This is a genomic window from Paenibacillus sp. Z6-24 (assembly GCF_054161335.1).
Genome location: NZ_CP096398.1, coordinates 2,475,773 through 2,533,443, shown reverse-complemented (window position 1 = coordinate 2,533,443; position 57,671 = coordinate 2,475,773). Strand labels below are relative to the sequence as shown.

Sequence of the window (57,671 nt, the reverse complement as noted above, 5' to 3'; positions counted from 1 at the left end):
TTCATCGGGAATATCGCTAAAATAAGCCCGATAAATCGGGTCCAATTTTTCCATGGGAATGTAATCATCCGGGTCGCGGCCGCACACTTCGAAGATTTCCCGGTAGATCTCCGGCATCATCACGATGCTCGGTCCCAAATCGAATGTATATCCGCCTTCCAGCTCAATACGATTCATTTTACCGCCAGGCGTTGAGCCTTTTTCATAAATTTCAACCTGATAGCCGGCAGCCTGAAGCCTTATGGCAGAAGCGAGCCCCGCCACCCCGCTTCCGATGACAATTACCTTTTTACTCATACAAAATCCTCATTTCCGCATCCTGTTTTCTTGATTCATATACTAGTTGGTTTACAGAATCCGCTTTCTCAACTTTTTTAAAGCTTTCATATTTTGCTCGGAATAAGGCGGAAATTTACCCGGAAAGCGCAGGTAATGATAGGTTCGAACATTCGTCTTTTCATAGCTAAAAGCCAGAAAACCGGCTTTGCCATGGTAAGCGCCGTATCCGCTTTTTCCTACCCCTCCAAATGCGATATGGGGACTCGCAGCATGATGGATCACTTGATTGACGCTGATCGTCGAGGAGCGCATATATTCGTTAAACTGCTCAATTCGATTATTATCCGTGCTGAATATGTATCCGGTAAGCGCATCGCGCTGAAGACAGCCACTGGATAATAATGAATTCAAATCGGTATAGGGAATGACCGGAAGAACCGGACCGAAAATTTCTTCTTCCAAAACCGAACTTCCCGGCTCAATATCCGTTAACACGGTCGGAGCGATAAACCGATCGGCTTGATCATGCGCGCCGCCATACCGAACCGTACCCTGCCCGATAAACTCAATCACCTTTTGAAAATGGGCATCCGTACAGATTCTGCCGTAATCCTTGCTTGCTTGTGGCTGCTCGCCGTAAAAAGCGGACAGCGCAGCAGAAATTTCATCCAGCGTCTTCTCATAAACGGAATGATGGACAAAAAGAGTATCCGGCGCAATGCACGTTTGGCCGGTATTGAGGAATTTCCCCCAGACGATATCTCTGACCGCAGCTGTTGAAAAGCCGGTTTCGTCAAGAATGCATGGGTTTTTCCCACCCAGTTCCAAAATCACCGGTGTCAGCTGCTTGGCTGCCTGATCGGCGACCAGCTTGCCCGTTTGCCCGCTGCCCGTGAAAAAAATCAGGTCGAACGGAGCCGAAGTCAGCTGACTGGCGACATGTCCGTCTCCTGTCAATACATGAACGTGTTCGGGTGGAAATGCCTGGTTGATGATTTCTTTGAGCAGTTCAGCCGTTGCTGGCGCGTATTCGGACGGTTTGATGACGCAGGAGTTCCCGCCGGCGATAGCCCCGATCACAGGCATCAAGGTGAGCTGGACCGGATAATTCCACGAACCGATGATCAATACACTCCCGCGCGGATGCCTCTTTTTACGAAGAACTTCCACATAGCCCAATTTAAGGTGCCGAGAGCTTGTCGATCGGTTCCATCTGTTCAAATGCTTGCACACATAATCGATTTCGTTCAACAGGACAGCAAGCTCCGAAGAAAAAGATTCAAACGCCGGTTTGCCCAAATCGGAATAAAGCGCATCGGTAAGTTCTTTTTCACGCTCTACAATGATGTTTTTCAGCTTTAAAAGCTGTTTTTTACGCATCTCGTTTGAAGGGATGCCTTTGGACAGCAGTTCTTCCCGCTGCCTTTCAGGCAAGGTCTGCAGAAAACGATGTTCATTGTCCGGCATGGGAAACATCCCTTTGCACAATCTTTTTGCTGACAAGCTGGCCGCTTAACGTAACCATAGGCATTCCGCCTCCCGGATTCACCGTTCCGCCTACAAAATATAGATTGTTATAGCGTTCGCTTTGTTTGGCATGCTTGAATCCTTTATTTTTTTTACGATTTGACACCGTTCCGTAAATGGCGCCGCGATCAGAGCCATACATTTTTCTGATATCTTCCGGTGTCCACATATCTCTAGTTACGATATTAGCCCGCAAATCGTGCAAGCCCATTTTTTCAAGCTTAATCAGAACACGTTCGGCAAATTGTTCATAGTCCTGCTGAGTGAACGGTTTCTGATCCTGAATATAAGGGATATGGGGCAGTACTTTTATATTTTCATGTCCTTCAGGAGCCTGCGACGGATCGGTTTTATTAACGTTGACCAAATAAATAACCGGATCCTCCGGCAGGGTATGTTCATGGAAAATGGACTGCATTTGCTGCTTCATATTTTCCGCGAAAAAGAAATTATGATGGCGAAGCTGAGGGTAGCTTTTTTTCACGCCTAAATGCAAAACAAGACCAGAACTGGCCGGTTCGAATTTTTTCTTTAATTTGTTTATAAAGCGGCTGTCTTCTTCCAGTAACCGTTCGTAAACCGGGATGACCTCCATATTGGAAACGTAATAATCTGCGGTCAGCTTTGTTCCGTCTTCCAAAAAAGCTCCTGTGATTTCGTCATTGTTTTTTTCTAGTTTGGCGATTGGTGTCCCGAGGTGGAAACGAACCCCCACTTCTTCGGCCAACTTCACCAAACCGTCTGCCAGTTTATTTAACCCACCGGGTACATACCACAATCCTTGATCATGCTGCATGTAAATCATCATATTCAAAACAGCCGGTGCGTCGTAAGGCGACGAACCCACGTATTTGATAAAGTAGGACAGCATATCGCGCAATTGTTTATTGCTGATCCGCTTGTCGATTGCTCCATGAACAGTAGAGAACAAATCGAAATTTTTCAACGCACCAAACAGGGTCGTATGCTTCATAATTTCTCTCGTGCTATCTACACCATGCTTAAAATAGGTTTTGTCCGTCATATTGTAGATCCTTTTGGAATATTCAAGCAGATCCTGATACTCGCGCATATCTTTTTCGCTCAGGGAGTCGTTCTTCTCCTTCATGTCCTGCAGATTTTCATATAAATCGATGATATTTCCATCAGGGAAAAAGGAACGCCATTGATGATTCAGCTTTTCGATCTGCACATAGTCCTTCATTGATTTGCCGCTGGCAGCAAACAAACGTTCAAACACTTGAGGCATTGTCAGAATAGACGGGCCCAAATCAAAACCGAAGCCGTCCTGGTCCAGTCGGTTCAATTTCCCTCCGATGTGATTGTTTTTTTCATATAAAGATACGTCATATCCTGCCTGTGCCAGCGAAATTGCAGCTGACAGTCCTCCAAGTCCGCCTCCGATAACCACTACGTTTTTGTTTGTCGTTTTCACTTGTCGGTTTTCTCCTTTCATCAATCAAGAATGGTGTTTATTGTTGCGCCAAGCCGGCGTATGCCTTACTTTATTCTGCATGCCGCTCATTCGCCGTCTCTCTGATTTTACGTGCAATCATCTCCCAGGCTTCCTCCGCTTTTTCTTTTGGACCCAGGTGGGTAAACGCGTGTTTGCAGTCTTTGAATACTTTTTCCTCAATATGTACCCCAGCTTCCCTTAATTTCTCCGCATAACATTCCGCTTCCGGCCTGAAGGCGTCATGCTCCGCGATGAGAATAAGGGCAGGTGCCAGCTGATTGCTTACGACAGCGCGAACCGGAGAAGCGAGAGGGTGCTCTGCCTGACCTTTTTCCGGGACGTAGCACATGTTCAAAAAGTGAGCGGCCTGGGGATATCGTGCCCGCCATTTGTCCGTTTCCGGCTTGTTGGCATGCGGAGTCGCAAAATCCAGCATCGGGCATGACAGCACTTGAAGCAGCGGCTGCTTTTCCTTTTTTTCCTCCAAATAGAGACAGAGCGCAGCGGCCAGATTGGCTCCCGAACTTTGTCCGCCGACCATCATTTTTTCCGTGTCGATGTTCAAATCGTCGGCTCTGCTCTGGATCCATCGAAACACTTCATAGACTTGTTCGAGTGGGTTGGGAAAAGGGTACTCCGGCGCTTTTGCGTACTCCACATTCGCAATGATGCATGCTGTCCGGTTGGCCAGGTAGCGGCAGTACGGATCGTCCATCTCCTTTTCGTACATGATGAACGCTCCCCCGTGAAAATTAATATACAACGGGAGTTTTTTCAGTTTGGATTCCGAGGGATAGTAGAAGGAAATATCCGTGAGTTTTACAGATGTCTCTACTTTCATTTCTTTTTTTTCCTTTACTGGCTCGAAGGAGAGCATGGGCGTCTTTTTCGCCTGATTGGGGAAAAGACGAAGAAACCTTGCAGCTATACGGGTGAACAATAGGATAACCTCGCTTTTTTACCGTTTAATCTGGAAATGAATCGTTTCTAACATTGGTTCTCTAATGCTATTACCCTTTTTTCTTTCAAATGTACTAACTTAGAAAAAAAAGCGTCAATCTGAGATATCCTTCTCTTGCTTCCACATGTCCGAGTTTATTTAAGTGATCATTAAATTTATCGATATATTCATCTTTATTTATAAAGTGGTCTACAATAACTGTGCGTGTTCTCCTCGTTCGAAGGTTAATAACTGGAAAAAAGCTTATTTGAAACAGGAGGTTATCTCATGATTACCCATCAGGATTTACGTTATTTAGAACGCTGTATTGAACTCGCTGAAGAAGCACTGAATGGCGGCAATGCTCCATTTGGTTCTATTCTGGTATCAGAAGATGGCAGAGTGCTCGCAGAGGATTATAATCGTATTGCCGGAGGAGATGATACGCAGCATCCCGAATTCGCTCTGGCCCGTTGGGCGGCCGCTCACATGTCACGAGAAGAACGTGCACGCGCAATGGTATACACATCAGGCGAGCATTGCGCTATGTGCGCTGCTGCCCATGGATGGGTAGGCCTTGGACGTATCGTCTATGCAAGCTCATCTGCACAGCTGGAGCAGTGGCTTGCCGAGTGGAATGACGAGCCTTCCCGGGTACATACATTATCCATCGAGCAGGTCATTCGCGATACTCCGGTAGATGGGCCGGTTCCCGAGCTGGCTGAGCAGGTATACCTGCTGCACCGTCAGATGCATACCCAACAGAAGAAGCAGTCATAAATGGTTTCCACCAGCAGACAAAGCTGATTGAAATACGCGTTTCATAAGCCGGACAACTGTGTTACGTGGCAGCCATCTGGGCAGCTGAGCCATGATATAATTGCCACGTCCTGCAATGATGCTGCTGCAATCTTTATCAATGGCTCGAAAGGCTGCATGGACGACATCGATCGGTTCCATTCTTTTACTGGTCAGATGATCCGAACCGGACATAGTATGAAAGGAACTTTTGGTCTCGCCGGGGCATAATGCCATAATCCGTACACCACTGTCTTGATATTCTGCCCATAAAGCTTCCGTAAAAGAAAGAACATACGCTTTGGTAGCTGCGTATACTGCCATATAGGGTACAGGCTGAAACGCAGTGAGAGAAGCCACGTTTACGATTACTCCCTCTCTACGATCCTTCATCTCTCCCAGAAAATGCTGTGTCAATCCTGTTAAAGACAACATATTCAGCTGCATTTCCCGTCTGATCCGTTCCAGAGGAATCTCATCAAATCGACCGAGTGTGCCAAACCCTGCATTATTGATAAGAATATCCACCGATAGGCCAAGCCTATCGATTTCTCCTTTGATATAATCATCTGCGCCGATTATAGAAAGATCGGCAGAAATGACAGCAGCACGAATAGAATAGGTATTCTGAAGGTTCGCGGCGATCTGTTGAAGTTTCTCCTCCGAGCGAGCTACCAATACGAGATCGCATCCTTTTCGGGCAAGCTCATGGGCGAATACTTCACCAATTCCCGAAGAAGCTCCAGTGACGAGTGCCGTTTTTTGTGAATAGTTCATTTAATGTCCTCCTTCATTATGATCAAATAATTAAACTTTTGATTATTATATTCAAAAAATTGACTCTCTTTCATTTCTGTAAGAAAGTCAATTTTGTTACTCCGATATGTTTTTGTCCGGATGATGGATAACCCTTTCGGCAGCCTGAATGATAGATTGAAGCTGCTTGATAACTGCATCATCAAAAGACAAATGGTAATATACTTCTGTTTTTTCTTTGATAGAATATAAAATTCCAGCCTGCTTCAAAATGCGCAAATGATGGGATACAGCTGGTCTGGATAAGGGAGATTGTGCGACAACCTGTGCTACATTCATTCGTTTGGATATCATGAACATCATCAGAATATCCTGTCGGATCGGATCCGCCATCGCTTTGAAAATATCTGTAGACTTGCGAATCTCCTGTATTAGAGCTTTCTTTTGTTGCAGCAGCTCATCCTGCTCGTCGTATTCTTTCATGGTATCCCGCCTGTTTAAAATGATTAAATGTTTGATTACTCGATTAATATAATTGATTACGAGAGAGAAAGCAACCTTGAAGAAGGATGGGTTTTGAATATCTGCTGATTCTTATGTAATCACGAATCCTGATATTGAAAATCATATCGCCGAGCTGCGTGGACACTTGAACTTACAATTTAAGGTTCGTATATACAAACAGTTCTGATCGAATACCAACACAAAAAGGAAACCTCTTCTTGATTCGAAGGGATTTCCTTTTTTCTAAGAAAGAATACTATATGCATGTCTGTAAGCAACATCTATATTATATTTGTACTTTCTATCCCCTATTTCGCTTTGCATAGCGATTTCCTAATTACTTCAAGCCTTGCGAAGCATTAGTCTCGCGCTTAGCTGTGAAAGCATATCCTTTGTCATGGCCTTCAAATCGTAATGGGTATGAAATCCCCATTCTGTTTTCGCTGCCGTCGCATCAATAGAATGCGGCCAGCTATCGGCAATCGCCTGTCTCTTTGGATCAATGTCATAATCAAGGATAAAACCGGGAAACTCCTCCCGAATCGCTGCAGCAATCGCCTCCGGATCCACGCTCATAGCAGTAACATTAAATGAATTGCGATGCACCAACCGATATGAATCCGCTTCCATTAAATTGATGATAGCGTCCAGGGCATCCGGCATATACATCATGTCCATGTTTGAACCCTTGGCGATATAAGATGTATACCGGCCAGTCGTTACGGCTGCGTAATAAATTTCCACTGCATAATCCGTCGTGCCTCCGCCGGGAGGCGTCATATAAGATATCAAACCCGGGAATCGCAGCCCCCTCGTATCCAGGCCATATTTGTGAAAGTAATAATCACAAAGCAGTTCGCCGGACACTTTGTTCACACCATACATCGTATTGGGCCTCTGGATCGTATCCTGCGGGGTATTGTCTTTTGGAGTCGAAGGGCCAAAAGCTCCAATAGAACTTGGTGTGAAAAATTGGCAGCAAAGCTCCCTGGATATTTCAAGTGCATTCATCAATCCACCCATATTCAAATTCCAGGCAAGCAGTGGTTTCTCCTCTGCGGTAGCCGACAGCAGCGCAGCCAAATGGATGACAGTATCCACTTTGTACCGCTTGGCAATTTCGAACATCGCCTTACCATTCGTCACATCCAGCAACTCGAATGGCCCAGATCGGGTAATTTCGTGGGCGGATGACCTGAGATCCGTAGCAACGACGTGATCCGCACCATAAATCTCACGTAATTTAACAACTAACTCAGAACCGATTTGACCCAGCGCTCCGGTCACCAAAATCTTGTTCATAAGACATCCCTCCCGCAATATAATCCCGCGTATGCAGCTAAATCAGCTTCATTTCCTTGCCGACTTTCTCATAAACGGAGATCACCTGATCCAGCATCTCCTTGGTATGGGCAGCTGTAGGCATGTTGCGTATTCTACCGGTTCCTTTCGGAACTGTCGGAAACACGATTGCCTTAGCGTAAACGCCTTCTTCATAAAGCCGTTTACTAAAGTGTTGGGTAGTGAGTTCATCGCCAATGATACAAGGTGTGATCGGCGTTTCGCTTTGGCCTACATTATATCCAAGCCGGCTCAAGCCATTTTTCAAATAATCGCCGTTCTCCCACAGCTTCTCGATCAGTTTCTTATCATCCATCAAAATGTCGACAGAAGCGCTACACGCAGCGATTGCAGCTGGAGGTAGAGATGTCGAGAACAAAAACGGACGACTTCTCAGCTTCAACCATTCGATCAGTTGTTTTTTACCTGCTACATAACCGCCGACCACGCCGATCGCCTTGGACAGCGTACCAATCTGAAAGTCAATGCGGTCGGACAATCCAAAATGCTTCACGGTTCCTGCACCTGCTCCGAGAACGCCGGAACCGTGGGCATCATCCACATAAGTAATCAGATCGACTTCTTCTGCTATTTTTGCGATTTCAGGCAGCTTGGCTATATCACCATCCATGGAGAAAACACCGTCAGTGATGACCATAATTTTACGATACTGACCGGATTCCTTGGCAGCTTTGGCCTGCTGTCTTAAATCATTCATATCCGAATGCTTAAAGCGAATCACCTTGGCTCTAGACAGGCGGCAGCCATCAATAATCGAAGCATGGTTCAGCTCATCAGATAAAATCGCATCATGCTGATCCATTACCGCAGATATAGCAGCCATATTGCAGTTAAATCCCGATTGATACACGATAACAGCTTCCGTTTTTTTGAAACGGGCCAGTTTTTCTTCCAGTTCAATATGAAGATCCATCGTACCGTTAATGGTTCTCACCGCTCCTGCTCCTGCCCCGTAGGTCTGCGACGCCTTAACGGAAGCATCAATCAGGCGAGGATCGGTTGCCAGTCCCAAATAGTTATTAGAGGACAAATTGATCAGGGACTTTCCGTCGATACGAATAACAGGACCATTCGCACCCTGCAGCGTGTCGATGGAATTATATAGTCCTTTCGTTTTTAGATCTTCGATATTTGAACTTAAAAATTGGCCCAATGCTTGACTTGACATTCCATTACCTCCTCGGTGTACGCATGTCCTCCTTCAGGAGACATATTATTGTTGGGAAAGCCCTTAATAAAAGGAAGTATACTAATTTCAATGTATCATCTTTTTTATCACATGTACACACGAGAAGGACAAAAATATAAGCAAAAAAACATAGCGAGTACTAGGTAAGATTACACACGTCCGCCAAGTACTGGATAGGAGTGCGCACATGTCCGCTATGTTGTGTATATCATTTTTATTGATTCTCAAAAAATACGGGTTTTATCTAGGCTTTCTCAAGTGTATTCGATTTTACCGAATATACTTGATTGATAAGCTGCCCGGAAGTACCCGTACAATACAGTGTAATTGTCAGTGGAACGTCCAGCGGATTAGCAAATTGGATGCTGCCTCTGGCCTGACCTGAGCTGCGAACCTGTCCATCCGATGTCGTCAGCTGAATTGTGGTACAGTTCGAGACTTCCCAAGTCAAATAGTAACGGTATGCATCCGGGAAATGTCCGGTTCGGTAATAAGTAAACTGTTCTACCTCCAGATAGTCCACAACTCTAATGGTAAGACTTTGCTGGATCAGCGCTTTTGTTCCCATCCCGCTCAGAGTGTATACAGTTGAAGCTCTCGTGGGCATAACAGAGATTGATGTCCCGGATAGACGCCCGATGCCTTGATTGAGATATAAATCACAGTCAATTTCAGCTTCATACGATAACGTTACTATTTGCCCGTACTTTGCCTCATTATTTATGAAATCTGAAGCAAAACGTGTAATAACGGGAGACTCCACATATACTGTGGCAGTACGAACAACCTGCCGGGCATCGCCAAATGCATACAGACAAAATATGGTATCTTCGAAAACCTCGATTTTTTGGCTTCCTACGCTTTCAACGACCAGATCTCCAGGTGTTAGTACGCACTTTTCGACATCGCCGGCTACAGCCCATTCGATTGTTATCGTATCACCTACCGCTACTTGGGTGCGGCTGCAGTTAAGGCTTAAAATATGCAGTGGTGATCTTTTTTTGAAATAAGCCAAAAAATCGGTCCCGCCAGCAACAGCTGTACTTCCCACTGCTTTTTCCTTTAATCCAGCTGCCTTTGTATTCATCGCAACAGCGGGAAAACGTACGGCTGCGTATATCATTTTCTCTAATTCGCCGAATGAAATTAGATTGCCAATGCTGATATAAAACTTATCTCTCGGAGCCAGCTCGTATGCATACAGCGGATAGAACTTGAAATACATGCCATACCGCTCCGAATCGAATGCCTGCTCGGCTGCCCAGTTGTACGGAGGGTAAGCAACCATCTTCGCTGCCCACTCTAGCGTTGTCAGATACGCATCCCCGCTTCCAAGCGGGAAATAAATATAGATGACCGAGATAATATTTTGTTCCTCTTCAATCCCTGGGATTGGTGCATCTTCCGGAAGATCATTTACGAAAGAAGCGGTCTCGGCGCAGCTAACGTTTGCAATTTCGATATTTATTGTGTTAGGAAACAACAAATCCGTGTTTATCTTATGCTCGCTGAGCAGAATCGTCTTCGCTCCCTGAACATTCGCTTGAATCAAACGGTCCATTGCGCCACCTCCCCATTCAGCAGCAAGACCGGATACGGACTTCCATCGCTTTTCGTACAGATGAGCCTGGCACCAAGCAGCGGAAGTTCAGATACGTATTTGAATGTTCCAGAAGCATCCCTGGATGCCGTATACCAGAACACATTGTCTTCAGTAATCTGAAACAAAACATTTTGTGAATCTTGTGTGATCCAGTTCCACCTGCTGTGTACATAATCTGCATATACGCGAATTCGGCTTTCAAAACGCTGCGGCTTATCCAGTAGGAGTCCTTGCAAATTAAGGCCAGCTGCTTCCCGGTAGATGCGGCCTTTGGCGCGTAGTACAAGCTGGGGCTTATCTGGCACAACAATCTGCTGCTTGCCGCTTTGGTCAACTGACGTCCAGGCTGTACCTATTCCAAGCTGAAGCGGATTATTGTAGCGGGATTGCCAAGCTGCCTGCCGGGTTGACGGGTCGTAATCCAGTTGGGTGATCTCCGGAGGATGTACATACAAATTTACAAAAGCTTCCGTGTCCAGCCCGTTTCCTTTTATTGACAAGTGATAGGCCATATTCCGGTTCAATTCCACTTTCATACCAGAAGAAGAAAGAGAGAAAATATCCGTCCGGCCAGGCGTAAGCTGCCCTTCTCCCGCTCCGCTGGTCTGCCACTCCAATCGGACAGTTCCCTCTGCTCCGATCGTGGTAGGATCGCTAAAAAAGCGATTGATCTGTGGAGTCGCAGGCGTTTTTCGAATCGGGAATGTTTTGATTACATTTTGAATGCCAACGACATTCTGAATATCCGCATATACATAAGTAAGTCCTATAGGCGTATAAGATTGAATATTTAAGCACCGGAAATACACACTAAACAACGTTTCGATCACGTACCGGTTATAACAACTGATAACGAAACTAAGATACCCGTCCTCCACAACGCCGTGCGCGACGGACCAATCGCCCGATTCGGTCTCGAACGTAATCAGCTGCCCTCGCTGGACGTCGATAAAGTCTCCCTGCTCATCTCCGCATGGGAAAAAGAAGCGGATATACGATGTATCACTGATAGTCTCTCTGTCTTGAAGTTTTTTTAAAATTATTTCCGACGTGAGCATTAGCGGATTATCGAAGACAAGTCGGTGATCCCTCTCCGGATTCAGCAGTTGAAACGTCAGCTGATCACGTACCGGATTATCATGGCCAAGGCTGACCTGTTCATTCACCGCAATGCAATTATTATCGATATCCAGGAGATAGCGGCAGTTGTCCAGCAGTTCTGATTCAACTTGAAGGTTCGGCTCCATGTTCGCCTCCCGTTTTTAATTTCAGCCATCCTTCCAATGCACGAATCGGCGGTTTTGCCAGAAAAGCATTTCCGTTGGACGGTTTAGGATTTTGTGTCTCGATCCATTGCTCTACTTCCCCGGGCGTAATAAATGTCCACTCCCGGTCCGGAAGTCTGGTCAGCGGCAGCAACACACTGTCTTCTCCCATTAGCATCGGCCCCGAATACAGCATCAGATGAAGACGATTCAGCGCAAACTCGATCCGATCCTGTGGAATGCGCTGCTCCGAGACGGGCAGCATACCGCTAATCAAGTGAATCGAGGCCAGCGGGTCCAAAATCAGCGAGATTACAGTTCCTTCCGCTTGGTCATCCGCTGGAACGCCGATCCGGTTATTACGACGGAAATAATCGGATGTCTCATCTGCTGACGCGAAAGCGCTGTTGAACTGCCCGTAGCCCGGGCTGTCCTGAACAAAAAATCCGATTGTCCCATCTCCAGTGTGCCGCTTTTCACCGACCCATAATGGCATTTCAAATGCCCGGATTGATATGTCAGGTATAGGCGGGATGGGCTTGTTGTTGGGCTCCAGTCGCTTGTAAGCGGCAGGTGGACCGGTTTGTACCAACTTCATTCTCGCTCTGGCGAGTACCAGCGGCTTTCCAACGAATAGACTCAAGCCGCCAGGGGCCGCCGATTCTTGTTGATCGATATCCCATAACGCCGAATCAACGATCTGAAGAAATGGAGTCAGCACGTCTTCACGGGACTCGCGACTTCGGCGCAGCATCTCGCTCAGTAATCCCTTTATCTCCGCATTCATTGAAGTCGGCAGTTCCTCTTCCCCATTCATGTCAAAAGTATTTTGCTCCGCTATCGGCATGCCCGGCGCATTTCGCCATTGTACACGGGCTCCATCGAATGCAGTTGCGATCAGGCTGCCCAGCATGATGCCCTGCTCGTCGTAGATCATCAGGCTTTGATCCGCGTGGTTAGGGACCAACCATCCGCACACCGGCGAATCCGCAAGATTAAAGTCACATACTTCCGGACTCCTCGCCTGAATCCAATCGAAAGCAAGCCGGCTCGGTTGAATAAAGCGGGGCGGAAGCATCACGTACTGTCCGAGCACTTCTTTTGATGCTCGCATGTCTTCGGCAAGTGCATATTCATTGCACACAATATCCTGAAATTGTCCGAATGTATCGATCAGTCTAAGCTGGTCGAACTTGAAAAAGCCACCGCGCAAAGGCGAGAAAAAAGTATTGAATCGTGGCTGCTCCACAGCAAACCCTGTCAGCACATTGGCCACATGATCCGCCAGTTCAACATCTCCTTTTGGTGGGACCATAACAGGGAATTGCAGCGACAGCAGACTCATCACAAATGCTTCATTGAATCCGTCAAGTGCCTGTGATAGATAATCGGCTTGATCCAGCGACGTCAAAGTGCGGGGCATCTCGTCTCCAAACTGTTTTACTGTCATTGTCTGCAGCTGCTTCGCGATATGGGGAGTCAGAAAGATTCGTCCGCTGAGAGTGACCGGACTGCTCGTATCGATCACTGGACCGCTGAACGTGTAATCCGTATTGCCAAATGTCCAGTTCTCAAGAACCGGATGACTACCGATCAACGCTTTATCCGGGTAATAAATACCTCGCCAGCAGAGCAGGACAGGATTCCACGGCGGTGTCCAGACTGAGGCAAACGCCGAATCTGGAAACCGCTCTTGCGGATCAACCTCTCCCGCTGTCATATCCACTTGAATCCGGCGTACCTGTGCGTTGACCTGAGTTCGTTCTTCTTCCGAAAAAGGCAGCAGTCCGAGCTGTTCGCCGAGCAGCATAGTGATCCGGTCGGAACTGTTCAAGCTAAAAAGAACACCTTCCAGCAGCAACTGCGGATATGCACCCTTCACGCTCGCTTCAGGCAGCAGCTCCGCACTCGATAAAATCGGCGCATAAGCCTGCCCTCTCACCGTAATATCAAAGCGCAGCACATTTATCGTTTCCTGTAGCATCCGGCACGACAGCAGATTCCGCTCGTCTTCGGAAGTATGCGGCTCGAACAGCGTCCCCCGGCCTGCGCCCGATAATAGCAGCACAGGCGGATTTGGCTCGTAATACCGACTGCCGGAGGTCTGCTCCAGCTTGTACGTGGATTGCACAGAATAGGCTAACTGTTCGCCCAGAACCTTAAGACGCTCGCTCGACTTCTCGATTTCGATCTCGGCATTGTCCAACTCCCGGATTTCTTGGTTGAGCTTTTCCTGATAAACGGACATCCACTTTTGGGCTGCCTGGCTCTGAGAAGGATCGGTGTTCTGCGCTTTGATCATGTACTTACACCATAAAGTGTAGATCCCCGCCCTCTTTGCATCTGCATCAAATGATTGCCGGTAAAGATTAGCGGTTCCCGATTGCAAATTGCGAAACAGAATCCGATCGGTGGTCGACAATTCCGGCAATTCAGTATAACTTGGATCGTTAATGTTGCTTTGAAGTTTGTACGTGTTCTGTTCGGCATAGATTTGAAATCGTCGATCATGCTGTGCATAATCCGATTGATATATGCCATTTAGATTGAGTAGTTTATGGCTCTGATCATTTAATAGCACGCCCAGTAAAGTCTCATTTGATCGATCCCGCTCTCCATACAGCGCTGCGACCGCTTCAGCCGACGTATTGCCTACGGCTAACTTAGGCATTGGCAGGTTGCGAATTACCGGAGCGTTATAGTCGGTTTGATCGTTGATCCAGTACAGATCGCTCAATATGCCATGCAGAACCGGCGAAGCCGGATATGCGAGAGCTTCTGGCGGCTGCCAGCCGTAGCGTTCGCGGCACGATTCAGGCGTATGTACAAGCAGCCGACCATCCCGGTATTTTCCGCGTACAATATAACCGATCGATACATGTTCCAGCCGCTTGCCTGTTTCATCCATCAGATCGTCATAAAAACCGAATACGTTCACATGATATGGATACATCGCTGAAAAAGCTGGATTGCCAGGCCCCAGGGCAGTCAAAGGATCTAACCATTCGGCAGGTTCGGCAACCTGCGTTTCATAAGGGTATGATCGACCGAGAAACCGGTAAAGTCTTTGACGATCGTTCAATTTTGGAAACGTCAAGCTGCCTTCATTATGGTATTCAGAACTACTGACTGCTTCCAGTGCATCGCTTTCCACAATCCAGTGCCGGGTGAGTAAAATGTCAGGCTCGGCTTTGGTCGACCAGAGCCGAGTGACAATCCATCGCTCAGGCACATTCGGGTATTCGGGTTCGGCATCTTCCCTTTCCTGAAATCCCTGTCTCAATCCTGCCGGCAGCCTCCAGCTCAGATGAACACCAGGTTTTTGCATTGTTTGGGTACTCATGAGATCGGAAGGTACATAATTTCCAAGCAGATCAATGCGCAAGCGAGTGAAGTCGTCCGGAATATTGGCAAATACTGTCGGCACGGGACTTATCCCGACCATCATCGCTTCCACCCGGATCGGTACACAGAGAATATTTGCCTCAGGCTCCATTTTAGTCATGGCGTTCCTCCACTTTAAAGGTTCCACATATATTCAATATCAGCAGCGAACTGATCGTCCTTGCCGGTGTCGATCATAATATTTCGGTAGCCTTCTTCCCGTCCTGAACTGACTTCGAGCGTAATTTGAATGGCAAGCTTCATTCTGGCAATGCTGGCACTAAATTCCCGGGTGGAGAGTCGGTTTTTCCATTCCTCGGCGGCTTTGAGATGCAAAAGCCCAGTATCGGGGTCCCCCTTAAAGGTTACGAATTTGGAATTGTTACAGTACCGGAATGATTGGCCGGACAGCGAGGTCAGCGTAATATGCAGATCGCTGTAACCCAGTAGCTTGAATCCGTCATCCAACTTCATCTGCAGATCAATCGGCGTGTACAGGTCGAGCTGGCTGTTTCCCGTCTGCGATATGTACATCGCATTCAGTGGATAGTTGTAATCGGCGGTTGTGCTGGACGTTCCATTCACAATCTGTATCGCAGGCCTACCGGTTCGGCTAACAGGATGAACCGGTTTAAGCTGCGAAATCACCGTCGAATTTCCGAATACCGTATAGTTTTTGGTGAATGTTTTTTTCTCTTGTCCGCTGTCGTTTTTCCATGTAAACGACAACCGGGCCACCAGGTTCTGATTATCGTCCGGAATGCCCAGTATCATTTTTTCATTAATTGATCTAACGCTTTTATACGTGTAGGGTTCTGACTTGATCAGCTCCTCAGTGTCCGTATCGAAAATTGTAACAATCAAAGCCAGCGAATCCAGCTTGGCCGGTAAAGTGGCTGAAATATTCAATTCATAATCGTCTCCTGTAAAATTGGGCTCAGAGACTTCACATTCCCATGAATGAGCAGCCTCTTTATTTTCACTTAGCATGTCGTCCGCCTCCTGTAAAATACCAAGCACAGTTTCCCGAACGTCCTGAATTATCAAAAGAAAGTCAAAATATTCCTGCTGTTCTGGTTGTAAGTCCGGATCCAGTTCCACAATGGATTGCCGTACTGCATCCGCATCGTAATCATAATTCACTCCTGTTGCATCGCTCCAATGCTTTTGTAAATCTGCATAGCTTTCCAAGTCGGTATTCCATCCCTTGATAAGCCCAGGCAGCAGATTATCACGCCAGTCCTGATCAGAGGGAGTTTTGCCTATGAAGTTGCATAGGAACCCGTACACCGCTTTAGCCGTTTTGGCAAAGTAATCATTGCTGAGTCGAGTATAGTGACTCATCGATGTATTATTTTTTAATATAAATTGGATATTATAGTCATCACACACGCTGCCGGTTTTGAACTTGCCTATGTTAGGGTAAGCTGCATATTTATCTAAATTATATTGTTTCGTAATATCTTTGAACGTTCGACTATCTTTTACTTCTACAATCTTCCAGGCGTTTACATTGCTCTGGTAACCATTAAACGGTACATAAGCAAAGCTGTCAGAAACGATATGCAGCAGCACGCCAAGACGCCGAAGTCCCTGAATCGATTCAGGCGTAAGAGCTTCCCCGCGATTCGGTTCATACCGTTTCGCTGCGTTGCGGAATAGTCGGCTGAAGGCTTCGCTGCTTTGAAGATTCTTGATCGGATAGACGCGGTATTCCGTATTGCCTTCTCCGTCATCACCCATCGCAGCATCGGTAAAGTAATTAAATGGGATCAATCGCTCTTTTTGAATTTGTTTGTTTTTGAGTTCACTTTTCCAGGCATCCGTATTGCTTTCTTCGTCGATTGCAGAAAGCAACAGCGGGACTTTGCACATATCCGGCCCTTTGGATGGTTCGTTCTGGTACAGATGACGCTTTTTGATCGCTTCAGACAACTTGTCCTTTTTCAAATAGACAGTCACATCCTGATTGTTCTCATTGATAAACTGACAGGCGGATGCGATCAATTGAGCTTCTTGATCGTTATATCCTGACCGAGCCGCAATGTACTTTACCGTGAAGTAATGAAAATTAATTTTCATGCATTATCAACTCCTTCTTACGGTTTTGCAGCATGGAATCGCCAATTAACAAGCCATTGCCGATCAGAATCGTTTCGGTGTCGAATTCGAAGTTATAAACCGTATCTTTGTAATCCGACCACTTCAAATCCGTGATCGTTTCCAATCCGTCTACAGTTTGCAGTTGCATTCCGACCTTCAGTTCGATTGCGCGCTGCAAACCCTGTTCGGTGCACATCATATGATCGGGCGTCACACGTATGCTTCGGCTAGCCGTAGATATGCTGTAGAGCCTGTGCTCGTAACCGGTCAGTACTTTTCGAACTTGAACTGCGTCTCCATTCAAGCAGCGAACCATTTCCCCGATTTGAACCTGGTCCGCTCGTTTGAGCACTCCATCACTCATCTCGATCTCCGTATCCCGTGCAACGCAGCCCCATTGAATAAAAATTTTGGCAGATTGGATGTTGAGCATATCGTAATCTTTACCGTCGCTTTTTACGGAAACTCCAATTGTCAAATCGTAATCGCTGGACATGACCACGCCAAACGAAGAGTAAAAGTCTACATTTGTATAAGGATTATAACCAACCTCAGAGAAGTCGAGTATATTATTCCACGACTGAGGAAATATAAAGGTCATTTTAATGCATTGGTTTTGATCGTCGAACGCGTCTTTTCGCTGAATAATCTCGTCCGGGTTACCGTAAAAATTCACTGTACCATTGACCATGTTTTTCAACCACATACGGTATCCGTACTGTTCGTCAAGTCCGATAATAGACCATTTGTCCGCCGCTTCAACCGTGACCGAGAATGGAACCCGGACCAAAATTTTAGTGTGGTTCTCATACACAAACGGCTGATCGTCGTTTGTGTAATCATAATCAGGAATCGCACCTTCACGAATGTAGGAGATTTTAACTTCTGTATGAGCTGGATCATTTTGATGTTTGGGCTGGATGACAGGGTCATTAAGCGTGAAAGATTTGATGATATCCTTATTCCCTTGCAAGGTAAACCCTTCATTTTTGGTAACATAAGCATTTAATCGAGCAGGTTCAAAATCATTTTTTGCGCGTGTTGAACAATAAAACGTGCTGTAAATCATGAATTCCTGGGGTGTATCTTTAAAGTATCGAGGATAGTTGGCCTGAATAGTCCCTTCATAACTGCAGGTATTCCTAACATTATCCGCTGTAGTATGCAGTAACATATCATTTGTAACATCGTAAAGGTGGGAAATGACGCTGATATGCTCTTTCTCCTCAATGTACTCGGCTATGATCGACGCGAGAGCCAAGCCATCCGGATTGTCATTCGCCTTCTTTGCGGAACCGAGCTGCATTGACGGCTGAAAAATAAGATTTTCGATTGCCATCTTGTTATCCGGACCATTATGGTAACCGGTATCTGAAATCTTAGAAGAGCGCAGCAGCGGACGGGTTTGAAGGTCCTTGAGTACAGGCATAAGATGCGGATGTCTCTGCTCAAACTGCTCGATGCCGCCAATCTGTCTCAGGAAAAAGTCATAATGATCATGATCAGATAAATCAAGCTCCAACATGCCGGTATGCGGATCAATCTGTTCCAGAACGCGATTATGAGAATCAGTTAAAAATTTGTACATCCTGATCTTCCCCTTTCTCCTATAAAAGTGTCAATCAACTCTCGTTATCCGTACGAACGACTTGGCCGATATAAGGCGTCTTGATCATTTGCAGTGCAAACTCAGCCGAGGTCACAGGCCTATGGAAAAAATTCTCGATATTGCGGGCGGTTGCGCATATATCGATCGTACGCATCTTCGTATCCTGCATAACCACCTCCACTGTATCGGTGTTGGCCAACAGTGCTCCAGTCTCAAAGCTTCTGAGCCGTTTGCTGTAATTCCCGTTGATATGATTGAATCCAAAATAAAAGCTTTCCGGCGGCTGGGCGACTTTTAGCGTATATGGTACTCCGTCGAATAGACCGATCAGCACATCGTCGGACAAATTCTCAATGCGAAGCGCTCTCAACAGTTCGCCATCTGCGGACAGCGCTTGAAATTCCAGCCCGCGCCAACCTCGCACAAGTGGTGATCGTAAAATGAAGCCGCCGATAACTTGCACTTCTTCTTCCGCTTCCTCTGGCGCGAGCTCCTTCTTCTGAAGGCGCGGGCGGATTGTTTTTACCTGTTTCCCGATTTGCGAGAATACCGTGTTGATCAACTGCCTGTCATGGTCCAGATCAATTGAAGCATTACGGCCCAGACTGCAGGCTCCATCGACCAGTGCCCGCTGCCAGTTGGGATTAATGTAAAATAAACGAATTGCATTGTCGGGCAGCAGAAGGTCGGATGGAATCAGATAATGAAAAGGAACATTATCAAGTAAACATAAGCGGCTCAACCAGTCGATCAGCTCACTTTCCGAGCTGTTTGCATTTACTGGCGGCTCTTCGGCAAGTTCACCGAATGCCCGGCGGATTTGTCCATGAAGCGCATGGGCCGAATTTTCCCAATCAGTCCGTATGTTCATCGCCAATCACCTCGCTTAATAGAGATGTATATCGTTCGTGCAGCTGCTGTAAAATCAGTTGCCTGCCACTGTCCGGTTTTCCGATTCGCTGATCGCTGCGTAATGCGCAGATAAACGGCTTTCCGATCGAAGTGTCTTTTAATCGATACCGAATATTCGCGCCGTCATAATATCCGGATAAATGCGAGCTGAGTAATCCGCGGTACACCGAAGTTCGTACGGATCGTACGTTATTTTGACGCCAGGCGTACAATCGCTGTGCATAAGACTGATCCGCTAACGCCATCGATTTGCCGATCTGCCAAGCGCTGGCATATCGGATATCCATCATGCCAATACCCGGGTCGTAAGCGAGCCATTGATCGGCAAATCGCGCACAAACGGCTTCTTCCTTTGGTTCATTGTAAGGAATCAGTGGCGGCTGATACCAAGATACAGTGCGGCTGCCATCACGGACTTGATGATTCATCGGCACATAGCCCAAGTCGGACAACAGCCGTACCAGCTGGTTGTCGCCCGAATAAGGTGTCGCAATCATTGCTGCATCCAACGAAGTGAACGTGGATGCGAAGTCGAACGCGGCTTTCGCCATTGAGAAATTCCAGCTCGTCAGCACAATCATTCGAACCGCCTGGCAATCGGCCAGTGCCTGCCGCCGTCCCTGCTCGCTCTCCAGGCAGGCTTCGTAACCTTCCAGCGATACGAGGCAAGCGATATGACGAATGGATGCATCATCTTTTTCAGGTTCAAGACTGAAGCGATTCGTCACAACGGTTGCGAACCAGTCGTCGGTTACAGAAGCATCCGTAACTTTGGGGTCCAAACTTACGCCTTTGCCATGAGATAGCAGTGATAACGCTTCTGCAAAAGGAAGGATACCGGCCGCGATCTTTGTTGGAATCCGCACGTATGTACATGGCGCATCGGGCTTCTCGTACGTCTCCAATATTAGATCAGGGACAAAAGTTCCGGCTTCAGGTTTCAGTGCTTCCTCACAAGTGCCCTCGATCAATTCGACTCCCTCTGTCTCGTCAAAAACCAGAAGAGCCAGCCAAGGCATAGCCGGAACGTGACTCAACAGCATCTTCTCCCATGGCAGCGTTCTGCGGTTGAGCACAATATGCGGCAAACATTCACTGTAATTACCTACCGTTTCGCGAGGCGGGTAGACGGAATAAATCTGGTCAGGCGAGAGTCGGAATCGCTCAGTGGAGACTTTGAATTCTGTAGATTCGTTAGCCAATAGACATTCAACACTGGTGGCAGTTTCAACCTCGATCTTGTACGTTCCCGCTTTCAAGGCCGGGTCACACCGTTCTGAAAAACGAATAGATTTTCCCATATCGTCTCCCTTTCGTCGTATCCGAATTAGTATACTGTTGCAGCAGCCGCACCTGTTGTTCGCAGCACAGGCACAGCCAGTAGTACGGTCTGAGGATCGCTTGCCAATGTACAGATGTGCGCCTGACTCCATGTGCCGAACGCAGAGGCTGTCTCTAGCAGCAGCTGATCCCGATCGAAATTGCTTTTGATTGTGTTCTGCAAGAGATGAAATGCAATTTCAGGCTCAGCCGGATAATGCACCGCCGGTTTGAAAACAGGATCGAGATATACGACTTCTCTAGTAATCGATTCGCTCGAGCTTAATACCGATTCCTCATAGGTGCCCTGTTCCGGCAGGATATGTATGATGGAATCAGTACGCTTCACGGATACCGACAAACCTACCGGCATATCCGGAATGATAGGATGATTGAGATCCGGTTTTCCGGTGCCCCATAGCGCGGACGGTACATTTCGATATTCGATCACAGCATCCAGATCCGTAACATACTGTCCGTTCATCCTATTTCGGATGGTTACATTCACTTTCATTTGCACATCGTTCAGCTTCATTGGAGCAATTCCCAATTGGATCTCTCGCTTCAGCAGGGATTGGTCGTTAAAGAACAGACCAGTGCAAGGTACCTTCTGTTCAATCAGGAAATTCGCCCGAAATCCGTCAACTACATAAGCGTCTTGATCATCGGCGTCACGGTACTGAGCCAATAGACCGTTTGTCAGACTGACACTTCCAAGTCTTGCTCTGCTCGCCGCCGATAATGCTGTTGAACTATCAAGCTTTTCTTTGTCAAAAGCTCCGGGTATAAAGCTATCCACAAATTCGTTCCATCCGATCGGCTCTGGTTCATTCTCACTTCCTGCTCCAAATTCGATCGTAAATGAAATGATGTACCAATTCACCCGAACTTTTCCCGAAAATTCTGGTCCCCACAGTATTAAACTGGCGCCTATCTCCACATTGAAGGTTTTACCAATGCCAAAAGCACTGATACGGTAAGACGCGCCAACACTGATTTGAACCCTTGCCTGATAGAAAAAAGGTTTCCATTTTAAAATGAAATCTGCAGCCGCGAAAAACCAGGCTTTGAGATTGCCCCATTCAAACAGCAGCTTAAGACTTGTACCCGCCATCAGACAAGCGGGCGTCAGTGCGAAATAGGACTCTCCTTTGATTGAAATATTGTCGTTCACGATCCAGGAGACGCCGAGCGGTGGAATCACAGGATAATGTGTATTTTGGAAAGCCGGATGATGGCATCCTCCTAGCGTTACGATAAAGTCGCCGCTGTAAGCGCCTTTAAACCAGAATCCAATTGCAAATCCACCGGTCAGTTTGCAGGCAGGATCAAATAAAAATGATCGGTCCGTCAAAGCAGCCGTCAGCATAAATTCACCCTGGTCTGGATCGAATACGACTTTCATGGCCAATTCGGCTCGCATGATTGGACTTCCGCCAGTCAATTTGGGAGGAATTGAGGCGTTTGATAGTCCCAGCAGCGAAATTACCAATCGGCCTCCCATCTCAATATTGAGCAGGGCAAAACTTTCCAACATACCGAATGTCAAAAAACGAATGCCTGCGGATATGAAATATTGACCGGAATCCGGCACAATCGTCTCGCTCAGCGCACCAAGTGCTTGCTCAGGGGGCGTATCCGGTTTCAACTCCGAAGAAGCATCGCCCATCGCTGCTGATACAAGTGGGAATTGACGGACACCTTGCAAATCAGGAAGCCGAATTGAACGATTCACTCCAAATCCGAAAGCAAGTCCGTTTACAAAGAAGAACGCTGGTCCGCCAAGCGGGACACCCAGCATTAAATAGGCAAAAAATGTCTTCTCACTGCTGCCAGGCAACTCGCCGTACGAACCCAGTGCCTGAAAGCTGTACTGGCCGATCTTCAAGCCGAGTGCGCCATTGTAAAGCGATTTGTCTTCTTGGGACTGATACAATCCGCCGGATAAGCGGAAGCCTGGTTTATCAAAACTCACCATTAAGCCGCCCAGTCCAAAACGGATATCGTTTAGCTTTTTAAGCGAAGTTGATACATACAGTTCATAAAAATCGATGCGCAGCATGGCAATCGTAAAGCTGGCATCCAGATAAAGCGTAATTTCTGATTCAAACAGGCTGAAACCGATCTTGGAAAAATACAGTACGCTAAAGCCTTTGTTGATGTCGAGCCAATGAATCGTATTAGCAGGGAGAGACGCTGTGTCGGTCATAGTTGTGGGGGGTGACTTTAGAGGTTTCGGTTTAAGCGATTGGGTATAGTCTATGTTGACAGGAATATCCGTACCTTTAATAACCAGATTTGAGAAAAGAGAAAGTATTAGATTGATTTCCGGACAATACTGAAAATCTATTTTGTTAAATATAAATCCGTCTCCCGGATTGCAAAAACTTCCGATAATCGGAAGGCTCGAAAGTTCCAGCTTCCTGTTGAAATCCAGTTTGATTTTATAAATTCGCTTTTGTTGCCCTGAATTTTTTCCAGAAGTCAACGTCAGCTTACCAAAATCACGGATGACTGCTTCGAAACACAAACTGCTGTCTGAAGTCGAATATTGAAGACAGATGTTTTCGATCAACCATTCGAAATTCAAAAAATCAGGCAGTACAATATCAAAGTAAGCAGCTGCATCGTTCATTTCAAATGAGATACTCCGATTGATCCATGTACCTGACACCAAGACGCCGGTTTTATTTTTCAAGAATACGATTTCAAACAACGCATCCTTTATGTAAAACTCGCTGTATAGCACGACAGTTGACGATAAGACAGATTCAGCATCATAGACTTCCATCTGTTAGTCCCTCCCTTAGATCAAGCTAAGAGTTGAGCAATATTTTCAAGCTGCATACGTTCAATAATTTTTGGGCGATTTGTATTGAAGACAGCAAATCCCAGCTGCTCAATATGAAAAACTTTTAAACTCTCGTTGGGATCGACAGGATTCGTTATCACAAAGTTGAATGCATATTCACATGGCTTGGAATTAGCTTCGATACTGGACTTATTCGTATAAATGAAAAGCTGCCGGATCTGTACCTGGATGGCCTCAATGCTTTTCAGCCCCATCGAATCCAGCGTTTCCTTCATGTTATCTGTAGTAACAGGTTCTCCATCACCAAACGATTGAATAATGTTATTAATCTCCTTAATCAATTCCAGCAATGTCATTCCTTGTGGCTCTGTATCCGTCGGCATGACAAGAATCTGCGTTTGTGTCTCTGAATCATTACCTGGGATAACCGTATACTGATATACTCCCTTAAGCTTGCAGTTCAACAAGGTGAGATCAATAAATGCTTGCACGTTGTTACCCGACGCCGCTTTAAGGTTTTGTACAACCAGACTCATTCTGTTCATCCTCTCAAATTGGATTGTGCCTTACGGAATGATTAGTATGGAAGTGACGATGCTGAATCGCCATTAAATGGTTACAAATTGATTTTATAGAAAATAATACCATTATTCAAGAAGAAAAAAATAAAATTATTTACTATGCTGCAAAATTAAAATAATAAAACCATCGCTGTTTATCCTTATCACCAGATTGTAAAATGAATTACATTATTCAGAATTTTGCTGTATTATTGCCTTGTTCCTGATGACACAGCAAATACAATCCGCTCAGATAGCGTGTAACCGGTTATCATGATTCCGATGAATGCAGCTGGACACATTGCTTTTGAAGTTTAAAGTAAGTAAAGCGCTGAATCCATATAAGATTCAGCGCTTTTATTGTCATTCACCCTGCATACTGCGAACATACTTATCCAAAAATGCATTGCTGAACTTCCCCTGTGGGTCATACTTTTCAATCAGCGCCCGGAATTTCGGCAGATTCTCAAACTGCTGCTGCAATGCTTCGGCCGGTACGGTAAACAGCTTGCCCCAATGTGGACGTGCATGAAACGGTGCGAGCGCCTCTTCAATCAACGGCAGCACACGCTCGACGGCCTGCCAGTCATCCTTCCATGTGAAATGCAATGCCACGGACGGCTGGTTGTAAAAAGGGCTCATCCACAAATCATCCGCTGCGATCGTACGCACCTCACCGACAAACAGTACAGGTGCCAGATGCTCCCGCAGCTCATAAATCGCGAGACTCGCCTGGTAAACATGCTCACGCGGCATCAGATACTCACTCTGCAGTTCTTTGCCGGCACTCGGTGTGAACTCCATCTTGAAATGGGCAAGCCGCTCATGCCACATGCCGGGCTTGCCCAGCTGCTCTGTACAGTTTTCGGATTGCATGCCCGGCAGTGGATGCAGAGGAACAGCTGCGGGTGCCGCTCCATAGAAATTGGCATGGCCTTCATAACTCGCTCCGTCGTGCTCAGTGCTTTTGGTCCATACCTGATGGAATCTCGGCTGCTGCCAATCTGTAAACAGACTGATACTATAGGCGTTATTAAAGATGCCTTCGGCATGTTCTTTAAGCTGTGCCAATGGCAGGTTTTCATAAACGAACTGCTTTACCGTATAGCTTGGTATAACCTTCAGCGTCAGCTTTGTCACAATGCCAAGAGCACCGAGGTTGACGACAACACCTGCAAATTGCTCGTCTCCACGTTGAAAGGTATGCAGCTCTCCATTGCCATCGATCATCTCGATACCTTCCACTGCCGCTGCCAGACTTACATTGCTGCTGCCCGAACCATGCGTAGAAGTCGCTACTGCACCTGCAATCGTAATATGCGGCAGTGAGGCCAGATTATGGAGAGCGTAATTAGTCCCACTTAGCTGCGCACACAACTCGCCGTATGTAATGCCTCCTTGAACAGTTACTGTACTGCGGCTTTCATCCAGTTCCAGCATCCGATTCCATTTGCGCAGTGACACAAATACCTGGTCTGTGTCTGTAATGGCGTTAAAGGTATGACCGCTGCCGAGCACTTTTATTTTGCTGTGTTCCTTTACCAGCTGCTGCAGATGTTCCGTATGTTCGGGGTAGATCATTTCCGTCGCGCCGTATGTATAGTTACCGGCCCAATTTTGATAGCTCACCATAAATCCTCCTGTATTAAAAATGTAATGTTGTAAGCGTTATCTATCTACTATAGCAAAATTGCCGGAGGTTCATCCAGCATATTCATTTTTCGGAGTTTCCATGTTCATTAATTTTCAACACTGCCGGGGTGGTAACCGAGAACAAGTACGCTGTAGATTAATGCTGACGTCACCGTCACTTCCCACTCACCGACTTCCCGCAGAGGCACCCCTGCCATAGAATATTGAATTTCGCATTCAAGTTCCTTGTTCTGAAAATTCACGATTCACCTGCCAGCTGTCTGCCAAAATCATCTTTTTTGTCACTCGAAATAATCGTATGTTCTACATAATCTCTTTTTCACCATACCTCCTCTGCTCTATTCAAATATTGATTCTATTGTAGCAAACGAGCGATCATGCCGACCAGCTTGAGTTTCCTCTTGCAAGAGCCAGTGCTTACACCTGTTCATTTGTCTGTAGACATTCATTATATGTTCAAAATTAATAGTATAATTTTACATTTGAAGAATATTAAAGAAAGATAAATTGATATATACTCTAGTTGTATCCAATCCCATACTCCTATCACAAAAGAATTCAATACATATATATGGCTTTGGATGTTTGACAGGGTAGCGGTATATCAGAAGATATGGCTTAAGCCGTCCATATCCAAGATAATCCGTACCAAACCGCATTACCATCATTTACACAGGAGGTTTTACCATGAAAAAAAGGTTCGCGCTGTTACTGCCCGCTGCCCTGCTTGCTGTCACGATGAGTACAACGTCCATAGCGGCAGCCGATCTACAGCCTTCGGATTCGGTGTCTTCCACCGCTGCAAACAGCAGCCAGGCCGCATTAGTACACGCTTCCGTCAGTCAGGGAGCAGAGAACTACCATAGCATTCATTTTTCTATCAATTTTATGGATACGATCATGCTGGGCGATACAGAGGTGCGGGGACGTTTTTATCAGGCGCTGGAAGAAGCTATTGGCGCACCGGTTATCTTTTATGATTTCTGGAATGACCGTATCATTATCAAAGTAATTGACAAACAGCTCTCTCCGGAAGAAGCCGAAGCCGTCAAGGACAAGATCAACAGTATGGAATGGCTGCATGAAGCCTATGAAATTCCAATGAATCAGGAGATCATTACAGGTATATACTGGTTTGACCGCTGGGCTTGATCGTTTAAAATCCTTATTCCACAGCATAAACACCCCAAAAGCAGGAGTCTCGGCTGCAGCCAACTCTCGCCTTTGGGGTGTTTGGTTCTATGCAGCCTATCCGCTGCTACTGTGCGCTATGTGGATGAAGATGAAGCAAAATTTTGGGAATGCTGCTGCGGATCCATAAATCCTGCCTGCACTGCGTAAGCGATCATTTTCCTGAAATAGGCCATATCCGGTATCGGATAGGCAAATCCGATCGTATCCAGTATATCCACTGTATGCTTCACATCAATCCGTATGTTTATCGGCTCAGTAGATTCGAATAATGTTGTCACAATTCCGGCCAGCACTTCATCCCGGGATTGCAGCTCCTGTCGTCTGGTCTCCCGCTCTTCACGACTCATCGTCGTCTGCCGGAAGCCTTGTTCGGTCAATGCCTCGTAGATATCGGCATAACGGGCATAATACGGATTATGCAGATGAAATACACGCTCCGGCAGCTCAGGGTTATGCATCAATCTCACAATCGCGGCTGCGCATACGTCTACCGGTGTAAGATCGACCTTCTCCTGCATGATCGCAGGCTCGGCGCCCTCCATCATCGCCAGTGCTTTCAAAGAGAGATAAAACATATTTTCCTGTATATTCTCCTGGAATCGTCCATCCGTATACCGTCCGGTCAGATTGCCGACCCGATAAATGGATACATCCAATCCTTGGCGTAATTTCTCCACCAGGAGCGCCTCGGCTTCGAATTTGCTGCGCAAATACACATTGGAGTAATAATCCTGGCCGATATACAGATCCTTTTCTGTAAACGGCAGATCCATCTGACTCTCCGGCGCATACGAACCGGACACACTGAGCGTGGACACATAATGCAGAGGAAGACTGAACCTTGCGCAGAAGTCGGCCGCATGACGCGTTCCCTGCACATTCACCCGCTCAAACTCTTCATAGAACCCGTAGTGCTTCACCAGAGCGGCAGTATGAATCACCGCTTCAACAGACTCGCCCAGTGTCTGTATCGCGGTATCACTCCATCCCCATCCTGGCTCGGCGATATCTCCATGCCGTACATCGATCCGGTTCATCCACTCGGCAAGTCTATCTCGACTGTATACTGTGGCAAAATAAAACTGCAGCTTCTCTTCAAGCCGCTCATGCGCCTGCTCTATATTGCGAGCGCGGATCAGACAGGTAATCCGGGCAGTCGTGGAGGTCAGCAGCTCATGCAGCACATGAATGCCGAGGAATCCGGTCGCACCCAGCAGCAGAATTGATTGGGGAGAACTGCTTCTGCCCTGAACTCGTACAGATGGAACAGGTACCGGAATACCGGGAGTAAACGCCCTGGGCTCCTCTACTTCAGCATGCAGATTCCCGGTATCTATTTTCCGGGCAAGCTCTGTAAAGGAACGATAGATGTAGAAGTCCTTCATTTCCAGCTTCCATCCGATCGTATGGACTTTGCCGATCATTTTCAGAATACTGAGCGAGTGACCGCCGATATCGAACAGATTGTCGGTTACACTGATCTGTTCGGTCGTCATTTCCAGTACTTCGGCGGCGATTCGAATCAACCGGGTCTCGGTCTCTGTACGTGGAGCAACTCTGTCATGCTCCTCATCGATATGCAGTACAGGCAGTGCCCGTTTATCCACTTTGCCGTTGGACGTGAGCGGCAGCTGCTCTATAGCCATAAACCGGGAAGGAATCATATAGTCAGGCATCCGCACATTCAGATGAGTTTTCAGTTCACTGTCTGTCCATTCTCCTGTAGTAACGATATAGGCACACAGGCTGGAATAGGAAAGGCCCTTTTTTAGAGCGAGTACAACCGCTTCCTGGACAGCCGGATGTTCCAGCAGTCCGGCTTCAATTTCTCCCAGCTCGATCCGGTTGCCGCGAATCTTCACCTGTTCATCGATCCGTCCCTGGTAATCCACATTGCCGTCGGGTAGCCAGCGGGCCAGATCACCGGATCGGTACATACATGTACCCGGCATCCACGGATTCTCGATAAATCGCTCTGCAGTAAGCTCTGGCCGCCGCAGGTAGCCTGCAGATACGCCTTCGCCACCGATCCAGAGCTCACCGGTCACCCCGATCGGCTGCGGCTGCATGGACGAATTCAGAATATACAGTGTTGTATTGTGTATCGGAGGGCCGATTGGCAGCTGGCCGGTATCCAGTACAGCTTGATTGACCAACCATGCTGCTGCGCATACGGTCGCTTCGGTAGGTCCGTAGACATTGATGAGCGTGCCTTCTCCCAGTGTACGAAGCGCCTTTTCTACATGGATTCGTGATGCCTGCTCGCCGCCAAACAGCAGCTTGCGCAGTCCTCTTAGTCCATCCAGATCGACTTCCACCAGTGTGTTGAACAGCGCAACCGTCATCAGGGCCACTGAGATATGCTGCTCACGAATGGAAGCGATAAGTGCTACCGGATTAAGAAGCTGTTCACGCGTAACCAGTACGAGAGCAGCACCGTGCAGCAGGGCTTCGTGGATATCAAAGGTTGAACCGTCAAACGCGTAATTGGACAGCTGGAGAATCCGGTCTTCCGGTGTAATCTCCAGAAAACCGTTATTAACGACCGTTTTCACTACATTCCGGTGCGTCACCATTACGCCTTTCGGCTGACCGGTCGAACCGGAAGTATACATGACATAAGCCAGCTGCTCTGCCATGACTGCCATGGATGGAGAATGAACCGGCTGGGATTGCTCCGGCTGATCTGACAGATATAGAATATCGCCTTCGTAGCTGCGAGCGCCTGTCCATAACTCCCTGTGCTGAACAATAACCAGCGGCGCCTCACTGTCTGTCAGCATATGACGGATGCGCTCTACGGGATGCGTCGGATCTACGGGCAGATAGGCAGCGCCTGCCTTGAGAATCGCCAGTATGGACACAATCATCTCCGGCGAACGCTCGGTAATCAACCCTACGATCTGATTTTCTTTTACTCCGCATTGAATCAGGGTATGAGCCAGCTGATTCGCCTTTGTATTCAGCTCGGCGTAGGTCAGCTGCTGATCCTCCATAATAACAGCCGGACGCTGCGGATCAAGGCGGCACTGTCGCTCGAACAGCTCATGAATCGTCTGTTCCCTCGGGTAAGGAGCGGACGTTTGATTAAAGGTGACGATCAGCTGTTCACGTTCCTCGGCAGTGATCATCGTAAGTTCTGTATGATTGCGTTCCGGTTGATCTACAATCTGTCTCAGCAGCTCCGTATAATGTTCCGTCATCTGCCGGATCGTCGAGGATCGGAACAGATGGGTACTGTACTCTACTGCGACATCCAGCGACTCTCCCTCGACTACGGTCCAGTTCATGGCGAACTTGGAAGGATTCCAGCCCAGATCGATTGGATTCATCTCCAGATCAGGTACATGCACCGTCGACTTTTCAAAATTCTGCACTGTAAACAGCACGTCAAACAGCGGATGCCGGCCCACATCCCGCTGCAGCTCCAACTGCTCCACCAGTTCTTCGAACGGATAATCGGCATGGGTGTACGCCTGCAGTATCGTTGCTTTACATTGAGTCAGGTAATCGGTAAATGATTGGCCAGGCGCAGGCTGTGTGCGCAGCGCCAGCAGATTGACGAACATGCCCACAATCGGCTGCACATCGGCGTGAAGACGTCCGGCAATCGGAGAACCGGTGATCATATCCTGCTGTCCGGTATATCTGGACAACAGCAGATGAAAAACGGCCAGCATGAGCATATGCAGCGTAACCCCATGCTTTAGGCACAGCTGCTCCATATCCCGGGTCAGTCGGGCATCGATGCGGAATCTCCATACATCTCCGCTGTATTCCTGCACGGAAGGGCGCGGGTAATCGGTAGGCAGCTCCAGCACCGGCAGTTCCCCTTCGAACTGCTGCAGCCAGTACTGCTGATGTTCACGCCATTGTGGCATATTCATTTGGGACTGCTGCCAGACGGCATAATCCCGATATTGAAGCGACAGTGCAGGCAGTTCCCTGCCCTGATACAGCTGCATCAGATCTTCAAGCAGTACCTTGCTGGATACTCCATCTGCAATAATATGATGCATATCCAGCATCAGCACATGATGATCCTGCCCGATCCGGAACAGACCGGCGCGAAACAGCGGCGCATGGGCCAGATCGAATGGCCGGACCAATCCCAAGAGTCCTGTCTGCAGCTGGTCTGATGTCGTTTCATAGATTTCCATATTCCAGGATATATAGGTATGGATACGCTGCATCAGCTCTCCTTCCACCATATGAAAGGAAGTCCGAAGGCTCTCATGTCGCTGAATAAGCATCTGCAGCGCCGATTGAAGATGTCCCGCATCGAGCTTGCCTTTCATCTCAAAAACCAGCGGGATATTGTAGCCGGTCGTCGCAGTCTGCTGAATATTCTGTACCATATACATGCGGCGCTGTGCGGATGAGACCGGATAGTACTCCTGCTCGGGTGCTTTGGAGATGCTCTCGAACGTAGTGGACTCGGTCTGATCGATATAGGCAGCCAGTTCTTTGATCGTTGGTTTGAGGAAAACTTCGTTTAATGGAATATCGACATTCATCTCCCGATAAATTCGAGAAACCATGGTCATCGCTTTCAAAGAATGTCCGCCCATTTCAAAAAAATGATCGTCTCTGCCAGCCTGCGGTACGCCAAGCACATCTTTGAAGATGGCAGCAAGCTTAATCTCGGTCGCTGTGCCCGGATCGGCAGACACGGAAGGCGAATAAAATTGGGGTTCTGGCAGTGCGGACTTGTTTACTTTACCATTCGCGGTGATCGGCAGCTGATCCATCTGTACAAAATGCGCCGGAATCATATACTCCGGTAAAGTCTGCAAAATATGTGCGCGCAGCTCCGCCGTCGTCCATGCTCTGGCAGCGACAATATAGGTACAGAGATACGCATGCCCTTCCTGATCCTGTCTTGCGATAGTCAGACATTCGCGAACGCTAGAATGCTTCATCAGCTGCACATCGATTTCACCGGGTTCGATGCGATAACCGCGAATCTTCACTTGCTCATCCAGTCGTCCCAGATACTCGATCTGTCCATCCGGCAGCCAGCGGGCCAGGTCTCCGGTCCGGTAAATCCTCTCTCCCGGTATGGCCGGATGCTCTGTAAACCGCTCTGCCGTTAGCTCTGGACGATGGAGATAACCTCGGGCCAGTCCGCTGCCGGATACACATAGTTCTCCGGGCACACCGACCGGCTGGAGCTGACCTGTCCGGTCGAGAATGTATACCCGATGATTGCTAACCGGCTTACCGATTGTCAGCACTGGTGATTTCGCGTCCAATACACCACTTGTAGTGACTACCGTATTTTCTGTGGGACCGTAATTGTTGACGACCGCATACGATTGCGGCTGAAACTGCTGAATCCGCTCTCCACCGATCAGCAGCAGACGAAGGGACGGATGATCCAGCTCCATGAACTGCACGGCCAGCTGGGTCGGCAGGAAGGTTATCGTAATGTCATGGGCTGCGCAATACTTTTGCAGTGCGTAAATATCACCCCGCATATTTTCATTAATCACATGCAGCGTCATTCCGCAGAGCAGCGGCGGAAATGTCTCCCATACCGAAGCATCAAATCCAAAGCCGGCCAGTTTGGTACTGCGATCGGCAGGACCCGTCTGAAAAGTATGATTGTGCCAGATACACAGATTGACCAGCGTATGGTGCTCGATCATGACCCCTTTGGGCTGACCGGTAGAACCGGAAGTGTAAATGACATAGGCTAGATGATGCCCCTGATGTATCGGTTCCACATTATGGTCTTCTTCATCTCTCCAAACTGATTCTTCAAGCGGGATCGCTGTTCTCTGGTAGGCTGGGAAAACACTTACTCCCGGCTGGATCAGCAGATGGGTTGTACGACTGTCTTCCAGCATATAGGCTGTCCGCTGCGCCGGATAGGATGGATCAATCGGCAGATAGGCGGCTCCTGCTTTCACAATCCCCAGTACACCGACGATCATCTCGAGGGAATGTGCAGCCATAATCGCAATCACCTGATCCGGACCGGCTCCTCTCCTGCGGAGAACGCGTGCCAGCTGATTTGCCTGGCTGTTCAGCTGCCGGTAAGTGAGCGACTGTTCGCCAAAGACAACGGCAATATCATCAGGCTGCCGCTGAACCATTTTTTCAAAAAGCTCATGGACCGTTTGGCCGACTGGCAGTTCCAGCGTCTGGGAGTTGAATGTGTGAATAAGCTGCTGACGCTCTGCAGGAGTAAGGATTGAAATGGTAGAGACAGGAAGGTTGGGATGATGCAGCACCGTATCTGCGACCTGCTCGAGATGGCGGCATACCGCCTCCATCTGGTCACGGTGATACACTGCAGGATGATAGGAAAGCGTAATGGTTAGCGACTGTTCCAGCCGAATTCGAATGCTGAAAGGAGAATGGATGCTTGCCATGTTTGCTCCATATTCCAATGTCAGAATATGATCAATGAGCGGATGGGATACACCTGCAATCTCTTGAAGCTCGGATGGACCGTAGACATTATGGATCTGCGCCAATCGCCATGACCGCTGAGCTTCCTGCAGCAGTTCCCGAAAAGTCATCGCTACCGAAGTGATCAGACGTACAGGCGTAATGGTCCCGGCAGGAGTGGCTGCAGTGTCGGCAGAGGAAGGTTGTAGGTGGGTACCTGCAATGGATACACCAAAAATCGACTGTTCGCTGTTATTGTATTTTAGCAGCACAATTCCCCAGATCGTCTGCAGCAGGATAGCCGGCTCTACCCCATTCTGGCTGGCTTGCTCCAACAGGAGCAAAGTCGTCTCTGGACGAAACGAAAAAGAAACTTCTTCCCGCAGATCCGGCATGGATTCATATGTATGGTGACCTGGATCGGTGTTCTTCAAGCGCTGCGGCAGTATGGAGGCTTCTGCCATATCGTTCAGATACTCCTGCCAGAACAGCCTGGCCTCTATATCATTCTGCTGTTTGTGCATGTCTGTGTTCATTAGTTTATAGTGCTCCCTTCGAACGGATCTGTTTGCCTGATTCACTTTCCTTACTTTTCTTAAAATATACCAGATTACTGGTAATGCACCTCTATCAGTATACAATGGAAAAGAATACCATGCTAATCATCATTTTAAGTTGCCAGTCGACAAAAAAAGCAGCCGCTATCGCAGCTGCTTTCTCATTCTTCATATCACTCTTCATATCATCAGAAAGCAAATTTACACCTGGATATTCTCCATCGCCTCGCTGATATCATAGTCCCCAATATCAATATCCGTCTCCATACCGAGAGCCAGCTTGGCCAACTGACTGCCCAGATAAGGCCCAGCCGTCAGACCCGATGCTCCGAGTCCATTAGCAGCCAGCAGTCCGCTCCAGCCAGGCACTCTGCCGATCACTGGCAGGAAGCCGGGTGTAAATGGGCGGAATCCTACCCGAACTTCCTGCAGCGAACTGTCAGTCAGACCGGGAGCCATTTCCAGTCCTTTGTTCAGCACTTCCTGCATGCCTCCCGCCGTGACTCTTGTGTCATACCCTTCAATATCATTCTCATGGGTAGCCCCGATCACGATTCTCTGATCCTCAAAAGCGAGCAGATATTGATCGGTTGGTGGAATTACGACCGGCCAGCTGCCGGTATCCGGCTGATCTGATGTTTGCAGATGCATAATCTGCGCTTTTTGATAGCTTACCCGGAATTGAATTCCAAGCGGCTGCAGCAGTGAAGGTGCCCATGCTCCCGCACAGATAGCTACTTCATCTGCAGGGTAAGTCTCCTCTCCCACCTGCACGCCGGTGACGCTGTCAGCATCAAATTGCAGTACGGCGTCCCCATGAATTATGGTCGCCCCATTACGCACCGCCGATCGGAGCAGCGCATCCCGCAGAGCGCGTCCATCCACACGTGCTGCCCCGCTGATATACACGGCCTGATAGCCTTCCTGCAACAGTGGGAAGCGATGATGAGTCTCTTGCGCATCCAGTACGGTGATCTCGCCGATCTCCGGTGCATCGTCTCTGCGCAGACGCGCCCGCTCTTCCATTTTGGCGATTTTCCCGGGATCGGTATGAATACTGAGTGCACCTACCTGTGCATAGCCCGTATCGGTCTCACCCTCCTGCTCCAGTTCCCGGATCAGCTGCGGATAGAACCTTGCTCCACCCTTGGCCAGACGATACCACGCCTGATTGCGCCGCTGGGACAGCCATGGGCAGATAATGCCGGCGGCCGCATCGGTCGCCTGTCCCTGATCCTGCCGATCTATAATATGCACGTCCGCTCCGGACCGGGCCAGCTGATAGGCAGTCGATGCACCCAGAATCCCTGCTCCTATTACGATAACTTTCTTCATTACTCCTGTTCCTCTCTCTGTCCAGATCTCTGTGATTATACGCTATACTATCTTAGCATGAGCAGGAATGAAATCCACGTTGAATTACAAATGGCTGCATTTACAAAATGGCAGCAAGTTCGATACCATATGGATACATGGATACAATGTCGTGTCAGGATGGATACATGTATACGGTATACTGTTTATAGTTGATCAGGAGCAACCCTGGCATACCCGCTTAGAAAAGGAGAACTACACATGATGAACCAACAAGCAGTGCGAATCGCAGCTCTCGGTGCAATCTGTCTGTTGGCCGGCTGCAGCAGCAATACCATGGTCGCACAGAACTCAGGTGCCTCTGCGCCTGCTCAGGTACATACCCTTTCGGTAAATGATAATAAGACCGTTTCGGGCAATACAGTGGCAGCCGCTTCCCGGTTATCTGCGAGCAAGACTGGTACAACTACAATGAAAACGGTCACTCATCCGGAAGCAATCGATGTACTCGTAAACAAACAGAACAAACTGCCGGAAAATTATACCCCTCGTGATCTGGTGTATGCGGATGTACGCTTCACATTCAAGGAAAAGATCGAAAAGCGCAAAATGCGCAAAGAAGCCGCAGCTGCCCTGAAGCAGATGTTCGCCGCAGCCGATCAGGATGGTGTGCCGCTGGCAGGCGTCTCCGCCTATCGCTCCCATACCCGTCAGAAAGCCATCTTCGAAGGTTATGTACGCCGGGATGGAGAAGCCAAAGCCCGTACGTACAGCGCTTATCCAGGCACGAGTGAACACGAGACCGGGCTCGCTATCGATGTGAGCGGCTCCAATGGTCGTTGTGCAGCCACCGGCTGCTTTGCCGGAACCAAGGAAGCCAAATGGCTCGCCAAAAATGCCCCTGCTTACGGATTCATTATCCGCTATCCCAAAGGCAAAGAAAACATTACCGGCTATACGTATGAACCATGGCATCTGCGCTATGTAGGCAAGAGCATAGCAGGCGAGATCAGTCGCAAGCAGCTGACGCTGGAAGAATACACCGCCCAGCAGTCCGCTTCATCATCTTCTTCCTCCTGAATAAGGAGACGGTGGCTGGAACCTTCACAGCATACTGCCGATGTCTTCATAATAAAGGCAAAAAGCTTCTTCCTTTTCGTAGGAAAGAAGCTTTTTGCTTTTATTTAATTATATTTAAATACAGTATTCTAATTGATTCCCAGCTTGGATGGCCAGTTGCCGTACCAGGCGTAGCCGGTCCGTCGTTCCTGATCGATATCCTTGAGCTGGTATTTCACTACACCATCACGGCCAACGAAGATCGGCTTGTTGGTGTTCAGCTCGTAGAAGCGTGCCCAGATCGGTGTAGTTACACTCGGATCGCTGACGACAGTAACATCGGAGCTTGTCTTCACTACGCGGATACCGGTAATTTTCACAGCTTTGAACCAGTCTTCAGCCGCTTTGATGGAGGCTGTAATCTGGGAGGTTGCCGGCCGTGTCTTCAGAAAAGTAACAATACCGGTGCTCTCGCTGGCACTGAGAGAAGGTACTTCATAAATGCGTGCACCTGCAGGCTTCAGTGTACTCACATCATGCTGCTGTCCCCAGACGGTCAGTTTGCCGCCGGATACAACCTGCGATTTCAGAATGCAGTCGATGCCTTTGTCGACCGCCTGTTTGCTTTTGCCTGCCAGTGTACTGTCGATGAAAGCAAAGTCGCCCTTTTTGCCGGCCACTTCATCCAGCAGGGTCATGACACTGATCATGGCATTGTCATTGTAAGTAATATGCTGGTGATAACCGCTGCCCTGGTAGATCTGCGGCCAACCGCCATTTGCATACTGCATCTTCAGCAGGAAGTTAATGCCTTTGATAGCAGCTGCAGAATACTGGGTATTACCGGTTTTGGTATATTCGCTTGCCAATCGGCGGATCTCCGTATAGGTGGCTTTGTTATCAATGGTGGATTGGGCCCAGTCGCCGCTGGTCTCGGAGTAATTTTTTTTCCAGCCACCATCAGCCTGCTGATTTTTCAGAATGTCGGCAATACTGGCAGTTGTTCCGCTTCCGTCTGCAGCCATTACCGGTGCTGAAGTAGGGAATACCATTGCCAGAATTGCTGCAATACTTACCATTTGAAGCATAAGCCATAATCTGTTTTTTCTCATGAAAAGTCTCCTTTATCGATTGTATTGAACTGCAAGGCTGCTTGATCGCTATCCTTTGTACAGCTTTCCTTATGTGAAATAAGGATATGCTGTTTTCATTATGTAAGCGCTATCAAACATGTGGTCATTTTACATATTTTAGAATAGGGTGTCAATGAATGGATTTCTAATTTTAATGCAAAAAGGATATAACATTCTGGAATTTTCACATAAAAAAACCTCCAGCTGTATAGAGATCAGCGAGAGGCTTGCCCAAAATGAACAGGATAAATCAACAATCCATCTTGATAAATGTTTGTCCTTACTGCGCGTACTTCAGCTTCTGGTTCACCCGTTCAGAGGAGAACAGCATAAGTACGATGTATGCGAGTACGACGGCAGGAAACAACCCGATCTGAATATACGCAGCGACCAATCCGAACAGCGGCGGCAAAATCGTGATGCCTATATAGGCGGTTGCCAGCTGGTAGCCCATCAGCCGGGTCGAATTTTGTTCGCCAAATCGGGCAGGTGTCTCATGCAGCAGTCCTGGGAAGATCGGGGCAAATCCAAGTCCGATCAGAATCAGTCCACTCATGAGCAGAATCGGTGGCAGCGGCAGAACCAATAATACGCCTCCCAATATAGCCACAAGCTGACCGATCAGGATCAATTTCCGGTTGGTCATCCGCAGTGTCAGAAAGCCGGTGATCAGCCTGCCCAGTGTAATGCCTCCAAAATAAAGTGACACCCATCCGGCCGCAGTCTCCGGTGTAATGCCCCGGTCACCAACGAGGAAGCTCGCTCCCCACAGACCTACAGTTGCTTCCGCCCCACAGTAAAAAAGAAAAGTCAGCAGCGTAAAGCTGACACCACGGATACGCAGCGGATGTGTAACCGCTTTCGATGATGAGTTGGTGTTATCCTGCGACCCATCTGCCGCAGATGATACCTCATTCGTCTGCGGATTGGCAGACAATTTCTCCCGTGCTCGTTCTTCCTCCTGCAGCCGGGCGACCTTGTTCCAGAGCGGAAGGGTCAACAGCAAAATAATGACCAGCCCGAACTGAATCACTGCCACCGCCTGATAGCCGCCTCTCCAGGAACTCTCCGTTCCCATATAATAGGACATAATGATAGGTCCGGACGTTGCCCCTACGCCCCAGAAGCAGTGCAGCCAGCTCATATGGTGTGCCTTGTAGTGGGCAGCAACATAATGATTCAGTCCCGAGTCCACCGCACCTGCTCCGATTCCGAGGGGAATCGCCAGCACCGCCAGCCATGTCAATGACGGGACAAAGGAAAAGCCCAGTAGCGCTCCGGCGGTCAGACAGCAGCTGATCAGCGTAACCAGACCGGTACCCAGCTTCTCCAGGAGCTTGCCGCTCGCCAGGCTGGAAATAATCGTGCCGACCGATGCGATAACCGACAGCGTACCGGCTGCTCCCATCGGAGCATGAATATCCTGATGCATAACCGGCCAGGCCGCTCCTAACATGGAATCCGGAATGCCGAGGCTGATAAAGGATAAATAGATTACAATCAGAAACAGTGTTGCCATATGTACGTTAACCCCCATCTATGGAATATCTGCTGATTCAGCATCTATCATATCACCAGTTCCAGACTTTTTAAAACCTTTATTAAAAGTAATATTCATTTTGAATCCACATACCGACTATTGATGGACCCTATCAAAAAAATGCAAATTTCCATACAGGCAGACACCGGCACATCTGTGAAGGCTTACAGCGTACCGGTTCACCCATATAATAATCCGGAATCATCCATATTACTCTGCCTGTAATACCATATCGCGAAAAATCGTCGATTAACGTCGTTCCCGGGTTACCTCTGCTGCCCGATACGCTGAATTACTCCTTCCAGAGTCATCTGCTCCCGGATACCTGAACTCCGCTCTACATACTCCACTTCTCCTGCAGCTGCTCCTTTGCCTATAACGATGCGCAGGGGAATTCCGATCAGGTCGGAATCCTTGAACTTCACGCCTGCCCGTTCATCACGATCATCCAGCAGTACCTCGTAACAAGCTTGGTATAATCGGTCATAAAGCTCCATGGCTATTCTCATCTGCTGCTCATCCCGGACAGAGATCGGGATAAGATGTACCAGATAAGGCGCAATGGATGCAGGCCAGCAGATCCCCTGCTCATCATGATGCTGCTCCACGATCGCAGCCACCAGTCGGGACACCCCGATACCGTAGCAGCCCATACGGATAGGCTGCTCCCGTCCGGACGAATCGGTATAGTTCGCATTCATCGCAGCGCTGTATTTGTCTCCCAGCTGAAAGACATGTCCGACTTCGATCCCCCGATAAAGATGGATGCTTCCTTCCCGGCAGCGAGGACAGCGATCTCCCTCACGGACAGTTCGGAAATCTCCGGTATGCTGAAGCTGGTGCAGCAGACCTGCAGATAATTTTTGACCTTGATCTCATTAATCTCCTCATCGCCGCGAATAAGCACCGCAACCGGCTCCTGATCGGCCAGAAAGATCACTGTTTTGATAATTCGGTCCGGTGTGATCGATAGTGACTCGGTCAGCTGGGCAATACTGCGCAGACCTGGCGTATGAAAATGCTCAGGCGACCGACTTGCTATAGAATCGGCATCAAGCGTAGAGGTATCGATATCGGTTGTATGTGGAATCGTAATCTCTTCCCCGGTAAAGGCTATGGTGCCATTACTGCCGGATGACTGTACAAAAGCTTCCGGTGCAGACTCAGCCTTTTCCAGATTGGCGGCATATTCGCAGTGTGTACAGACGACGATGGTGTCCTCGCCCGCCTCCGTGATTGCCGTAAACTCATGAGTGCAGCCCTCTCCTCCAATCGTACCGGCATCTGCTTCTACTGCTCGGAAATCCAGCCCGCAGCGTTCAAAAATACGGTGATAAGCTTCATACATACGCGTATATGCCTGCTGCATCGTCTCTTCATCCGCTGCAAAAGAATAGGCATCCTTCATCAGAAATTCCCTTCCACGCAGCAGACCGGATCGCGGACGCCTTTCATCCCGGTACTTGGTCTGAATCTGATACAGGGTAACCGGCAGCTGGCGGTAGGAACCCACCTCGCTGCGGATCAGATCCGTGATCACTTCCTCATGGGTCGGTCCGAGCACGAAGTCCCGCTGGTGCCGATCCTGCAAACGGATCAGCTCTTCGCCATACACCTCGTAGCGACCGGATTCCTGCCACAGCTCTGCAGGCTGCATCGCCGGCAGCAGCACTTCCTGTGCACCGGTTCTGTCCATCTCTTCACGGATAATCTGTTCTATTTTACGCAGTACAATGCGTCCTAGCGGCAGATACGTATAGATTCCCGCGGCGAGCTGGCGAATATAGCCTGCCCGCAGCAGCAGACGGTGGCTGGCTGACTCTGTATCACCAGGAGATTCGCGCAGTGTGACGGCTAGCAGTTGGCTCTGTTTCATGATAAGTTCCTCCCGTAAAATAAGTGTATAACAACAAAAAGACGCATCCGTCAGGGACGAATGCGTCGTGGTACCACCCTAATTTCGATTATGTATCTGCACTGGGATTCCTGCTGCGCCAATCAGACAGACGATATGCAGGATAACATAATCCTTCAGCCGTTAACGGAGGCATCCGGCAATGACAGGCACAGAAGTTCAAGTAGATCTTTTACCTGTATTGCAGCTTACAGGATAGGACCGGGTTCAGTCGCGGCGGGAAACCTTGCAGCCGGTGGGTTTCCTCTCTGGACAGCGGTGGAAGAACCAGGGATCCTGATCATGGCAATTTGGTATTAACACTATCGAATATAATGAATTCCATACTTTCTAAAATAAGTTAGTATAGAGATTACTCGATCCGCTGTAAAGTTGTCAAGAGTGATCAGGCCCTTTTGGACCTTTTTGCATAGGATTCCATTAATTCAAGCGTTTGTTCCTGCAAATCGATCTCTCGGGTCATTTCTTCCTGATGGTTTGTTGAACTTGTTGTATAATCCTTCATTATGTCCAGCTTGCTTTGCAGCCGCTTTGCTTCCAGCCTTAAAAGCTGAATCTGCTCTTCGTGGTTTATATCCTGATTCATAGGGAGCAATATCAACTCATACACAGGCATGCCATCCCGCTCACGAAGCCTTGCATTAATAAGAAATGGGATTTCTGTATCATTACCCGACTTTATCGAAAGCTGAATGGCTTCAATATTGGTATTCAAACGAATATGCGGAATAAAATACATTTGATAAAAAAGACGGCTTGCACGGCTAAGAATGGATTCAAAGTGACAGCCATAGAGTCCATTCTGATTATAACCAAGCAGCAGAAGCAGGGTTTCGTTTGCAGCTATAATATGATGATCAGAAGATAGTGATACATAGCCGCAAAATACCTGCTCTGGTTGTTCCGCCATCAGGTTGACATCTCCGTTTCCGCGACGAACTGAGCGAGATATTCTTTAATCAAGAAAATAGTCTCGTCGGGATGGCTCATATGAGGACAATGTCCGGTTGCATCCATTAGTTGAAATATACTCTGTGGAATCTGCTGATGCATATAAGCACCCACTTCAAGGGGAGCGATATAATCCTGATCACATTGTAAAATAAGTGCCGGTGTCGTCACATGCTGCAGCGCAGAACGATAATCCGACATAAAAGTAATCTCGGCAAACTGCTGTATAATAACCGGATCAGACATGCAAAAACTCTCATGTAATTCCGCAGTCAACTCTGGTTGATCCGGGTTGCCCATGGCAATTGGTGCCAGAAAGCTGGCCCAGCTTGTATGATTTTGCTTCATTAACGAAAGAAGTTCTTCGATATCCTTTTGTTCAAAACCGCCTACGTAGTCGGGTAAATCATTGATGTATCGAGGCGAAGGAGCAATCAGGATCAGATTTTTAAAATAACCGGGTTTGCATAATGAAGCAAGTAGACCGATCATACCACTTACCGAGTGGCCAACAAATATCGGATTTTCCAGCTGAAGTACATCACAAATCTGCAGCATATCTTCTGCATAACCGGTAAGCTGATTATGGCGGTCAGCATCATAAGCCTGCAGATCGGATTTCCCCGAGCCAATATGATCAAATAAAACCACTTTATAATTTTCTTCAAAGGCAGGGACGATGAATCGCCACATATTTTGGTCGCATCCAAAACCATGAGCAAAAACAATGGGCTGACTTCCCTGCCCTGTAACTTTTACATTATTTCGACTCAGGATATTAGACATAGCAGCTCCTTTCTTGAAGAGGACAATGGGTATTCTAAACTTCAGTATATCTTAAATCTGAAGAATATTGCATCAAATTTTAATAAATATATTCAGTTGACTGTGTTTATCACTAATTATTAACACATTTATATCAAATAAATTAAAATTATGTAAAAAATAGAGTTAAATACCAAATATGGCGGCTATCTCTTTTAACAGATATTAGCGAAGCAGGTTAGAAAAATAACATAGAAAACAGCAAAAAAGCGCCCGAGAATAACTCGAACGCCTGAAACCATCTTTTTACTTTCAGGAGAAGGAAGGATTAATACCGCATCCATACATCTTCATATTGCGAATTGCGTTTGAACTGGGTTAATGCATACGAGCAGGTAGGGAGAATTTTTTTGTTCTCCGCCCGAGCCGCCTGTACGACCTGATCCAGCAACCCGCGAGCGATGGAACCGCCACGGTATTCCGGGTTCACATACGTATGATTCAGCGTCCAGGTATCACTTTCGGGTCCGGGAATGTAGGTAATCTCGCCGATGATCTCTTCATCCTTTTTCAGGAAAAAGGCAGTGCCTTCCTTGATCAGCTGTCCACCCTCGATTAGTTCTGAACCAGGGTTATCGTAGACCGGTGTAATGGCTGTAGCATGCGGCGGCTGCAGCTCGGGCAGTTGGTTCACCGATGAACTGATCGTGCCTGTATGTTGTATAGTATTGCTGCCTGACTCGTTAGACGAATCCTGATCAGGCGCGAATCCACCGCCAGGAGTGTTGAATTCTTCTTTGACAATAGAGACGCTCTGCTTTACATCCTGTGTGGCAGATGTCAGATTGCTGCGGGTATGCTGTACTGCTGTCTTGCTGCTCTGAAGGCCTGCTTTGAATTGATCAGTGGAAGTCTTGGCCTCCCGGGAAGTTTCCTTGGCATGTTCCATCGTATGCTGTAAATTTTGTTTGGCTTCATCAACATCGCTCTTTACGTCGTTGAGTGTAGCCTTGATGCCATCCATTGCCTGCTTTGCCTCATTGATACTATCTTTGATGCCTTTTAATTCCTTGATTGGATTTTTCATTAGGTACTCCTCCATTCCTCGCTGTCCGCCAGCCCGTGTTGCAGCAGGGAGCAGTCATCTTGTTGCAGGATGAGTATGGATTGTCTGCCTCTCATCCGCTTTGTTATATAGTTATTACCCAATCTTCTGCGCTTATCCCTCTCGTGCTGATTTTTACCTGTGTTTTACATTACATATACTTTTGATCAGACGAATGTAAATTATGAAAAAACTATTTTTAAGAGTTTTTTTCGCTTTTTATAATGAAAATGTGAAAAAAAAGAAGGAAAAAGCTGGGATTTAGAGCATGCGAGATGTATTTGATCGTCTCGGGATTTTACACTCTCTTAATGCATTTTATAGCGTTTTCATTTTCCGGACATCGGGAGTATGATGTAGACATCACCAACAAGCAACGCTTCAACAACAAGCACCATCGGCGTTGTCAGGTGATTCACTCCAATCTTTCTTTACTTGAGAAAGGAGAGATCGTCCAATGGAATAGGTTAGCGAAGCATACTGGTTCAACTGCAGAACAATCTGGCATCCGTGAAAATGCCCATGATCGCAGATTGCAGGTATGCGGGACATCAATCTAGCTCATTAGACGGAAATGTAAGGCTGTAAGAAGGAAGAAGCTTTTTCAAGCAAGCATCAACTACTTGCGGGAAAGGAGCAGGATTCCGTTGGAAAAAGGTAGCGAAGCATACTAGCACAATTTCACGCAAGAGAAACGTAGTGACAGCGTTTTTCGTGAACATTGGAGTATGCGGGGAGTAAATCGGCGGTACAGAGTCAAATTACGACAGAAAGTAGGCTAGGAATGAACTGTTTTCAAGCAAGCAGGACCAATACTTGCTAAGAAGGGAGCAGGATTCCAATGCAATAGCGTAAGCGAAGCATATTATAATCGACTGCACATCGGAAGGTGTCCGTGAAAACATCTTTTGCAGTTCGTGGATATGTGGGGACTCATACGAATTTTTGATTTTGAATAATTTTGTTCCTATGATTGGTATCAGGAAATAAAAGCAATATGTACGACATTCTTCAAACAGGTTTTTTGAAATTTTAAGACGTTTTAAGTTTTGAATGTTCAGGTACGCAGGCTTTAAATTTTAAAATGCTTTAGATCTTTCATTTACGAACCGTTTTTGAAATGGATGTTTGTAGAACGAAATTACTGTATTCATTTTGATTATGATGAAAGGCTGTGAACAGAGGAAAATGCTATTTTCGAACAATGTTGCAATAACATGTTAGGAAGGGAGCAGGATTCCAATGAAACAGGTTAGCGAGGCATGCTAGATCGGTCTCACGCAAGAAAAGCGTCAGTGAAAACGTTTTTCGTGATATCGTGGTATGCTGGAACTCATCCCATATGCAAGGACATGGATGATTCATTGTAAATGTGCGGACGAAATCTCTTCACCGTAAATCAGGTGAAAACCATGAACCGTGTATTCAGCCCGTCGAAAAGGGGAATAACGGACATGCGAAGCTTTTCGGATAAAGCTTCCCTAAAATGAAATCGATGAACAATCGCTAAACGGTTGTCTGCGACTGCAGAGCTAAGGCAATCGGCAGCATGGAGCGGTGCAAGTCTATACCATGTCAAGCATGTGGATTGTTGTATAGGAGGATAGGTTACAATTGAATATTGCTATCAATGATTAAACCCCCGTAGCCTTGTTAATTCAAGTATGCGGGGGATTTATGTGTGTATACATAAGTTTGATCAATACTTACGAAGGAACAAAAGCAAAATTCATAAGATTTTGATAAATCTGAGACAAAGGTACTTGTCGATCTGATAGCCCTGCCTCATACACAGAGCGGGGCATTCCATAAACGACACAGGATTCTTCGGATTCTGTAATCACTCTTCCCTTTTTTTTCTTTACTTCTGTACATCCTTTGGTACCATCCACGCCCATTCCCGTAAGAATAGCTGTCAGTAGACGATCTGAATATACAGGTGCTGCAGAATGAAGAGTAATATCAATAGACGGTTTGTAGAGAGCTTCTTTTGCGATATCCGAACGGATATCTAAGCGGATCTTTCCGTCCGCTTGGCGTTCCAGTAGAGTCTGAAAACCTGCTGGGGCAATATAAATAATGCCAGCGCGTAATTCTTCTCCATGCTCTGCTTCTTTTACATGCAGTGTGCATAAATTGTTAAAACGATCAGCTAATGGCCGTGTGAAGCCGGGAGGCATATGCTGCACCACCAGTACGGGAATAGGCAGATTTGCCGGAAAGCGTGGAAGAATAGACTGTAGAGCTGAAGGTCCTCCGGTAGAACAACCAATAATAATTAAATCAGTTATAGACTTCTGACGGACAGGCTCTTTTTTTTCAAATTCAGCCGGAGCCGGAGTACCAGGAATCTCAGGCTTGATAATTTTGGCACGGGCAGCCGCCTTTACACGTTCCAGAAAGTCTTTGACTATGACTTTATCGTTTGCATCATTGATTAGATGATCCTTGAGGAAAAAGTCGACTGCGCCCAGTTCCAGTGCCTTAATGGTAGCTTCGGTTCCTTTGTCGGTCTGCACACTAAGCATAACAACAGGTACCGGGTGGTCTTTCATAATCTTTTGTAAAGCTGTAATACCATCCATCTCTGGCATTTCTACATCCATTGTCACAATGTCCGGTTTAAAACGTTCTACTTTTTCAATCGCTTCCTGACCATTACGGGCGATTCCCACTACAAAAAAATCAGAATCTTCTTCAAATAAAAGACTAATCGCCCTCCGCATAAATGCGGAGTCATCCACAATCAGTACCCCGTATTTGCCCATTATCGCCGACCCCTTTTCTATAATAAAAAGCATGATTGGACTTTACGGTTTCAAATCCTCTGCCCATTCCGCGAATGGATTCTGCATGTCCTAAAAATAAATACCCTCCTGGATGCAGCATGTCATAAAAACTTTGAATAATTCTTTCAATAGTTTGATCATCAAAGTAAATCAATACATTGCGACAGAAAATAATATCCACTTTTCCAATCGGCTCCAGCTGTGAAGAAGCCAGAAGATTGGCATGACGAAATTGTGTCATATGACGTATAGCTGGTTTTACTCTGTACCCGTTATGCTCGGCCTCAAAAAATTGCTCCAGCTGTTCAGGAGTCGTTCGCCGAAAACACAAGGAAGATTTGGGGTAGTAGCCTTCTGCTGCTACTTTCAACACCCGTTGGTTGATATCTGAACCAATAATACGTACAGGTTGTTTAAGCATAGGAATAATGCTCTGGGCTGTCATACCAATACTGTACGGCTCTTCACCCGTCGAACAGGCAGCACTCCAGATCTTGATTTCATCTTTCACTGGATAGGTCTGCAAAATGCGAGCTAATTCATCGAACTGTGCTTCTTCTCGGAAGAAATAAGTTTCATTAATCGTAATATGCTGGGTTAGAAGTTCCCACTCGTCAGGGTTCTTTTTCAGATAGGGAATATAATCAGCGCAGGAAAGCTGGAGCTCTGACAAGCGTCGCATCACCTTGGGTTCCAGTGTAAACAGATTATTTGTATAATTCAGCCCGCAGTGTTTATAAATTAGCTGTGAAAGCTGAAGAAGCTGCTGCTCATCAATAGTAGACTTGTCTATCATGTTCATCGGTTCCTTTCCGAATATGAGAATACTATATATAGGGGAAGAAGCCTTTGGTTCCTAAAGGCTTCTTCCGGTAAAGGCAGAATCTATAAAGTTGATATCATATCAACAAAATTAATTGTATCTTACGTTAAGCAGTGATTGACGAACAGACTGGCTGCGATCTGCTGCATCTGCCACTACGCTGTTCATGCGGCGAAGTTCGTCACTGAAGCGACCTACAAATTGTCCAGCTTCATTTACATCTCGGGCAAGCTTTTTGCCATGATCAACATGCTCTTTCAGTGCCTCTGCGGTCTGTTCTGCATATTTCGCCATATCATTCAACTTCTCGTTGAATTGACGGTCCAATTGCACGTGTTCGCGAGCGGCTCCACTCATATTTTCCATTGATTTTTGAGTCTGTTCTGCGGTTTTATAGACTTTACCAGCATGGCTGCTTTGCTCTTGAATGAGCGAGTGAAGTTGTTTGGCCTGATAGGCTGCCTGTTCGCCTGCTACGGATAGATGACGTCCCTGACGAGCTTGCTGATCGGTGAAATCTTTGATATCTGCAAGCTGTTTTCTTGCATTACGGATATCACCGATGACCGAGTCGGCAGCGGCTGTCTGGTCCTCGACCGCTTGGGATACTTGCTGGGATTGAGTAGTAATGTTGTTCATCTCGCCAATAATGGATTTATTCTGCTCCGTTTGTTCTGCCACTGCCTGGCTAACCTGGCGCACCTGTTCACGAGCATTAACAATTCCTTTTTGAATATGATCGGCATTGGTTGTCTGTTCCTGCATGGCGACAGCAACCTGTTCGGTTTGTCTGGTTACATTTTCCATAGCTTTAACGATTTCTCTGCTTTGCTTGGCCTGTTCGATGGTTGCTGTAGTGATCTGCGCAACCTGTTCACGGGCATTTACAATTCCCTTGGCAATTTCTTCGGCTCCAAGTACTTGCTCTTTGACTGCATGAGTCACCAATTCAGCCTGCTTGGTCACGTTTGCTATAGCATTCGTTACTTCTTTGCCCTGTTTGGCCTGTTCGATCATAGCTGTGCTGATCTGACGAATCTGTTCACGGGCATTGGCGGTTCCCTGAATGACTTCTTCAACAGAAGATGCTTGTTCTGTCGTTGCTACAGTCACCTGCTCCGCCTGTCTGGTCACATTTTCGACAGCAACTACAATTTCCTTGCTCTGTTTGGCAAGTTCAATCGTCGCATAAGTGATCTGGCTGACCTGCTCACGCGAGTTCACAACGCCTTTAACGACTTCTTCAACTGCAACTGCCTGTTCGCGTACTGCTGAAGTGACCAGCTCTGCCTGATTATTCACATTGCTTACAGCGCGTGAAATTTCTCTGCCCTGCTTGCTTTGCTCTATCATGGCTGCGGATACCTGACGTACCTGCTCACGAGCATTCGCAATGCCGCGGATAACTTCTTCTACACCTTTTACTTGCTCATTTGTAGCTGTAGTAACCATCTCTGCCTGACGCGTTACATTTTCTACTGCTTTGACGATTTCTACACTTTGCTTGGCTTGTTCGGTTGTAGCTGTGCTGATTTGTGCAACCTGGTCTCGTGCATTACCTACGCCCAGCATGATCTCACTGACACCAATGGATTGCTCTTTCATGGCAGCGCTGACCATCTCCGCCTGCTTGGTTACATTATCTACAGCCTTGGCAATATTTTTGCCTTGCTTCGCCTGTTCTTGAGTAGCGGAAGTAACCTGGCGCACCTGCTCACGGGCATTGCCAACACCCTTGATGATTTCTTCTACACCGGCTGCCTGCTCACGTGCAGCTGCAGTGACCATTTCGGTCTGTTCTACCAATTGGGATATGGCAACTACCACGCTTTCTGCACCTTTAGCTTGTTCGACAGTAGCCGTAGTAATCTGACCTACTTCTGTACTAATACGATCCATGCCACCAACAATCTTCTGAATTGCGCTGCCTGCCTCATCTGCCAGTACGGTTCCCTGTTGGACTTTTTCAGTTCCCAGATCAATAGCCTCGATGGCATCGGAAGTTTCAGACTGGATGCCTTTGATTAACTGGGCGATTTCTTTGGTTGCTTTGGCACTGCGTTCTGCAAGTTTGCGAACTTCTTCTGCGACGACGGCAAATCCTTTACCGTGCTCGCCTGCACGAGCGGCTTCGATAGCTGCATTCAAAGCCAGCAGATTGGTCTGTTCTGCGATATCGTCAATGACTTCGATAATACTGCCGATTTCTTCGGAGCTTTTACCAAGATTTGTCATAACCTTGGATGCTTTCAGCACCACATCTGCAATTTCCTTCATTCCCTGTACGGACTGTACAATGGAAGTTCGGCCCTCCTGGGCATCTGTCATTACGGTCGTCGTAAGGGAATTTACAGTCTGGGCGTTTTTGGCTACTTGTTCGATGGAGGCGGCCATTTGCTGAGTAGCTGCAGATGTATCACCAGCAAAGCGCTGAAGCTGCTCTGCATTACCTGCTACACCCTTGATCGAATGACCCATCTGTTCAATGGAAGCAGAGATTTGCTCTACTGAGCTGGCTGTGCTTTCCGCATTACCAGCTACCTGCTCGATGGAAACGACCATCTCCTGTACAGCATCTGTTGTCTCGCGCGCAGAAGAGGTCAGGCTTTCGGCATTACCGGCCACGCCTTGGATCGAACTGCTCATTTCTTCAATGGCGGCAGAGATCTGTTCGACAGAGCTTGCTGTGCTTATGCTGTTGCCAGCCACCTGCTGAACCGAAGCGGCCATTTCCTGAATAGCTGCTGCTGTCTCCTGGGCGGAAGCGGTCAGGCTCTCGGCATTGCTGGCCACGCCTTGGATCGAACTGCCCATTTCTTCGATGGCAGCAGAAATTTCTTCTACAGATTCCGTTGTACTCTGCGCATTACCAGTGACCTGTTCGATGGAAACGACCATTTCCTGTACAGATTCAGTCATTTCTTCGGCGGACGCAGACAGATTCTCTGCATTGCCAGCTACGCCTTGGATCGAACTGCTCATTTCTTCAATGGAAGCTGCAATTTGTTCTACCGAACCAGCTGTGCTTGTAGCATTACCGGATACCTGCTGTACAGCAGCAGCCATTTCCTGAATAGCTGCTGCTGTCTCCTCGGCAGAAGCAGTCAAGCTCTCTGCATTACCAGCTACCTGAGTGATAGAAGCTCCCATTTGTTCCATCGCAGCAGAGATTTGCTCAACAGAGCCTACAGTGCTTTCGGCATTGCCGGCTACTTGAGTAATGGAAGCTGTCATTTCCTGCATCGCTTCAGACGTTTCGCGTGCAGAATCTGTCAGGCTCTCCGCATTATCAGATACGCCTTGAATTGAGCGACTCATTTGCTCAATGGAGGCAGAGATTTGCTCTACAGAGCTAGCTGTGCTCTCACTATTTCCAGCTACCTGCTGAATGGAAGCGGCCATTTCCTGCACAGCTGCTGTTGTTTCTTCAGCAGAAGCAGTGAGGCTCTGCGTATTAGCAGCTACGCTCTCAATAGAAGTGCTCATCTGCCCAATCAGTTCTGAAATACCTTCTACAGAGCCGGATGCACTTGTAGCATTCCCTTGCAGCTGTGTTACCGATTGACTCATTTCCTGAAGTGCTGCGAACGTCTCCTGCAGAGAATCGGTTAGACTGGTTACATTGCTGTTTACACCTTTGATGGAAGCCCCCATTTGTTCAATGGATACAGCAATCCCTTCAACAGATGCTGTCGTCTTGCTTGCGTAATCTACAATATGTTCAATAGCTCCAACTACGGATTTGATACCGGAATCTGTATCTGCGGTTTCTTTTACAACCAATTCAACCGCTTGTTCGGCTTGTACAGCTATTTTGTTCAGTTGTTCTGTTGCCTGCAGCAGTCGATCCGTTGATTGTTCATTTGCTTCAGAGATATGCAGTGAATTTACGAGCCGGTCGGATAATTGTGCTGCATCCTGCACTGATTTTCTCATTTGTTCAGCATGTTTTACGGTATTTTCAAGCGAACCTGCCAGCTCTTTGGCTGCTTGTACGGAGGATTCGGTATCGTATATTTTTCTGCGTGTGTTTTCAGTAATTTCGGAAGAAAGCATAGCCAGGTCTTTCAGCTTTTGTTCCAGGGTCTGAGTGTCCTGTACCGCCTGGCTTACACTACGCTCAATACCAAGCTCGTTAATTCTTCTTGCTGCAATTTTTGACGTAAAACTCATAGATGGTTCCTCCTGTAATGTGGCTAAGACGATTAGCCTGTATATTTTTAACCCGTAGAATAATTATGATTCCGGATGAAATTCATATTTTGATCGTTTAGCATTTTATTTACATTCAAAAGCATAATAATGCGTTCATCTGTCTTATAGACTGTCTCCAAATAATGATTTTGTTGATTCGATGTAGCTGAAGGCACATGATCAAATTTGGCAGGATTAACCTGGAGTACCTGTATGACACGATCTACAACAAGTCCAACAGTAATGGATTCAGACTGTATTACGATAATGCGGTGCTGTTTGGCATGAGGGATGGAAGGGAGTCCAAAGGCAGTACGAGCATCAAGAACCGGAATCATTTCATTACGCAGATTCATAATACCCTTTACCGTTTCGGGAGAATTAGGTACTACCATCAATCTGGGAATAAAAATAATTTGATATACATCTGCGATAGGTATTGCAAACTCCTCATGGTCCACTTCAAAAGTAACAAGCTGTTCGATAGAATGCTGTAAATTAATAGTATCCACCTTCATTTCGCTTGTAGTCATACAACCAGCTCTTCCGTATAGGACGAGCGATCCCTGCCCACAAGATTGAATATGCCGGTCACATCCAGAATCAAGGCGACTCCACCGTCTCCAAGAATAGTGGCACCGGATATGCCATCGACTTTGCCTACATAAGAGCCCATCGACTTCACCACAATTTCCTGATTGCCGACTAGCTCATCAACGACCAATGCAACTCTTTTCTCCGCAATACCCACAATAACCACAAACACATTATCATCGTGTCTTGCTGCAGGACGTGGCACATGGAAGTAATCATGAATCCAGACCAGTGGCAGTACCTGCTCTCTAATCTTGACGGCCATTTGACCTTTAATGGAATGAATCTCCTGGCGTGGCAAGCGTATAATCTCGCTAACACTGCTGATTGGTAATGCATAGGTAGACTGGTGGATTTTGATTAGCAATCCTCTCAGAATGGCCAGCGTTAACGGCAGTTTAATGGTAAATGTCGTTCCTTCACCCAATCGGGTATCCACATCGATAATTCCGTTTAGTTTCTCAATATGACTGCGTACAATATCCATACCAACACCACGGCCGGAAATATCACTGATCTGCTTGGCTGTCGAGAATCCGGGTGCAAAGATCAAATGAATGATTTCCTGATCGCTCATTTGCTCGGCTTGAGTCTCGCTAATCAGTTGTTTATTGATTGCAGATTGTTTGATGCGCTTCGGGTCTATCCCGGCTCCGTCATCTTCTATGGTAAGAATAACCTGATTTTCCTGATGAACGGCATGAATACGGATCGTTCCTGCCTCTGGTTTGCCGCTGGCTTTTCGACGTTCGGCATCTTCGATTCCATGATCTACGCTGTTGCGTATCAGATGAATCAGTGGATCTCCGATTTCTTCAATAACTGTACGATCCAGTTCTGTTTCTTTACCTTCAATAACCAGATGAATTTGTTTGCCAATGGATAGCGACAAATCTCGTACCATTCGTGGGAAGCGATTAAACAGCTGCTCAATCGGCAGCATTCTTGTTTTCATCACACTTTCCTGCAGCTCACTGACTACTCGGGAAATATGATTAGTGATACTGTCGAATTCATCCATCGTATCATCGGCAGTGATGAGATCACGAATAATGGTGCCTACCTGTACAATCCGGGTCTGGTCAATAACTAGTTCTCCTACAAGATTCATCAGATTTTCCAGCCGTTCTACATCTACACGCACACTCTGACCGGAAGCTGCTCTTCGATTATCTTCCTTCTCCGGTTTGATGGATACTGCCTTTGGAGGAAGTGATTCTGAAGAAGTTGACACCGGGGAAGCTCCAAGAATCTCGGTTGGTTCGATCGGTGTTACAATGGAGAGCGTTTCAGCCCTATCAGGTTCATCGCTTAATTTTATATTTTCCAGTTCTTCTCCCCGGGTAAGTTCTTTACAAACGGCTTCAAGCTCTTCTCTTGTTCTCTCACAGGCTATAAGATAACAAATTGTAATAGTTCCTTCATGCTCTTCATCGATATCCTGAAAAGATGGAGTCATCCCTACTACATCGGTGCAATCTTCAAGTCTGTTACGAATGATCAGCGATCTTGCTGCCTTCATCTCACAAGTACTGGAGAAGGTCAATTCCAGAATAAATCCTTTATATCCTTTGGTCCTTTTGGCTTCCTCCAGTGCCAAACATTCTTCAGGCAGGAAAGAAGCCAATCCTGGTGCTGATACAGCCTGCTGTACAGATTTATTTTTATCCATAAGCTGCTGTAATTCTTCAATAATCTTGGAAATGTTGCCACTGCAGTTGCCTTCAATTTCGATCTGAGCTTTAAACTGGATAAGCCGGTCGAGGCATTTGAACAACACATTGATTACAGGATTGGAGACTGTCATCTGTCCACTGCGAATGTTATCCAGTACATTCTCCATATGATGGGTAAGAGTCTTCATCAATTCAAAGCCCATAGCTGCGGAAGATCCTTTTAAGGTATGCGCTGCACGAAAAATGCGCTGGATTACCTCATTGGATTCACCATGCTTTTCCATCTGGAGAATTTCCTGCTCCAGAATCTGCAGTTGCTCCTCCGCTTCCTCCAGGAAGAATTTCATCAGGTCATTGCGATTCAAGCCAACACCTCCTCAATGTAAAATATTCTCAATATCCAGAATAGTTATGAAATCGCCATCTGTATGTCCCATGCCTGAAAAATAACGACTATCTGCTCCAGAAACACTATCTACAGAATCTTCTATCTCATCAAAGCGGATAACCTGGTGTACCCGGTCGACAATCATACCTATGATTTCTTCACGACTATTAACTACTACAATACGAGTCGAGCGATCATTCGTTTTTTCTTCCATATCAAAGCGTTTCCGCAAGCTGATGATCGGTACAATTTTTCCTCGCAGATTAGTCACACCTTCCATAAAAGAAATACTGTTGGGTACTTCTGTTGTTCTTTGCATTTTAATAATTTCATATATTTCAGATACAGCCAGAGCGTATCGTTCTGTCCCCAGTTCAATGACTATATATTGTTGTTGGAAGTCATCCATATCTATCCTGCCTTTCGTTATCCTTTGCCATCTCATTCGACAAATTGCTTGTCTTCTTTATATATGTATCATACAATCGCAAAAGCGTTTGGTAACCGTAAAAATGCTACGTGGGCACGCAAAGTTTTTTGCGTGCTTCCACAAATTTTGAATACAAAAAAACTGCAGATTTGACAATATCCGCAGTTTTTTTGTATTTTATGAGATCTCCAATATTTTCATAGTATGTTGTTGTATTAAATGCCTATAGGCTCCAGAATACCGATGTCTTTAGCTTTACTAACTGCTTCGATTCTGGACTTTACGCCAAGTTTCTGAAAAAGATGAGTGAGCTGATATTCCAGAGAGCGCTGGCTCATGCACATTTGTTCCGAAATCTGACGATTTCCTTTCCCCTCAGCAATCTGTTGCAAAATTTCGACATCCCGTTCTTGTAAAGCCGGTTTATAGGAAGAATCCACTTGCTTTACCTCTTTGTTTCTCTCACTACGCAATGTCCGAAATACATCCAGAGGCAGGACTACCTCGCGTCGAAGCGCGCAGCGGATAGCATTGATCAATTGATCGCGTGTAACCGTTTTTGGCATATAACCAGCCAATCCCATATCGATCAGACGATTCAAGTGCGAACTGATATCAAATCCGGTATAGATCAGAATGCAGGCATCCGGCTGTACCTTCAATACCTCTACAGCCAGATCAATTCCATTATATGGTGGCATAAACAGATCAAAAATCATAATATCAAATGTTTGCTCCTGAATGAGCCCAATTACACTGGATACATCACTTTGTATACTTACTTCAAATTCGCTATCCTGTTCCAGTATAAATTTAGTGCCTTCAATAACAGCCGGATGATCGTCTACTAGTAATATTTTAGTCATATACCGTTCCCCCTGTCAGTACAATTGCTTAAGTGTCCCCGATGAGGGTGACTGTATATATGGTAAATACATATGAATGGTTAATCCCTGTCCAGAATCTGAGAATACTTCAATATTCCCTTCCAGGCTACGCACTCGTTCTCTGATTCCGTATAACCCCATTGTTTTATAAGAATTTTGCAGTTCTTCCCACGATAGACCGATACCATTGTCTTCATAAGTCATCAGCACGCCATCCTCATAATCCGCTATCGTAATGCGAACTTCGCTGGCCTGGGAATGCTTGCAGGCATTGTTGAGGAGTTCTTGGTTGATGCGGTAAATGGCAATCAGCTGATCATCAACGAGTGGATTATGAAACTGGCTATGATCGAATATAATTCGGTAATCCGACCGCAGTTGTACTTGTTCATACAACGATTCCAGAGCTTGATTGATTCCCCACTCTTTGAGAAAAGGAGGCCTTAACTCGTTACAGGTCATGCGAATCTGGTGAATAACATCCAGCAAACCATCAGAGATTTGCCGGATTCCTTCTTTAATTTCCTCTGGTATTTCCGAAGAATACTGCAAGTTTTCCAATCGACGGTACCAGATGATCTGTTCCTGAAGAGCTGCATCATGCAGATCCTGAGCAAGATTTTTGCGTTCGTTTTCAGAGACCGAATATAACAGACGCAGCAGCCAGGCCGGTGTGTTTTGTTCTTCGGTCAGACGGGCCAACTCTGCGGTAAGATCTTTGATTTTGAGCAAACTCTCATAAAAAATAATCATGTATCTTACCATGGTCTTTAGCCAGATGCGTACAGGCTCCTGATTCAGTCGATTTGTAAGTTCTCCAATCCATACAAGATTGGTCAACCCGCGCCGCTCTCCGATAGAAAAGAAAAGGCCGTCTGAACTGTAGAAAGGGAGCCCTTCCGGCAGGCGGATGCCCTGATATTCACGCAGTGCCAACAAAATATTTTCTTGGGGATGCTGGCCTGACTTGCAGGAGAAGTACCTGAAATTTCCTGTCTCAAGCAGAGCAGCCTGCTCCACACCGAGAATAAGCCTGATCTCCTGCAGAAGACAATCCTCCAGTTCACTCGTTTTCATCAAACCTGCAGCACGTTCAGAAAAACGGTCCAGACTGGACTGCAGCTGTATATATAATTCCTTGTTTTGCCGGACTGTCTCTTCTGCCTTTTTGCGAGCCGTGATATTACGTATAACGAAAATGATTTTTTGTACAGTACCATCGTTTTCCAGCACAGGTGTTGCATTTGATTCCAGATATAAGGTGTTTCCATCGGCATGAGGAAAAGTAAACTGATATCCGGATATGGATTGTCCGCGCTGCAACTTCTCAAACTCTATATTCATTTTAACTTTTTCTTTTTCAGTAAAATATAGGAAAAGCGAGTGATTATAGAGATAGGAACCTACAGGATATCCGAGTATTTTCTCAAAAGAAGGAGATACGTAACTAGGAATTCCCTCCCGATCTACGACAAGTACAGTATCTATCACTGTTTTTTCGATCAGGGAAAAGATCGAATCACGACTGGTAAGTTCCTGAGTCAGCCGATGATTAACCGTATGGTCTGCAGCCATCAGAAGTGCGCCTGTTACTTCCTCATGTTCGTACAACGGTAAAAAGGTCACTTTCCAGTGCAAAAGTTCACCATTCTCCTGTTCAGTGAATAACTGCAAGATCAAGTTGCGCCCCTGTAATACCTGATGCAGAGCATTCCGAACTTCTTGCTCCTGATTTTGGAAAAGGATATCAGTAATCTTGCATGAAGCATAAGGAAATCCCGTCAGTAAACCGAGTCGGTCTGCTGCGGGATTTACATTAACCACATAACCTGACCGATCCAGTTGGATAATGGGATTATCATGATATTGGAAGAGTGATTTATAATAATCATCTTGTAAGGATGATAGCGAATTCTGAGATGTTTG

36 protein-coding genes and 1 pseudogene (2 of these 37 running past the window's edge) are annotated in these 57,671 nt (G+C 46.9%); 3 read left to right on the top strand and 34 right to left on the bottom strand.

The window, feature by feature from the left end; genetic code table 11:
• The 4 genes from M1D61_RS11065 to M1D61_RS11050 all read right to left on the bottom strand — a co-directional run.
• Positions 1 to 297, bottom strand: the 5' end (the start) of a protein-coding gene (locus M1D61_RS11065; protein ID WP_458122387.1) for a phytoene desaturase family protein. It extends 1,233 nt beyond the left edge of the window; the window shows 297 of its 1,530 coding nt (coding positions 1–297); it begins with the start codon at positions 295 to 297; its stop codon lies beyond the left edge, outside the window.
• 51 nt (positions 298 to 348) lie between these two features.
• Entirely contained in the window at positions 349 to 1,746 is a 1,398-nt protein-coding gene (locus M1D61_RS11060; RefSeq protein ID WP_458122386.1) for an aldehyde dehydrogenase family protein, read from the bottom strand.
• The gene (locus tag M1D61_RS11055; protein WP_458122385.1) at positions 1,733 to 3,241 is read right to left on the bottom strand and encodes a phytoene desaturase family protein; all 1,509 of its coding nucleotides are present in this window, start codon (positions 3,239 to 3,241) and stop codon (positions 1,733 to 1,735) included. The genes M1D61_RS11060 and M1D61_RS11055 overlap by 14 nt, the downstream gene beginning before the upstream one ends.
• Before the next feature lie 70 nt (positions 3,242 to 3,311).
• A complete protein-coding gene (locus tag M1D61_RS11050; protein WP_458122384.1) occupies positions 3,312 to 4,202 on the bottom strand; it encodes an alpha/beta hydrolase in 891 nt (296 codons plus the stop codon).
• Positions 4,203 to 4,490: 288 nt separating this feature from the next.
• Here M1D61_RS11050 and M1D61_RS11045 point away from each other — a divergent pair, with 288 nt between their 5' ends.
• The gene (locus tag M1D61_RS11045) at positions 4,491 to 4,982 is read left to right on the top strand and encodes a nucleoside deaminase (protein WP_458122383.1); all 492 of its coding nucleotides are present in this window, start codon (positions 4,491 to 4,493) and stop codon (positions 4,980 to 4,982) included.
• Here the strand turns inward: M1D61_RS11045 and M1D61_RS11040 are convergent.
• The 14 genes from M1D61_RS11040 to M1D61_RS10975 form a co-directional block, all read right to left on the bottom strand.
• Positions 4,977 to 5,777, bottom strand: coding sequence for an SDR family NAD(P)-dependent oxidoreductase (locus M1D61_RS11040; protein WP_458122382.1), 801 nt, complete (start codon positions 5,775 to 5,777; stop codon positions 4,977 to 4,979). The genes M1D61_RS11045 and M1D61_RS11040 overlap by 6 nt on opposite strands.
• A gap of 96 nt (positions 5,778 to 5,873) precedes the next feature.
• Complete coding sequence (locus tag M1D61_RS11035; RefSeq protein ID WP_458122381.1) at positions 5,874 to 6,239, bottom strand: ArsR/SmtB family transcription factor; 366 nt, start codon at positions 6,237 to 6,239, stop codon at positions 5,874 to 5,876.
• Between the two features lie 363 nt (positions 6,240 to 6,602).
• Entirely contained in the window at positions 6,603 to 7,562 is a 960-nt protein-coding gene (locus tag M1D61_RS11030) for an L-threonine 3-dehydrogenase (RefSeq protein WP_458122380.1), read from the bottom strand.
• Positions 7,563 to 7,599: 37 nt separating this feature from the next.
• Positions 7,600 to 8,790, bottom strand: a complete 1,191-nt coding sequence (locus tag M1D61_RS11025) for a glycine C-acetyltransferase (RefSeq protein ID WP_458122379.1) — start codon at positions 8,788 to 8,790, stop codon at positions 7,600 to 7,602.
• 265 nt (positions 8,791 to 9,055) lie between these two features.
• A complete protein-coding gene (locus tag M1D61_RS11020) occupies positions 9,056 to 10,372 on the bottom strand; it encodes a hypothetical protein (protein WP_458122378.1) in 1,317 nt (438 codons plus the stop codon).
• A complete protein-coding gene (locus M1D61_RS11015) occupies positions 10,360 to 11,661 on the bottom strand; it encodes a hypothetical protein (protein ID WP_458122377.1) in 1,302 nt (433 codons plus the stop codon). The genes M1D61_RS11020 and M1D61_RS11015 overlap by 13 nt, the downstream gene beginning before the upstream one ends.
• Positions 11,639 to 15,184 (bottom strand): hypothetical protein, encoded by a 3,546-nt coding sequence (locus M1D61_RS11010; RefSeq protein WP_458122376.1) that lies wholly within the window; start codon positions 15,182 to 15,184, stop codon positions 11,639 to 11,641. Before M1D61_RS11010 ends, M1D61_RS11015 begins: the two co-directional genes overlap by 23 nt.
• A gap of 14 nt (positions 15,185 to 15,198) precedes the next feature.
• Positions 15,199 to 17,145, bottom strand: coding sequence for a DUF6765 family protein (locus M1D61_RS11005; protein ID WP_458122375.1), 1,947 nt, complete (start codon positions 17,143 to 17,145; stop codon positions 15,199 to 15,201).
• Complete coding sequence (locus M1D61_RS11000) at positions 17,135 to 18,754, bottom strand: Hint domain-containing protein (RefSeq protein WP_458122374.1); 1,620 nt, start codon at positions 18,752 to 18,754, stop codon at positions 17,135 to 17,137. The genes M1D61_RS11005 and M1D61_RS11000 overlap by 11 nt, the downstream gene beginning before the upstream one ends.
• 34 nt (positions 18,755 to 18,788) lie before the next feature.
• Complete coding sequence (locus M1D61_RS10995) at positions 18,789 to 19,646, bottom strand: hypothetical protein (RefSeq protein ID WP_458122373.1); 858 nt, start codon at positions 19,644 to 19,646, stop codon at positions 18,789 to 18,791.
• Positions 19,630 to 20,946, bottom strand: a complete 1,317-nt coding sequence (locus M1D61_RS10990; protein WP_458122372.1) for a hypothetical protein — start codon at positions 20,944 to 20,946, stop codon at positions 19,630 to 19,632. The genes M1D61_RS10995 and M1D61_RS10990 overlap by 17 nt, the downstream gene beginning before the upstream one ends.
• A gap of 68 nt (positions 20,947 to 21,014) precedes the next feature.
• Entirely contained in the window at positions 21,015 to 23,798 is a 2,784-nt protein-coding gene (locus tag M1D61_RS10985; RefSeq protein ID WP_458122371.1) for a DUF6603 domain-containing protein, read from the bottom strand.
• A 20-nt stretch (positions 23,799 to 23,818) separates the two neighbouring features.
• Positions 23,819 to 24,355, bottom strand: a complete 537-nt coding sequence (locus M1D61_RS10980) for a hypothetical protein (protein WP_458122370.1) — start codon at positions 24,353 to 24,355, stop codon at positions 23,819 to 23,821.
• A 387-nt stretch (positions 24,356 to 24,742) separates the two neighbouring features.
• Entirely contained in the window at positions 24,743 to 26,008 is a 1,266-nt protein-coding gene (locus M1D61_RS10975) for an FAD-binding protein (protein ID WP_458122479.1), read from the bottom strand.
• A gap of 711 nt (positions 26,009 to 26,719) precedes the next feature.
• Here M1D61_RS10975 and M1D61_RS10970 point away from each other — a divergent pair.
• Positions 26,720 to 27,184 (top strand): hypothetical protein, encoded by a 465-nt coding sequence (locus M1D61_RS10970; RefSeq protein WP_458122369.1) that lies wholly within the window; start codon positions 26,720 to 26,722, stop codon positions 27,182 to 27,184.
• Positions 27,185 to 27,300: 116 nt separating this feature from the next.
• Here M1D61_RS10970 and M1D61_RS10965 read toward each other — a convergent pair whose 3' ends face one another.
• A complete protein-coding gene (locus tag M1D61_RS10965; RefSeq protein ID WP_458122368.1) occupies positions 27,301 to 34,161 on the bottom strand; it encodes an amino acid adenylation domain-containing protein in 6,861 nt (2,286 codons plus the stop codon).
• A gap of 222 nt (positions 34,162 to 34,383) precedes the next feature.
• Positions 34,384 to 35,517, bottom strand: coding sequence for an NAD(P)/FAD-dependent oxidoreductase (locus tag M1D61_RS10960; protein ID WP_458122367.1), 1,134 nt, complete (start codon positions 35,515 to 35,517; stop codon positions 34,384 to 34,386).
• 240 nt (positions 35,518 to 35,757) lie between these two features.
• On the opposite strand from M1D61_RS10960, the gene M1D61_RS10955 reads away from it, so the two are divergent.
• Positions 35,758 to 36,576 (top strand): M15 family metallopeptidase, encoded by an 819-nt coding sequence (locus M1D61_RS10955; RefSeq protein ID WP_458122366.1) that lies wholly within the window; start codon positions 35,758 to 35,760, stop codon positions 36,574 to 36,576.
• A 128-nt stretch (positions 36,577 to 36,704) separates the two neighbouring features.
• Here M1D61_RS10955 and pelA read toward each other — a convergent pair whose 3' ends face one another.
• The 14 genes and pseudogenes from pelA to M1D61_RS10885 form a co-directional block, all read right to left on the bottom strand.
• Positions 36,705 to 37,667, bottom strand: coding sequence for a pectate lyase (gene pelA / locus M1D61_RS10950; RefSeq protein ID WP_458122365.1), 963 nt, complete (start codon positions 37,665 to 37,667; stop codon positions 36,705 to 36,707).
• Positions 37,668 to 37,968: 301 nt separating this feature from the next.
• Complete coding sequence (locus tag M1D61_RS10945; RefSeq protein ID WP_458122364.1) at positions 37,969 to 39,207, bottom strand: MFS transporter; 1,239 nt, start codon at positions 39,205 to 39,207, stop codon at positions 37,969 to 37,971.
• A gap of 287 nt (positions 39,208 to 39,494) precedes the next feature.
• Positions 39,495 to 41,104, bottom strand: a pseudogene (gene proS, locus M1D61_RS10940) (proline--tRNA ligase).
• 424 nt (positions 41,105 to 41,528) lie between these two features.
• Entirely contained in the window at positions 41,529 to 42,053 is a 525-nt protein-coding gene (locus tag M1D61_RS10935; RefSeq protein WP_458122363.1) for a hypothetical protein, read from the bottom strand.
• Positions 42,053 to 42,880, bottom strand: coding sequence for an alpha/beta fold hydrolase (locus M1D61_RS10930; protein WP_458122362.1), 828 nt, complete (start codon positions 42,878 to 42,880; stop codon positions 42,053 to 42,055). The genes M1D61_RS10935 and M1D61_RS10930 overlap by 1 nt, the downstream gene beginning before the upstream one ends.
• Before the next feature lie 307 nt (positions 42,881 to 43,187).
• Positions 43,188 to 43,946, bottom strand: a complete 759-nt coding sequence (locus M1D61_RS10925; RefSeq protein ID WP_458122361.1) for a GNAT family N-acetyltransferase — start codon at positions 43,944 to 43,946, stop codon at positions 43,188 to 43,190.
• A 1,724-nt stretch (positions 43,947 to 45,670) separates the two neighbouring features.
• Positions 45,671 to 46,732 carry a protein-glutamate methylesterase/protein-glutamine glutaminase gene (locus tag M1D61_RS10920; protein ID WP_458122360.1) on the bottom strand — a complete coding sequence of 354 codons (1,062 nt, stop codon included), beginning with the start codon at positions 46,730 to 46,732 and terminating at the stop codon, positions 45,671 to 45,673.
• Positions 46,701 to 47,549 (bottom strand): CheR family methyltransferase, encoded by an 849-nt coding sequence (locus tag M1D61_RS10915; RefSeq protein WP_458122359.1) that lies wholly within the window; start codon positions 47,547 to 47,549, stop codon positions 46,701 to 46,703. The genes M1D61_RS10920 and M1D61_RS10915 overlap by 32 nt, the downstream gene beginning before the upstream one ends.
• Positions 47,550 to 47,666: 117 nt before the next feature.
• Positions 47,667 to 51,749, bottom strand: coding sequence for a methyl-accepting chemotaxis protein (locus M1D61_RS10910; protein WP_458122358.1), 4,083 nt, complete (start codon positions 51,747 to 51,749; stop codon positions 47,667 to 47,669).
• A gap of 47 nt (positions 51,750 to 51,796) precedes the next feature.
• Positions 51,797 to 52,303 carry a chemotaxis protein CheW gene (locus M1D61_RS10905; RefSeq protein ID WP_458122357.1) on the bottom strand — a complete coding sequence of 169 codons (507 nt, stop codon included), beginning with the start codon at positions 52,301 to 52,303 and terminating at the stop codon, positions 51,797 to 51,799.
• A complete protein-coding gene (locus tag M1D61_RS10900; protein WP_458122356.1) occupies positions 52,300 to 54,405 on the bottom strand; it encodes a chemotaxis protein CheW in 2,106 nt (701 codons plus the stop codon). Before M1D61_RS10900 ends, M1D61_RS10905 begins: the two co-directional genes overlap by 4 nt.
• Positions 54,406 to 54,417: 12 nt before the next feature.
• On the bottom strand, positions 54,418 to 54,837 hold the full coding sequence (locus tag M1D61_RS10895) for a chemotaxis protein CheW (protein ID WP_458122355.1): 420 nt from the start codon (positions 54,835 to 54,837) through the stop codon (positions 54,418 to 54,420).
• 236 nt (positions 54,838 to 55,073) lie between these two features.
• Complete coding sequence (locus M1D61_RS10890; protein ID WP_458122354.1) at positions 55,074 to 55,724, bottom strand: response regulator transcription factor; 651 nt, start codon at positions 55,722 to 55,724, stop codon at positions 55,074 to 55,076.
• Between the two features lie 15 nt (positions 55,725 to 55,739).
• Positions 55,740 to 57,671, bottom strand: the 3' portion of a protein-coding gene (locus M1D61_RS10885) for a PAS domain S-box protein (protein WP_458122353.1). The gene runs 99 nt beyond the window's last position; only the last 1,932 of its 2,031 coding nucleotides appear in the window; its start codon lies beyond the right edge, outside the window; the stop codon is at positions 55,740 to 55,742.

Coding starts and splice junctions, on each gene's coding strand:
- M1D61_RS11035 (WP_458122381.1), bottom strand. CDS start 6,239: ATGAAAGAATACGACGAGCAGGATGAGCTGCTGCAACAAAAGAAAGCT.
- M1D61_RS11000 (WP_458122374.1), bottom strand. CDS start 18,754: ATGTACAAATTTTTAACTGATTCTCATAATCGCGTTCTGGAACAGATT.
- M1D61_RS10910 (WP_458122358.1), bottom strand. CDS start 51,749: ATGAGTTTTACGTCAAAAATTGCAGCAAGAAGAATTAACGAGCTTGGT.
- M1D61_RS11015 (WP_458122377.1), bottom strand. CDS start 11,661: ATGGAGCCGAACCTTCAAGTTGAATCAGAACTGCTGGACAACTGCCGC.
- M1D61_RS11040 (WP_458122382.1), bottom strand. CDS start 5,777: ATGAACTATTCACAAAAAACGGCACTCGTCACTGGAGCTTCTTCGGGA.
- pelA (WP_458122365.1), bottom strand. CDS start 37,667: ATGAGAAAAAACAGATTATGGCTTATGCTTCAAATGGTAAGTATTGCA.
- M1D61_RS11060 (WP_458122386.1), bottom strand. CDS start 1,746: ATGCCGGACAATGAACATCGTTTTCTGCAGACCTTGCCTGAAAGGCAG.
- M1D61_RS11010 (WP_458122376.1), bottom strand. CDS start 15,184: ATGACTAAAATGGAGCCTGAGGCAAATATTCTCTGTGTACCGATCCGG.
- M1D61_RS10970 (WP_458122369.1), top strand. CDS start 26,720: ATGAAAAAAAGGTTCGCGCTGTTACTGCCCGCTGCCCTGCTTGCTGTC.
- M1D61_RS10960 (WP_458122367.1), bottom strand. CDS start 35,517: ATGAAGAAAGTTATCGTAATAGGAGCAGGGATTCTGGGTGCATCGACT.
- M1D61_RS11020 (WP_458122378.1), bottom strand. CDS start 10,372: ATGGACCGTTTGATTCAAGCGAATGTTCAGGGAGCGAAGACGATTCTG.
- M1D61_RS10980 (WP_458122370.1), bottom strand. CDS start 24,355: ATGAGTCTGGTTGTACAAAACCTTAAAGCGGCGTCGGGTAACAACGTG.
- M1D61_RS11025 (WP_458122379.1), bottom strand. CDS start 8,790: ATGTCAAGTCAAGCATTGGGCCAATTTTTAAGTTCAAATATCGAAGAT.
- M1D61_RS10965 (WP_458122368.1), bottom strand. CDS start 34,161: ATGAACACAGACATGCACAAACAGCAGAATGATATAGAGGCCAGGCTG.
- M1D61_RS10905 (WP_458122357.1), bottom strand. CDS start 52,303: ATGACTACAAGCGAAATGAAGGTGGATACTATTAATTTACAGCATTCT.
- M1D61_RS10930 (WP_458122362.1), bottom strand. CDS start 42,880: ATGTCTAATATCCTGAGTCGAAATAATGTAAAAGTTACAGGGCAGGGA.
- M1D61_RS10985 (WP_458122371.1), bottom strand. CDS start 23,798: ATGGAAGTCTATGATGCTGAATCTGTCTTATCGTCAACTGTCGTGCTA.
- M1D61_RS10935 (WP_458122363.1), bottom strand. CDS start 42,053: ATGGCGGAACAACCAGAGCAGGTATTTTGCGGCTATGTATCACTATCT.
- M1D61_RS10995 (WP_458122373.1), bottom strand. CDS start 19,646: ATGAACATACGGACTGATTGGGAAAATTCGGCCCATGCGCTTCATGGA.
- M1D61_RS10945 (WP_458122364.1), bottom strand. CDS start 39,207: ATGGCAACACTGTTTCTGATTGTAATCTATTTATCCTTTATCAGCCTC.
- M1D61_RS10955 (WP_458122366.1), top strand. CDS start 35,758: ATGATGAACCAACAAGCAGTGCGAATCGCAGCTCTCGGTGCAATCTGT.
- M1D61_RS10915 (WP_458122359.1), bottom strand. CDS start 47,549: ATGATAGACAAGTCTACTATTGATGAGCAGCAGCTTCTTCAGCTTTCA.
- M1D61_RS10890 (WP_458122354.1), bottom strand. CDS start 55,724: ATGACTAAAATATTACTAGTAGACGATCATCCGGCTGTTATTGAAGGC.
- M1D61_RS10895 (WP_458122355.1), bottom strand. CDS start 54,837: ATGGATGACTTCCAACAACAATATATAGTCATTGAACTGGGGACAGAA.
- M1D61_RS10925 (WP_458122361.1), bottom strand. CDS start 43,946: ATGAAAAATCCAATCAAGGAATTAAAAGGCATCAAAGATAGTATCAAT.
- M1D61_RS11045 (WP_458122383.1), top strand. CDS start 4,491: ATGATTACCCATCAGGATTTACGTTATTTAGAACGCTGTATTGAACTC.
- M1D61_RS10920 (WP_458122360.1), bottom strand. CDS start 46,732: ATGGGCAAATACGGGGTACTGATTGTGGATGACTCCGCATTTATGCGG.
- M1D61_RS11030 (WP_458122380.1), bottom strand. CDS start 7,562: ATGAACAAGATTTTGGTGACCGGAGCGCTGGGTCAAATCGGTTCTGAG.
- M1D61_RS11005 (WP_458122375.1), bottom strand. CDS start 17,145: ATGAAAATTAATTTTCATTACTTCACGGTAAAGTACATTGCGGCTCGG.